The 43,924-nt window shown below is 75.1% G+C and carries 36 protein-coding genes (1 of these 36 running past the window's edge); 23 read left to right on the plus strand and 13 right to left on the minus strand.

Features of this window, described 5'->3' with window-relative positions; all coding sequences use genetic code 11:
* The 5 genes from ACF1BN_RS14090 to ACF1BN_RS14110 form a co-directional block, all read left to right on the plus strand.
* Positions 1-520, plus strand: partial view of a CocE/NonD family hydrolase gene (locus ACF1BN_RS14090; RefSeq protein WP_392331851.1) — the final stretch only. The gene continues 1,397 nt to the left of window position 1, outside the view; 520 of the gene's 1,917 nt are visible here — the last part of the coding sequence; the start codon falls outside the window, past its left edge; its stop codon occupies positions 518-520.
* On the plus strand, positions 517-1,896 hold the full coding sequence (locus ACF1BN_RS14095; RefSeq protein WP_392331852.1) for a YcaO-like family protein: 1,380 nt from the start codon (positions 517-519) through the stop codon (positions 1,894-1,896). Before ACF1BN_RS14090 ends, ACF1BN_RS14095 begins: the two co-directional genes overlap by 4 nt.
* A 191-nt stretch (positions 1,897-2,087) precedes the next feature.
* Positions 2,088-3,416: a SagB/ThcOx family dehydrogenase gene (locus tag ACF1BN_RS14100; protein ID WP_392331853.1), complete on the plus strand. Its 1,329-nt coding sequence runs from the start codon at positions 2,088-2,090 to the stop codon at positions 3,414-3,416.
* Entirely contained in the window at positions 3,413-5,185 is a 1,773-nt protein-coding gene (locus tag ACF1BN_RS14105) for an ABC transporter ATP-binding protein/permease (protein ID WP_392331854.1), read from the plus strand. The genes ACF1BN_RS14100 and ACF1BN_RS14105 overlap by 4 nt, the downstream gene beginning before the upstream one ends.
* Complete coding sequence (locus tag ACF1BN_RS14110; protein WP_392331855.1) at positions 5,182-6,996, plus strand: ATP-binding cassette domain-containing protein; 1,815 nt, start codon at positions 5,182-5,184, stop codon at positions 6,994-6,996. The genes ACF1BN_RS14105 and ACF1BN_RS14110 overlap by 4 nt, the downstream gene beginning before the upstream one ends.
* A 28-nt stretch (positions 6,997-7,024) precedes the next feature.
* On the opposite strand, the gene ACF1BN_RS14115 is transcribed toward ACF1BN_RS14110, so the two are convergent.
* A complete protein-coding gene (locus tag ACF1BN_RS14115; RefSeq protein WP_392331856.1) occupies positions 7,025-7,372 on the minus strand; it encodes a VOC family protein in 348 nt (115 codons plus the stop codon).
* Positions 7,373-7,670: 298 nt separating this feature from the next.
* Between ACF1BN_RS14115 and ACF1BN_RS14120 the strand changes: the two genes are divergently transcribed.
* The 3 genes from ACF1BN_RS14120 to ACF1BN_RS14130 all read left to right on the plus strand — a co-directional run bounded on the left by ACF1BN_RS14120 (position 7,671) and on the right by ACF1BN_RS14130 (position 11,146).
* Positions 7,671-8,810 carry an FHA domain-containing protein gene (locus ACF1BN_RS14120; protein ID WP_392331857.1) on the plus strand — a complete coding sequence of 380 codons (1,140 nt, stop codon included), beginning with the start codon at positions 7,671-7,673 and terminating at the stop codon, positions 8,808-8,810.
* A 129-nt stretch (positions 8,811-8,939) separates the two neighbouring features.
* Positions 8,940-10,541: a helix-turn-helix domain-containing protein gene (locus tag ACF1BN_RS14125; RefSeq protein ID WP_392331858.1), complete on the plus strand. Its 1,602-nt coding sequence runs from the start codon at positions 8,940-8,942 to the stop codon at positions 10,539-10,541.
* A complete protein-coding gene (locus ACF1BN_RS14130; protein ID WP_392331859.1) occupies positions 10,541-11,146 on the plus strand; it encodes a hypothetical protein in 606 nt (201 codons plus the stop codon). Before ACF1BN_RS14125 ends, ACF1BN_RS14130 begins: the two co-directional genes overlap by 1 nt.
* 84 nt (positions 11,147-11,230) lie before the next feature.
* On the opposite strand, the gene ACF1BN_RS14135 is transcribed toward ACF1BN_RS14130, so the two are convergent.
* On the minus strand, positions 11,231-11,683 hold the full coding sequence (locus ACF1BN_RS14135) for an Lrp/AsnC family transcriptional regulator (RefSeq protein WP_392331860.1): 453 nt from the start codon (positions 11,681-11,683) through the stop codon (positions 11,231-11,233).
* A gap of 106 nt (positions 11,684-11,789) precedes the next feature.
* Between ACF1BN_RS14135 and ACF1BN_RS14140 the strand changes: the two genes are divergently transcribed.
* A complete protein-coding gene (locus tag ACF1BN_RS14140; RefSeq protein ID WP_392331861.1) occupies positions 11,790-12,749 on the plus strand; it encodes an SMP-30/gluconolactonase/LRE family protein in 960 nt (319 codons plus the stop codon).
* A 48-nt stretch (positions 12,750-12,797) separates the two neighbouring features.
* Here ACF1BN_RS14140 and ACF1BN_RS14145 read toward each other — a convergent pair whose 3' ends face one another.
* Complete coding sequence (locus ACF1BN_RS14145) at positions 12,798-13,457, minus strand: TetR/AcrR family transcriptional regulator (protein WP_392331862.1); 660 nt, start codon at positions 13,455-13,457, stop codon at positions 12,798-12,800.
* 144 nt (positions 13,458-13,601) lie between these two features.
* On the opposite strand from ACF1BN_RS14145, the gene ACF1BN_RS14150 reads away from it, so the two are divergent.
* Together ACF1BN_RS14150 and ACF1BN_RS14155 are read left to right on the plus strand one after the other, a co-directional pair.
* Complete coding sequence (locus ACF1BN_RS14150; protein ID WP_392331863.1) at positions 13,602-14,720, plus strand: serine hydrolase domain-containing protein; 1,119 nt, start codon at positions 13,602-13,604, stop codon at positions 14,718-14,720.
* Between the two features lie 136 nt (positions 14,721-14,856).
* Positions 14,857-15,264 carry a cupin domain-containing protein gene (locus ACF1BN_RS14155; protein WP_392331864.1) on the plus strand — a complete coding sequence of 136 codons (408 nt, stop codon included), beginning with the start codon at positions 14,857-14,859 and terminating at the stop codon, positions 15,262-15,264.
* 36 nt (positions 15,265-15,300) lie between these two features.
* Here ACF1BN_RS14155 and ACF1BN_RS14160 read toward each other — a convergent pair whose 3' ends face one another.
* From ACF1BN_RS14160 to ACF1BN_RS14170, 3 genes are all read right to left on the minus strand, one after another.
* Positions 15,301-15,525 (minus strand): hypothetical protein, encoded by a 225-nt coding sequence (locus ACF1BN_RS14160; RefSeq protein WP_392331865.1) that lies wholly within the window; start codon positions 15,523-15,525, stop codon positions 15,301-15,303.
* A 172-nt stretch (positions 15,526-15,697) separates the two neighbouring features.
* Positions 15,698-16,396 (minus strand): sigma-70 family RNA polymerase sigma factor, encoded by a 699-nt coding sequence (locus ACF1BN_RS14165; RefSeq protein ID WP_392331866.1) that lies wholly within the window; start codon positions 16,394-16,396, stop codon positions 15,698-15,700.
* A gap of 155 nt (positions 16,397-16,551) precedes the next feature.
* Positions 16,552-17,295: a hypothetical protein gene (locus ACF1BN_RS14170; protein ID WP_392331867.1), complete on the minus strand. Its 744-nt coding sequence runs from the start codon at positions 17,293-17,295 to the stop codon at positions 16,552-16,554.
* A 201-nt stretch (positions 17,296-17,496) separates the two neighbouring features.
* Between ACF1BN_RS14170 and ACF1BN_RS14175 the strand changes: the two genes are divergently transcribed.
* Together ACF1BN_RS14175 and ACF1BN_RS14180 are read left to right on the plus strand one after the other, a co-directional pair.
* Entirely contained in the window at positions 17,497-18,720 is a 1,224-nt protein-coding gene (locus ACF1BN_RS14175; protein ID WP_392331868.1) for a nitrate/nitrite transporter, read from the plus strand.
* On the plus strand, positions 18,717-19,805 hold the full coding sequence (locus tag ACF1BN_RS14180) for a sugar ABC transporter permease (protein ID WP_392331869.1): 1,089 nt from the start codon (positions 18,717-18,719) through the stop codon (positions 19,803-19,805). Before ACF1BN_RS14175 ends, ACF1BN_RS14180 begins: the two co-directional genes overlap by 4 nt.
* Here ACF1BN_RS14180 and ACF1BN_RS14185 read toward each other — a convergent pair.
* Positions 19,792-20,988: an acyl-CoA dehydrogenase family protein gene (locus ACF1BN_RS14185; RefSeq protein ID WP_392331870.1), complete on the minus strand. Its 1,197-nt coding sequence runs from the start codon at positions 20,986-20,988 to the stop codon at positions 19,792-19,794. The two genes, ACF1BN_RS14180 and ACF1BN_RS14185, sit on opposite strands and share 14 nt — an antisense overlap.
* 145 nt (positions 20,989-21,133) lie before the next feature.
* On the opposite strand from ACF1BN_RS14185, the gene ACF1BN_RS14190 reads away from it, so the two are divergent.
* Together ACF1BN_RS14190 and ACF1BN_RS14195 are read left to right on the plus strand one after the other, a co-directional pair.
* On the plus strand, positions 21,134-22,921 hold the full coding sequence (locus ACF1BN_RS14190; RefSeq protein ID WP_392331871.1) for a CoA transferase: 1,788 nt from the start codon (positions 21,134-21,136) through the stop codon (positions 22,919-22,921).
* Entirely contained in the window at positions 22,918-24,573 is a 1,656-nt protein-coding gene (locus tag ACF1BN_RS14195) for a class I adenylate-forming enzyme family protein (RefSeq protein ID WP_392331872.1), read from the plus strand. Before ACF1BN_RS14190 ends, ACF1BN_RS14195 begins: the two co-directional genes overlap by 4 nt.
* A gap of 60 nt (positions 24,574-24,633) precedes the next feature.
* Here ACF1BN_RS14195 and ACF1BN_RS14200 read toward each other — a convergent pair whose 3' ends face one another.
* From ACF1BN_RS14200 to ACF1BN_RS14220, 5 genes are all read right to left on the minus strand, one after another.
* Complete coding sequence (locus ACF1BN_RS14200) at positions 24,634-25,437, minus strand: ABC transporter substrate-binding protein (RefSeq protein WP_392331873.1); 804 nt, start codon at positions 25,435-25,437, stop codon at positions 24,634-24,636.
* Entirely contained in the window at positions 25,386-26,288 is a 903-nt protein-coding gene (locus ACF1BN_RS14205; RefSeq protein WP_392331874.1) for a metal ABC transporter permease, read from the minus strand. The genes ACF1BN_RS14200 and ACF1BN_RS14205 overlap by 52 nt, the downstream gene beginning before the upstream one ends.
* A complete protein-coding gene (locus tag ACF1BN_RS14210) occupies positions 26,285-26,920 on the minus strand; it encodes a metal ABC transporter ATP-binding protein (RefSeq protein WP_392331875.1) in 636 nt (211 codons plus the stop codon). The genes ACF1BN_RS14205 and ACF1BN_RS14210 overlap by 4 nt, the downstream gene beginning before the upstream one ends.
* 550 nt (positions 26,921-27,470) lie before the next feature.
* Positions 27,471-29,480: an ATP-binding protein gene (locus tag ACF1BN_RS14215; protein WP_392331876.1), complete on the minus strand. Its 2,010-nt coding sequence runs from the start codon at positions 29,478-29,480 to the stop codon at positions 27,471-27,473.
* A 186-nt stretch (positions 29,481-29,666) separates the two neighbouring features.
* Positions 29,667-31,436: an ABC transporter ATP-binding protein gene (locus ACF1BN_RS14220; RefSeq protein ID WP_392331877.1), complete on the minus strand. Its 1,770-nt coding sequence runs from the start codon at positions 31,434-31,436 to the stop codon at positions 29,667-29,669.
* A 556-nt stretch (positions 31,437-31,992) separates the two neighbouring features.
* Here ACF1BN_RS14220 and cseB point away from each other — a divergent pair.
* The 8 genes from cseB (at position 31,993) to ACF1BN_RS14260 (ending at position 42,760) form a co-directional block, all read left to right on the plus strand.
* Complete coding sequence (gene cseB, locus ACF1BN_RS14225) at positions 31,993-32,700, plus strand: two-component system response regulator CseB (protein WP_392331878.1); 708 nt, start codon at positions 31,993-31,995, stop codon at positions 32,698-32,700.
* A gap of 14 nt (positions 32,701-32,714) precedes the next feature.
* Positions 32,715-34,043 carry a sensor histidine kinase gene (locus tag ACF1BN_RS14230; RefSeq protein WP_392331879.1) on the plus strand — a complete coding sequence of 443 codons (1,329 nt, stop codon included), beginning with the start codon at positions 32,715-32,717 and terminating at the stop codon, positions 34,041-34,043.
* Positions 34,044-34,321: 278 nt separating this feature from the next.
* Entirely contained in the window at positions 34,322-35,272 is a 951-nt protein-coding gene (locus tag ACF1BN_RS14235; RefSeq protein WP_392331880.1) for a D-alanyl-D-alanine carboxypeptidase family protein, read from the plus strand.
* Positions 35,273-35,647: 375 nt separating this feature from the next.
* Positions 35,648-36,547: an endonuclease/exonuclease/phosphatase family protein gene (locus tag ACF1BN_RS14240; protein ID WP_392331923.1), complete on the plus strand. Its 900-nt coding sequence runs from the start codon at positions 35,648-35,650 to the stop codon at positions 36,545-36,547.
* 242 nt (positions 36,548-36,789) lie between these two features.
* Positions 36,790-37,596, plus strand: a complete 807-nt coding sequence (locus tag ACF1BN_RS14245) for a hypothetical protein (RefSeq protein WP_392331881.1) — start codon at positions 36,790-36,792, stop codon at positions 37,594-37,596.
* 537 nt (positions 37,597-38,133) lie between these two features.
* Entirely contained in the window at positions 38,134-38,685 is a 552-nt protein-coding gene (locus tag ACF1BN_RS14250) for an FcoT family thioesterase (RefSeq protein ID WP_392331882.1), read from the plus strand.
* Between the two features lie 87 nt (positions 38,686-38,772).
* Complete coding sequence (locus tag ACF1BN_RS14255) at positions 38,773-39,903, plus strand: substrate-binding domain-containing protein (protein ID WP_392331883.1); 1,131 nt, start codon at positions 38,773-38,775, stop codon at positions 39,901-39,903.
* Between the two features lie 370 nt (positions 39,904-40,273).
* Positions 40,274-42,760: a polysaccharide lyase 8 family protein gene (locus ACF1BN_RS14260; RefSeq protein WP_392331884.1), complete on the plus strand. Its 2,487-nt coding sequence runs from the start codon at positions 40,274-40,276 to the stop codon at positions 42,758-42,760.
* 204 nt (positions 42,761-42,964) lie between these two features.
* On the opposite strand, the gene ACF1BN_RS14265 is transcribed toward ACF1BN_RS14260, so the two are convergent.
* A complete protein-coding gene (locus ACF1BN_RS14265; protein WP_392331885.1) occupies positions 42,965-43,792 on the minus strand; it encodes a winged helix-turn-helix transcriptional regulator in 828 nt (275 codons plus the stop codon).
* Between the last annotated feature and the right edge of the window lie 132 nt (positions 43,793-43,924).

Below are 43,924 nucleotides of genomic sequence, written 5' to 3' on the forward strand. Positions count from 1 at the left end.
CGGGGGAGCACCCGACCGCTGCCTACTGGCGGGCACCCCTCTGGCGCGCCCGCTCGACGCCGTCGGGCCCGTACGCGTACGCCTGCGGGGCACAGCCGACACACCGGCCGCGGACTGGGCCGTCCGCCTCGTCGCCCTCACCCCCGAAGGGAAGGGCGAGCGGCTGGCGGTCGGCGTCCTGCGCCGCTCCCGCCCGGCGGACGGCGAGTTCACCGTCGAGCTCGGCCGGCTCGCGCGCCGGCTGCCGGCCGGCACACGGCTGCGACTGGAGATCGCCGGACACCACTTCCCGGCCCACGCCCGCAACCCCCACACCGGGGAGGACCCGGTCACCGCGGTCCGCCTGCTCCCCTCCCGGCGGGAGGTCGACCCGGCGAGCGTGACGCTCACCCTGACCGTCCTCCCGACCACCTCTGGAACCGCCTCCACCACCCCCGGAGCCGCTTCCACCACCCCCGGACCCGCCACCACCACCCCCACCGACCCACCCGTCGACCCCCTCAAGGAGATCCTGCGATGACGCCGCTGCCGCTGGAAGCACTCGTCGACCCCGTCTGCGGCATCGTCCGCGAAGTCGAGCCCGTCGACCACCCCGTGGGCGCCCCGCCCCGCTACACCGCCTTCACCGCCGAGGTGTCCGACGCCCGCAGACTGGGCCTGTGGCCCGCCGACCGGGTCTCCCTCGGCACCACCTTCGGCGACCCCGAGCAGGCCCGGATCGCCGCGATAGCCGAGGGGGTGGAACGGTACTGCGGCAACCGCGTGCCCCCGCCCGGCCACCCCGACGCCCCCCTCCGCGCCACCGCCGCCGAACTCGCAGAGAAGGGCCTGCGGCTCTACGGCCCCGACGACCTGCCCGCCTACGCGCCCTGGCAGTACGGCCGGGACACGTTCCCGTACCGCCCTTTCACCGCCGACACGCCGTCCCTGTGGACGCGCGGCACCGAGCGGCTGCCCGGCGGACGTACGACCGAGGTCTGGGCGCCCGTCGCCCTCACCCACCTCAACTGGCGCCAGGGCGAGCTGCGCGAGCTGCCCCGCACCCACCACCTCAACTACGCGGGCATCGCCACCGGGCAGGGCTTCGACGACGCCGTCGAGCGCGGCCTCCTGGAGACGGTCGAACGCGACGCCCTCGAACTCTGGTGGCACCTCGACGGACCCGCCCGCGGCATCGACCCGGCCAGCGTCCCCGGCCTGGCGGCCGACCTCGCCGGATCCGGACTCGGCGTCCATCTCGTCGAGATGCCCTCCGAGTTCGCCCCGTGCATGGCCGCGCTCGTCCACGACCCGACCCTCGGCCTGTACGCGGCCGGGTTCGCCTGCAAGTACGACCCCGCCGAGGCGGCCCGCAAGGCCGTCCTCGAAGCGGTCCACACCTGGGTCTTCACCCAGGGGCTCACCGGCCCGGACGGCTGGGTCTTCCAGGCCGTCGACGCGGGCCTGCTCGCCCGCGGGCTCTACCTCGAACACCGTGCCGACGGGCGCTACCTGGACGCGTGCGGCGAGCAATTCGAGCACGTACGGGACCTGGGAGCGCACGTCCAGGTCTGGCTCGACGAACGGATGGCCGCCGAGGCGCGGCGCTTCACCGCCCCCGCCCACGGGACCGTGCCGATCGACGCGGTCGAGCCCGGCAGCCGGGAGCGACTGGAGCACGCGCTCCGGGCGGGCGGCCACCGCCTCATGACCTTCGACCTGACCACCGAGGACGTGGCCGAGACCCCCTTGCGCGTCGCCCGCGTCCTCGTCTCCGGCCTCCTCCCCAACGCCCCGGCCGCCTTCGGCTACTTCGGCTGCCCGCGGCTCGCCCGGGCCGCCGTGGACAGGGGCTGGCGCACGACGGCCCCGGGCGCCCCCGAGGACTTCACGCTGGCGCCCCCGCCCCACATGTGAGGACCGCGATGGAGAACGAGAACGCCGACGGCACCCGCCCCGGGGGCGCGGGGACCGGCCCAGGGGACGTACGGCACGGCCGAGGGGGCGCGGGGACCGGCTCATGGGATGCACGGCAGGGCTCAGGTGATACGGGGCACGGCCCAGGGGACCGGCAGGACGGTACCGCGCAGCTACGCGGCGACCGTCCGGTGGAAGCCCCGTGCCTCCGCCGCGACCTCCCGGAAACCCTGCGCCTCCGCCACGACCTCCCGGACGCCACCGACCACGACGGGGAAGCCCCTTGGGCCGACCTCGCCGCCGCGCTCGCCCGTGCCCGGTCCGCACGGCGCCCCGGCCCCGACACGCCCACGGGCGCGCAAGTCCCGGCCTGGCCGGGACGGCCGTCGCGGATTCCGGGCGCCGAACCGGGCCGGCTCGACCTGGCGGCCCTGCTGCGCCTCTCCCTGGCCGCGTCGGACGCCACGGGACGGCTGCGCCCGGTTCCCTCCGCCGGCGCCCTGCACCCGGTGGACGCCGAACTGGCCGTCGGCCCCGACTGCTCCCTGCCGCCCGGCCGCTACGGCTACGACCCGCTGCGCCACCGGGTCCACCGCCTCGGCCCGCAGCCCGACGGCACGCCGCCGGGCGTCACCGTCACGCTGTCCGTCACCGCGCGCCGTACGACCTCCCACTACGGCCACCGCGCCTGGCCGCTCCTGCTCCTCGACACGGGGCACGCCGCCGGGGCGCTGTTCCTCGCGGCCCTCGCGATGGGCGCGGGCGAGCCCGAGCCCCGCCTGGACGGACCGGCCGCCGGCCCGCTCGCCGCCGTCCACGTCCCCCCGCCCACCCCGGCTCCCGAGCCCACCACCCACCCCTTCGGGGGCCCGCCGAACCCGGCTCCCGACCCCACCACCCACCCCCTCGGAATCCCGCCCACCCCGACACCCGACCCCACCACCCACCCCCTCGGGGTCTCGCCCACCCCCCGGGAACTGCTGGCCCGCCGCAGCACCCCACCACCCCTCCCGGGCATCACCCCGACCCCGGCGGCCCTGCGCGCGGTGCTCGGCACCGCCGCCCGCGCGGGCGGCGCCGACCTGCGGTGGTGCGCCGCCGTCGGCCCCCCGCGACCCGCCCTGCTGGAACCGTCCCCCGACGGCACGAGCCTGCGCCGGTACGCCGTGGGCGAGGCCCGCCCGACCCTCGCGGCCTGGGCGGCGGGCCAGGCGTGGATCGCGGACGCGGGCGCCGTCCTGCTCGCCCACGGCTGCCCCGCGGACGCCGATGCGGCGCACATCGCCCGCACCCACCTGCGCGCCGGATTCGCCGTCCACCTCGCCCACGTCACGGCCCTCCGCCACGGCCTCGCCGCCCGCCCCGTGGGCTCCTGGCAGCAGGCCGACCTCGGCGCCGCGCTCGGCGCCCCGCCCGGCAGGGACTGGATCGTCCACGGCCTGGCCCTCGGCGCCCTCCGTACGCACTCCGAAACCGCCCCCGCCGCTCTCCCCGCCGCAGAGGAGAAGAACCCCGCATGATCGTCCACCCCGAACTGCGCCGCGCCGCCGGCCGGGCCCGCCGCCCGCTGCTCCACGCCACCCTCCTGCAAGGTGCCGTCACCGCCACCCACCTGGGACAGGCCGCCCTGCTCGCCCTCGCCCTCGCCGACCTCGCCCACGGCCGCACGGCGGGGCTCCCGTGGCTGCTCGCCGCGGTGCTCGGCGTCGTCGCCGCCCGGGCCGGACTCGGCACCTGGCAACGGCGCACCGCCACCCGCGCCGGCGCGGAGGTCAGGGTGGCCCTGCGGGACGAACTCCTCGCCCACCTCGGCCGCCTGGGCCCGGCCCACCTGACCTCGGCGGGCCTCCGGCCGGGAGGTCCCGCCGCGCGCGCCGGCGCCGTACGCACCACCCTGGTGGACGGTGTGGAAGGCGTCGACGCCTACGTCTCCCGCTATCTGCCCCAGCTCCTGGTCACCCTGACCGTGCCACCCCTGGTGCTCGCCGCGCTGGCCGCGGTGCAACCGACGGCGCTGCTCGGCCTCGTGCCCGCCCTCCTCCTCGCGCTCTTCGGCCCGCGCGCCTGGGACCGCCTCCTCGCCGCGCGCGGCAAGGAGCACTGGGACACGTACGAAGGACTGGGCGCCGACTACCTGGAAGCCCTTCAGGGCATGCCCGCCCTGCGGGCCGCGGGCGCGGTCGGCCGCACCCGCGCCCGCCTGGAGGAGCGTTCGGCCGCGCTGCACCGGGCGACCGTCGCCAAGCTCCGCGTCTCCCTGGTCGACACCGCCCTCACCGACCTCGCCGTCCAGGGCGGGACCGTCGCCGCCGCGCTCCTCGCCTGCTGGTCGGCCGTCGGCGGATCGACCACCGCCACCGGCACCTACCTCGTCCTGCTGCTGGCCTCCGAGTGCTTCCGGCCGGTCCGCGATCTCGCCCGCGAATGGCACGCCGGATACCTGGGCGTGTCGGCAGCGGACGGGATCGCGGCGCTCCGCACCGCCACCCCGGCCGTGCGCGACACCGGGACGGTCCCCGCGCGGTGGCCCGCGCCCCCGGAAATCCGCTTCGAGGACGTACGGTTCACCTACGCCGACGCGCCCGCGCCCGCCCTCCACGGCGTCTCCTTCACGGCTCCGGCAGGACGTACCACCGCCGTCGTCGGCCCCTCGGGCGCCGGCAAGTCCACCCTGCTCGCCCTGCTCCTGCGCCACCACGACCCGGGCGAGGGCCGCGTCACCCTCGACGGGCGCCGCACCACCGACTACTCCCTCGACTCGCTCCGGCAGGGGGTCGCCGTGGTGTCCCAGGACACGTATCTCTTCCACGCCACCGTCGCCGACAACCTGCGCGTGGCCCGCCCGGACGCCACGGACGAGGACCTGACGGCGGCGGCCCGCGTCGCCGGCGTCCACGACGAGATCGCGGCCCTGCCGGACGGCTACGCCACCGTGCTCGGGGAACGCGGCGCCACCCTGTCCGGCGGGCAGCGCCAGCGGCTCGCGCTCGCCCGGGCCCTGGTGGCGGACGCCCCGGTCCTGGTCCTCGACGAGGCGACCAGCTCGGTCGACGAGCGCCGCGAGGCCTCCATCGTCCGCGACCTGCTGAGCACCGCCGCCGGCGACCGCACGGTCCTGGTGATCGCCCATCGGCTCGCCGCCGTCCGGGACGCCGACCGCATCGTCGTCCTCGACGCGGGGCGGGTGGACGCCGTCGGCGACCACACCGCGCTGGCCGAGGCCGGCGGCGTCTACACCCGGCTCGTCGAGGCGGGCCGCACCACCCACGGAGGAGAACGCGCCGCATGAGCCGGACCACCGACACCGACACCCCCGCACCTGAGCCCACCCCCGACCTCGACCCCGTGCCCACCTCCGACCCCACCCTCGCGCCCGACCCCGTCCCCGCGCGCGGCTCGCTGCGCGCACTCCTCCCCGCCCTCGCCGGACACCGCGTCATGACCGCCCGCACCTGCGTCGCCGCGCTCCTGGAGCAGGGCTCGCTCGTCGCGCTGGTGACCCTCGCCGCCCACACCGTGGGCACCGCGGTCATCGAGGCGAAGGCCCCCACGCCCGCCACCGTCGGCCTGCTCCTCGCCCTCGTCCTCGTACGGGCCCTGGCGACCTGGCGCGAGATGGACCTCTCGCACGACCTGGCCTACCGGGTGCTCGCGGCCCTGCGGGTCCGCGTCTTCGACGGGCTCGCCCGCAGCGCGCCAGCCCGCGTGGCCGGCCGGCGCAGCGGTGACCTCGCCGCCACCGCCATGGCCGACGTCGAGGCACTGGAGTTCTTCTACGCCCACACCACCGCCCAACTCCTGGCAGCGGGAACGGTCTTCACCGGCGGAGCGGCGTTCCTCGCCGTACTGGAGCCGTGGCTCCTGGCCGCCGTGCTGCCGGCCGCGGCCCTGCTCGCGGCGGCCCCCTTCGCCGACGCGCGCGGACGAGCGGAACGCGGCGCCCGTACCCGTACCGCCGCCGCCGTCCTCTCCGCCGACACGGTCGAGACCGTCGACGGACTGCGCGAACTGCTCGCCCACGGCGCCCTGCCCGGCCACCGGCGCCGGCTGGCCGCCCGAGGCCGGCAGCTCGGGGACGCCCAGCGTGCCGAGGCCACCTGGGAGGCGCTCACCGCCGCGATCCGCGACCTCCTCATCGTGGCCGCCCTGCTCGGCGTCGTGACGGCGGCCGCGCTCTCGACGGCCTCGGGCCGGCTGCACGGCGCGTGGGCGCCGGCGGCGATGGCGCTCGCCCTCGCCGTCCTGGGCCCCGTCGCGGAATCGGCCCGCTCCCTCAGCCAGGCCGTCTCCCTGCGCGCCGCCGCCGCCCGCGTCGGCGCCGCTGTCCGCGCCCCCGCGCTCGCCCCACCGCCCGCCGAGCCCCGCCCGCTGCCGCCGGGCCCGCTCGGCGTCCGGCTGCGTCGCGTCGGATTCGACTACGGCGCCGGCCCCGTCCTCGACGGCGTCGACGTGACCGTCTGCGCGGGAGAGACGCTGGCCCTGGTCGGGGCCTCGGGGGCCGGCAAGTCGACCTGCGCCCACCTCCTCGGACGCTTCTGGGACCCGACCGAGGGCGCGATCCAGCTGCTGCCCGCCGACGGCCTCCCCATCGACCTGCGCGCGCTGGACGAGGCCGAACTCCGGCACACCGTCGCCCTGGTGGGACAGGAGACGCCTCTCTTCCACGGCACCCTCGCCGATAACCTGCGGCTCGCCGCCCCGGACGCCGACGACGAACTCCTCGCCGAGACAGCCCGCCTGTGCGGTGTCGACCGCATCGCCCCCCTGGCCACCCCGGTCGGCGAACGAGGCGCCACCCTCTCCGGAGGCCAGCGAGCCCGCGTCGCCCTGGCCCGCGCCCTCCTGGCCCGGCCGCGGGTCCTGATCCTGGACGAATCCACCGCCCACCTGGACAACGCGAGCGACGCCCAGCTCGCCTCCGCCCTCCGCCACCGCGACCGTACGACCGTCGTCATCGCCCACCGCCGCGCCACCATCCGCCGCGCCGACCGCATAGCCGTCCTGGAGGGCGGCCGCATCGTCGAGGAGGGCACCTGGCAGGAACTCACCGCGAACCCCGGCAGCGCCCTCAACCGCACCCTCGCCGACACGAGCCCCTGACCGCGGTCACACGACCCCCTGACTGAGGTCAGCGGTGGCCCAGGACGTTCACCACCCGGCCGTCGGGGTCGCGGACGAAGAACCGGCGCACCCCCCACTCCTCGTCCTGCAAAGGGTGGACGATCTCCGCGCCGCTCGCCCGTACGGCCTCGTACGCCACGTCCACGTCCTCCACCTCGACGGTCATGTCGGGCGTGACCGGGGCGGTCTTGTCGCGCGCCATGAAACTGATCTGCGCCGTCGGGTTCGACGGAGATCCCAGCGTCATGATCCAGCCATGGTTCATGACCTCCTCGAACCCGAGCAGGCCGTAGAACTCACGGCTCTCCGCCACGTCGGAGGACTGGACATGGGGTACGACACGGCGAACGGTCATCGACAACTCCATCTGGGCACGAAGACACGAAGAAATCCCGGGACTCCCCAGAAATACCACCGGGACCTCAACCGTACGCCCGGCCACCGGCCCTACGCCCGACCACCGGCCCTACGGCCAGCCACCGATCGTGCGGTCGGCCACCGTCGGCGTGACACGAGCGCGGAGCCTCCCCGCGCCGGTGGAGTCGAACCCAGGTACGGCACCGGCCCCGGCATCGACACCGTGGTGTAGCACGGGACGCCCTCGTCCTGGCAGGCTTCGTCCGGCGGGAAGAACCCGGAAGGGGCGTACGTCGATGGACCAGCACCTCACGGCCGACTTCGAGAGGGCCGCCTTCCTCGTGGACCTCTCCAACGTGGTCCGCACCCGGACCCTCGGGGGCTGGGCGCGCCGCTCCCTGCACCGGCTCCGTCTCGTCGCCGACGCGGCCGCGGTCCTCGCCCGGGACCCCGGCGTCCAGCTCTACCTCGTCGCCGACCGCAGCCTCCGTCTGGGCGGACGCCACGAGTGGGCGGACCCGGAGGAGGCCGAGCAGCTCGGACGGTGGGTGGCGCGCGGACTCGTCGAGGAGCTCGGGGACGCCGACGAACGGATCCTCGAACTGTGCGAGATGACCGGCATCCCGGTGATCTCCGGGGACTTCTTCCGCGACGCCCGCCTCGCCTTCCGCTGGATCCAGGGCAACACCGACGACTTCCTGCGCCCGGCCCCCGGCCCCGACGGCACGGTCGTCCTGGAACCCCGCGACATGGGCGTGGCCTCCGCCCTCGACATCTCCCGCAAGATGGAGGAGTCGGCGCTCAAGGAGAGGGGCCTGCTCGACCGCCGCCGCAGACCGCTCTCGGAGGTCGTACGGCGCAACTGGCGCTGCCCCGAGCCCCGTTGCACCCTGTACGACACCGAGCGCGGCAGCTTCGCGCTGCTTCCCCGGATGCGCGGCGGAGTACCCCGCTGCGAACAGCACGCGCACCCCCTGCTCGACGCGGGTCCCCGGACCGCGACGGCCCAGCTGAAGCTGCTGATCGACGGGGAGCTGCGGGAGCGCTTCACCCTGGAGGACGGCACGACGGTCCGGGTGGGCCGCGCTCCGGGCCCCGGCGGGATATCGCTGCACGGGCTCGTCCCGGCCCAGCTCACCGCCGGTCTCAGCCGTGCCCACGTCGAGCTGCGGATCGTCGGCGGCACGATCCACGTACGGGACCTCAGCAGCTACGGCACCCGGCGCCGGACCACCGCGCGCCGGACCGGCCCCGACCCGTGGACGCCGCTGGTGCCGGGCCGCGACCACGGCTTCCACGGCGGCGACGAACTGGAACTGGTCCGGGGCGTGGTGCTGGCCCGCAGCGGACGCCGCTTCCCCACGGAGCTCGCGCAGCGCTGGCGGAGCCACCGCCCGCCCGGGGAGCCGGACACGTCGACGACCACCCACGTGTGACACCGACTCGCCCCGGTGCGACGACCGGATCGTCCACCGTCGGCGGCGGGTACGCGCCGACCGGGGGAGCGGCGCGCCCGCCCCCACCGCTGTATGCGGGTTCCGCATACGGGGTGCTACGTTGGCGGCGTGTTGGGTACGGAGGAATGCCTGAGGCTCACGGTCGCCGCGCTGATGACGCGGACCGGTGAGCGGCAGAACGATCTGGCCGCCGCGATCGGGCTCTCCCAGGCGCAGGTGTCGCGCAAGCAGTCCGGCGCCGCCCACTGGTCGCTGGACGATGTCGACCTGCTCGCCGCCCACTACGGCCTGTCGGTGCTCGACCTCCTCGCCGGACCGACCCACGCCGCCGGCGTGCTGCACGGTGCCACCCTTCCGCTCCGACCCGAGGGCGCCGCCCCCGCATCCACTCCCGCCCCCGCCCCCGCCCCCGCCCCCGCCCCCGTGCCCGCTCCCGCCGGGGCGCCGGAGGCCGGGCCGACGCGGGCGTGGCTGGGGCCGTGCGTGCTGTGCGGGGAACCGGCCACCGACGAGGTCGACGGCTTTCCGCAGCACCTGAGCGCCGAGGAGTGCGCCTCCGCCCGCCCCGTCCCCACCGAGGACAACGAGGGCAGCGAGGACAAAGGCAAGGCCGCAGACGACCCCGGAGACCCCAGAGACACCGAGCACGCCGCATCAGCCGCCCCCGCCCCCGCGCCGAGCACCCCCACAGCCTCTTCCCCCGCCCCCGCCCTCGCCCCGACCGCCGTCGCGCCCAAGTCGCCGCGCACCACCGCCGGGTACGCCTCCGGCACCCTGGTCGAGCAGATCACCGGGCGCGTCCAGGACGTCCTCGCCGAGCACTCGGGCGACATCGGGACCGCTCAGGCCGCTCTGATCAAGTCGGCGATCCCGGACGTCATGGCCTTGTTCAAGGCGTCCCGGGCCAGCGGCCGTTACGAGCACTCCGACTTCCCGCCGACCTCCGACATCCTGCGGAAGAAGTCCCAGAAGGGCGCGGACGAGATCTGGGAGGGCCGCCCCAAGTGGCGCAACACCGCCGTCTTCAAGGCGGCGAAGCAGGGCACCCGCTTCGAGGTCACCGCCCTCGACATGAACGCCGCCTACCTCTCCGCCCTGAAGTGCTGGCTGCCCATCGGACAGCTCCGCGAGGAGACCGGCGGCGTCCACGACCCGAAGAAGTCCGGCGTCCACCTGATCACGCCCGCCGAGTGGGACCACACCGACCTGCCGAACCCCCTCGGCCATCGCCTGGAGCCGGGGGAGCTGTGGGTCACGGAGTCCACGCTCCGCCAGCTGCTCGACTGCGCCCGCACCGGGCTCGCCGACGCCCCGGTCATCCACCGCTCGCTCGTCTCCGGGGCCACCGAGGTGCTTCTGGAGAAGCTTCGGCGTGCTCTGGCCGACGTCCGCAGGACCGCGCTCGACGAGGGCGACACGCTCACCGTCGAGTACGTGAAGGCCATGTACGCGAAGTTCGTCTCCACCATCGGGGAGTCGAGCGCGAACCGGGAGATCCGTCGTCCCGACTGGATGCACATCATCCGGGCCAAGGCCTTCGCGAACCTGTGGATGAAGGCGGAGAAGGCGCGGGCCGCCGGACTGACGGTCGTGGAGATGTCCGGCACCGACGAACTGCACGTCGCCGGCGACTGGCACGCGGTCTTCGCCGAGGGCCGCAACCTGCATGAGGTCAAGGCGAAGAAGACCTACACCCTCGGAGGCGAGTGATGGCCGGATCCCCCGACCTGTGGGCCCGCTGGGGCGGCTTCGGCGCCTACGACGCCCGTGGCATGAAGGGCGGCGAAGCCCTCGTCCTGGAGCTCAACCGCATCGTGTACTCCTCCGGCATCGCCTCGCCCGTCACCTCGCGGCGCGGTGTCGCGGCCCGGCTGCGCTACCTCGACAGCAAGGCGGGACGCGAGGCGCTCAGGGAGCAGGGCGTCGCTCCCCGCACGATCCGGGCGTGGATGCGGGAGAAGGGCGCCGTCGCGCCGACCGCGGCCAGCCGCGAGAAGATCGACGCCGCCTACTGGCACCGTCGCCGGGACAACCTGATCCGCTCAGGATGGCTCACCCGCCACCTCGACAACCGGGGTCGCGGCCGGCGCATGGAGATCTACCCCGTCGACACCTCGCTGAGCGCGCCCGAGCACGTCCGCGCGAACATCTCCCAGCGCACCATCACCGTCCGCTACATCTGGAGCGACCTCGTCGACGCCTGGGCCCGCAAGGACGCCGGCACCCTCGACGAGATCTGGGACGACGTCATCACCGACCTCGACTCCGACTACAACGCCTACGCCTACGTCTCCTCCGTCGGCATCGGCGCCTGACCTCACCGACGCCCGGCCGGACCCGTCGGCACCGTTCTTCCGAGGGCGAGGCGGGCCGCGCCGCCACCGCCGCGCGCGGCTGGGTCAGGTCCGCTCCTCCGTCAGTGGGGAGAGAGGTCGTTCGAAGAAGGTTTCGAGGACCACGGTCGCCTGGGTGCCGCTGACTCCCTCGATGGCGTAGATCCGGCGCAGCACGTCCTGCAACTGCTCGGTGGTCGCGGTCCTGACCTTCACGAGGACCGAGGCGCTTCCGGCGATGACGTGCGCCTCCATGATCTCGGGGAGCCCGGCGAAGTCCCGCGCCGAATCGCCCATCCAGGACGTCGAGTCGACCATGACGTACGCCAGGACGCCTCTGCCCGCGGCGGCGGGGTCGACGTCGACGGTGGTACGCCGGATGACGCCCCGCTCGCGCAGCTTCCGCACCCGCTCGTGCGCGGCCCCCGCGGACAGGCCGACGGCCTGCCCGAGGGCGGCGTACGGCTGGGTGGCGTCCTGCTGGAGGAGGGCCAGCAGGGTGCGATCGATGTGATCCACAACTCTCCGTTCGGAAGATCCTTGCAAAGACCATATCTCATCCTGCAATGATCCCCATGGGCCGATTATTGTTCGGCTCCAGTGGTCTTGATGAGGAGGGGATCCCATGAACGGCGAGCGTCCCGCGCTGTACGAGATGCTGGACGACCGGTTCCGTACCGGCCGGTGCATGAACGGTGACAACGCGCTGGAGGTCCTGTACACGGGCTGCCGTTGGGCCGAGGGGCCCCTCTACGTGCCGGCCTGGCGCCAGGTGGTGTGGAGCGACATCCCCAACGACCGGATGCTGCGGTGGGACGAGGAGACCGGCGCGGTCGGTGTCTTCCGGAGCTCCGCCGGGCACACGAACGGCAACACCCTCGACCGCGAGGGCCGGCTGATCACCTGTGAGCAGGGCAACCGCCGGGTGACCCGGACCGAGCACGACGGCACGGTCACCGTGCTGGCCGACCGCTGGCAGGGCAAGCGTCTGAACAGCCCGAACGACGCGACCGTGAAGTCCGACGGTTCCGTCTGGTTCTCCGACCCGGACTTCGGCATCACCAGCGACTACGAGGGGTACCGGGCCGAGAGCGAGATCGGCTCGAACAACGTCTACCGGATCGACCCGGTCACCGGCGAGGTGCGGCTCGTCGCGGACTGCTTCGGCGCGCCGAACGGCCTGGTGTTCTCGCCCGACGAGCGGCGGCTGCTGGTCTCCGACACCCGCGCGGGCCTCATCCGGGTCTTCGACGTGCGCGACGGCGGGACCCTGTCCGACGGCGCGGTCTTCGCGGAGGCCGGGGCCCGCGGGAGGGCCCGCTTCGACAACCTCCGCTTCGACGACGGCGGCCGGCTCTGGGTCGCCGCCATGGACGACGGCGTGCACTGCTACGACCCCGACGGCACCCTGATCGGCCGTCTGAACGTCCCCGAGACGGTCGCCAACATCTCCTGGGGCGGCGCCAAGCGCAACCGTCTGTTCATCACCGCCGAGACCAGCCTCTACTCGCTGGTCATGGGGGTCACCGGCACCCATCCGACCGGCCCGGGCCGCCGCCGATGGGCGGCCCCGACCTCCCGGTGACCCTGCTGGTCCGAGGACCGAACCGCCGTCGGCGGCGCTCCGCCCGATCTAGCGCGGGGGGAGCGCCGCCTCGATCCGGTCGAGGTGGGCGGCGAGGATCTCCTCGAACGCGGCGCCGCGGTCCGCCCCGAGAGGGCGGATCTCACGGGCGAAGTGGGCCACGGCGGGGAACTGCTCGGGGTCGGCGCCGAGCACCGAGACGCGGAACAGCTCCATGCCCTGGTCGTACTCCTCGGTCGTGAGGGTGCCGACCCCGGCCTCGGAGGCGATCAGCGCGGCGATGAGGACGGCGAGCCGGTGATACCGCGCCGGGATCTCCTCGTCGGGCAGCCCCGCCGCGCGCAGGGCCTGGAGCACCTCCTCCATGACCAGCCGGGAGCCGGCCCCGCCCGACGCGTACCGGCCCCAGGCGGCCGCGAGCTGCGGGTGCTGCCCGAACGCCTCCCTCACGCGCAGCGCGAGGGAGGTGATGCGCTGCTTCCAGTCGCCCTCGGGGTGGTAGCCGTCCACGGAGGCCACGAGGACGCGGTCGGCGACCGCGCGCAGCAGCTCCGTCTTGCTGCGGAAGTGCCGGTAGAGGCTGGAGGAATCGGTCCCGAGGGTCGCGGCGAGCTTGCGCACGCTGAACGACTCCGCGTCGCCCGTACGCAGCAACTCCGCTGCCGCATCAAGGATCTCCTCGGTCGACCAACGCTTGCGGCCTGCCATTTCGCCCCTCTCGTCGGGCCGATCCTATCCCATGCGCCGTCGCTGCACCTGCCGCTGCACGCGCTCATGCACTTGGTATTGCACGCACCGCGTGCATAATGAGGGCACGAGCTTGTTCCCCAGCACTGCGAAAGGACGCATGCCGTGAGCGACTCACTCGATCCGGTGGCCCTTGACGCCGCACTCGAAGCTGTCCACCACGCAGGGATGCCGGGCCTGTTCGCCGAGGTGCGTGACGGCGACGAGGTCTGGCGCGGCGCCGCGGGGGTGGCCGACACCGCCACCGGCCGCCCGGTCACCGCCGACATGCGGCACCGGGTCGGCAGCATCACCAAGACCTTCACCGCCGCCGCCGTCCTGCGACAGGTCGAGGCGGGCCGGATCGGCCTGGACACCCCGATCGGCCACTACCTCCCCGAGCTGGTCCCGGGGGAGCGGGGCCGGGCGATCACGGTGCGGATGCTGGCCGACCACACCAGCGGCCTCGCCGAGTACCTCCCGTACGCCTACCCCTCCCTCAAGGCCTTCCCCGTGATCGCGGAGACCCGGCCCGACAGCCTCGACGATCTCCGGTACGCCCGCTTCGACCACGCCGAACTCATCGAGAAGGGAGTCACCGCACCCCCCGTCGGCACCCCCGGCGGCACTCCGGGGGTGTACTCGAACACCAACTACCTGCTGCTCACCCGGCTCTTGGAAGAGGTGACCGGCACCACCGCAGACGCGCACATCACCGAACACGTCATCGATCGCGCAGGACTCCCGGACACCGGCTTCCCGTCCGGACCCCACATCGAAGGACCGCACTCGAAGCACTACGAGGCGTGGTTCGGCACGCTCGACCCGCCTCGCGACTACAGCGTCTTCGACATGTCCTGGGTCGGACCGGCCGCCTCCCTCATCTCGACCGTCGCGGACCTCAACCGCTTCTTCGGCCTGCTGCTCGCCGGCGAGATCGTCAGCCCCGCGTCCCTGGCCCAGATGCGGCACACCGTGCCGGTCATCACCCAGGAGGGGAAGAAGGGCGACTACGGCCTCGGTCTGTACCCGATGGAGGAGCCCGGCAAGGACCGCTTCTGGGGGCACGGCGGCACGGTGTGGGGCGCCGGGGCGCTGGCCATGATCCGCGCCGACGGGCGGCGACGGATGGCCGTCGCGGTCAACCTCCAGCGGTGGAACACCCTCGATCCCTCCGGTGCGCCGCGGCCCCACCCCATCGACGACGCGCTCGCGGCCCTGCACCGCGTGGCGATGTACGGATGACGGCCCGCCGCCGGCTGCCGCGGCCACCGCGCCTCCACGCGGCACGCCCCCGGCTCGACGGCCCGAGCCCCAGCCCGAGTCCGTGTCCGGGCCCGGGTCCGACGCGCGAAGCCCCTCTCAGGAAGGACGTTCCCGCATGACTGTCCCCATCCCCCGGATCGACCTGTTCGGGTCCCTGCTCCACCTCGACCCGAGCGGCCGCATGCGCGTCGAACAGCCCGTCGCGGACACTGAACTGGAGCGCGACGGCTGGCTGTTCATGGCCGCGCACGCGGAGACCGACGACGACGTCCACGGCGACCACTGGGAGATCCACACCGAGGCGGACGAGCTCGTCGCCTGCCTCACCGGCGGCATACGCGTCATCCTCCGTCCGGAGCGGCCCGGGGAGGGCGAGGAGGTGATCGCACTCGGCGCGGGCGCCGCCGTGATCGTCCCGCGCGGGCGTTGGCACCGCCTCGCGCTCGACGTCCCCAGCGACATGCTGGCCGTCACCCTGCCCCGCGGCACCCGCGAGGAGAGGTGGACCGAGGCCGAGGGGTGACCGGCCCCGGGGTGCCGCGGTGCCCGTGGGCCCCGCTCACCCGGTGTGGCCCTCGTGGTGCGAGTGCTCCGTCGCGGGCGCCGGGCCGGTCGTGGCCGGCGCGTCCGGGAGGGGGCCGACAGGGCCCACGGCCGCCCCGAGCGCGTACGACCCCAGGAAGACCAGGGCCAGCAGCAGGAGGAAGCCGCCGAGGACGAACGGCGGCGACCTGAACCGCCCCGTCGCCTTCGCGGCGGGCGCGGACACTCGCGGCTCGTCCATCGGTGGCCTCTCCAGAGCGTGTCGTGCGGCACCGAGGGGATCGGACCGTCCTTCCGGAGGAGGAGTCGGCCGGCCGAGCGGTTCGGTTCCCGGGGCGGGACGACGGTCCGGCACCGTCGCCCCGCCCTTGTCAGGGAAGTGACGTGAGATCGGGGCGAGGGTCGACGGGCAGTCAGGCGAGTGCCGGTGCCCGGGTGAACCGCCTCCGGGCGGGCGCGCGGACGTCCGGAGGCGACACCACCGGCTCCTCGTCGTCCCGCACCAGCGCGACCAGCGAGATCCGTGCCCGTGCGACGCGCGAGCGGACCGTGCCGACCGGACAGCCGATGGCCTCGGCCGCCTCGGCGTACGGCAGGCCCAGGAGTTGGGTCAGGACGAACGCGTCCTTCCGCTCGGCCGGGATCGCGGCCAGGAGCTCGGAGAGCGCGACGCCGTCCTCGAAACCGGGAAGCCCCCGGGGCTGGGTGTGCTCGGCCTGCGCCTGCCAGTCGTCGCGGTCGGACAGGCGCGGCCGGGCCGCGGCGTGCCGCAGGCTGTCGACCACCGTCCGGCGGGCTATCGACAACAGCCATGTGCGGGCGGAGGAGCGTCCCTGGAAGCGGGGCAGCGCGGCGAGCGCGCGGAGGAAGACCTCCTGGGTGAGGTCGTCGGCCGCCTGGCGGTCCGCGCTGAGGTGGGTCACATAGCGCCGGACGTCACGGTGCAGGGCGCGGACGAAGAGGTCGGCCTTGGCCGGATCGCCGTCCCGGGCCGCCAGCGCGAGCAGCGTGGTCGCCGCGTCGGTGTCGGCGTCCGGCGCGTACGCCGGACGGGAGGGCCGCGCCGGGCTCTCGGCGGGGAGGGGCGCGAGGGTGTCGTGGGCAGGAGTCATCGCCACAAGTCCTTACGAGGCAAAGGGAATCCGGTCGGGCGCGGACAAGGGCGGCGCCCGCCGGTGACGGGGTACGGCAGGCCGCGACCGGGTGGAGGCGGCATGACCGATGCCCGAGGGGCGGCACGGAGCCGTCGACCTCGGGGAGCCGGCTGTCAGAGGACAGCGAGTGCCTGCGGTGGACCTCGGGAGATGAGCGAATGGGCCAGGAGGAGCCGCCTCGGGGCGCGCTCGTCCCCGGCCCGCACCGGCCGGAACCGCGGCCGGTCGGGTACGACGGGGGCGAGCGACGCGAGCAGCGGGCGCAGCGGCCGGAAGAGCCGGAGGGACGCGGCGCGCAGGAGGCGGAACGCCGCCCGCTCGCCGTACGCCATCCACAACCCGCTCAGGAGCGCGGCCAGAAGGTGCGCCGCGACCATGCCGGAAGACGACGACATGTCTGTCATGTCGTGCCCGGCGGACGCCTCGGAGAACAGGCCGACGGACGAGACCGGGCCCTCATGCCCCAGAGCCGCGTGGCTCAAGTCCACGTGCCCCAGGGCCGGGTGGCCCGGGTCCCCGTGGCCCATGGCCGCGTGGGACAGGTGCGCGTGTTCCGCGTGCGTGTCACCCGCCGGGGCCGGCGTCGGCGCGGGCAGCGGGCCCACCCGCTGGGACCAGGAGAAGGCGGTGTGGAGCGCGCTCTGCACCACCACGCTCGCCGTGGTCACGGCCAGGAGGCCGCGCTCGCGGTCCGCGAGGACCCAGGTCACCGCCACCATGGCGGCGAAGGAGAGGGAGAGCGTCCACGCGGGCACGCCCTGCCCGGACATCAGGATGTGGCCGGTGGCAGCGAGCAGCACGCAGACGGCCGCGAACAGCGCGGCCCGGGCCCCTCGCGAACATCGGCCTGGCGTCATGGCGCGCTCATCCTTGCACCACTCCCGGGAGGTGTGAGGGCGGGCTCGGCCGTCGCGCGGCCGCTCCCCCGACCTGTCGGGACATGAGTACGCGACTGTGACGCGTCCCACAAGAGCGCCTCGGGAACTTCCGGCACCGCCGCCACGACTCCTCCAGGGCGACGCGTCCGGCCCACCGGCCGGACGGGGAAGGGGAGCGCGGTGAGCGGCGTGGGTACGGCGGCGCGGACGCCGGCCGGGAGCGGAGGAGCGCGGACCTCCGGACCGACCGCGCTCCTGACGACGGCCATGGCCTTCTCGATGCTCCAGCTCTTCCTGATCGGAGCCCTGGGCCCGCGCCTCGTCGACCGGCTCGGCGTCTCGGAGACCGTCCTCGGCCTCACCACCACGGTGGGCTTCGGCACGGCGGCCGTCCTCTCGCCCGTCGGCGGCCGGATCGTCGACCGCGTCGGCCCCCGCCGTTCCCTCGTGGCCCTGCTCGCGCTCTCGGCCGTGGCCCTGGGGCTGATCGGCGCCGCGCCCGGACCCGGCCTGCTGCTCGTGGCGGTCGCGGTCGGCGGCCTGCCCCAGGCGCTCGCCAACCCGGCGACGAACAAGGCGATCCTGGCGTCCGTGCCCGCCCCGAAGCGGGGCGCGGTCACCGGCACCAAGCAGTCCGGTGTCCAGCTGGGGGCCTTCGTCGCGGGACTGCCCCTCGCCGCGGCCGCGAGCGCGATCGGCTGGAGGGGCGCCGTCTGGGTCGCCGCCGGCGCGGCCCTCCTCGCCGCCCTGTGGGCCTGGCGCGCGCTGCCGGTCGACGCGCCGCAGCTTCCGCGGGGCGCCGCGAAGGGGTCGGTGTCCTCCCGGCCTCGCGGCCCCGTGCCCTGGCTGGCAGCCTTCTCGCTCTTCCTCGGCGCGGGCATCGCCTCCGTCAACACCTACCTCGCGCTCTTCGGCGCCCGAAGCCTCGGCATGGGACCGACGGTGGCGGGCGCGCTGGTCGCCGTCCTCGGCGTCGCGGGCATCGCCGGCCGCATCGGCTGGTCCCGGGCCGCCACGCCCGGCCGGGCCCCGTGGCTGCCCGGCCTGCTCGCCGGAGGGGCGGTGGGCGCGGCGCTGCTCCTGGCCGCGGCGGACCGCGTCGGCCCGCTGGTGTGGGTGGCCGCCGTGGCGGTCGGCGTGTTCGCCGTGTCCGGCAACGCCGTCTCGATGGTCCTGGTGATGCAGCGCTCCGCCCCGGGCCGCGCCGGGCAGGACTCCGCGCTGGTGGCCGCGGGCTTCTTCGCCGGGTTCGCCGTCGGGCCACCGCTGTTCGGGACACTGGCGGAGCGGGGGCAGTACGGGGACGGCTGGCTGCTCGTCGCGGGGGAGTTCGCCGTCGCGGGGGCCGTCGCGCTCGCCTGGGCGGTACGGGACCGCCGCGCCCGCCCGGACGGTCGGCTGTGAGCGCCGCGGGCTGGGCGGAGGAGGCCCTGGACCTCGTGCTCCACCGGGCGGGGGAGACCTTCGCGCAGGTGGGCGACCGCTTTCCCCTGTACGCCGAGCCGGCCGACGGCCGGTGGACGACCACGGCACGCGGATCGTGGACGGGCGGCTTCTGGGCGGGACTCCTGTGGCTGAGAGCAGGACGCACCGGGAGCGACGAGGACCGTGCGGCGGCCGTGACCGTCACCACGCGGCTCGCGCCCTGGGCCACGGCGGACACCGCGACCCGCGGCCTGATCCTCTGGTACGGCACGGCCCTGGCCACCGGGGACCCGACGGCCCGCACCCTGCGGGAACGCGCGGCGCGGGCCGCCCTCGCCGCCTTCGACCCCGCGCTCGGCCTCGTCCCGTGGGGCGCCGCCCTCGGCGGGACGCGCCTGCGCGCCCGCGCGGACGGCGCCCCCGGTCTCGTACCGCTCCTGGCCTCGGCCGGACCCGAGGGGCGGGCCGCGGCCGCCGCCCACCTGCACACCCACCTGGACCTGTGTCTGCCGGGCGGGGGCTCGGGACGGCCCCGCCCGGGGTGGTGCTGGGACGGGGCGCGCGGCTGGACGCCCGAAGCCGGTCCGGCACCCGGCTGGGCGCGGGGCGAGGCATGGCTCCTCCTGGCCGTGGCGGACGCCCTGCTGCTCGCGGACGCCGGGGCCCCGCGCCCGGAGCGGCCGGCCCGGGCGGCCGAACTCCTCCTCGCCGAGGGCGCGATGCTCACGGGACCCCTCGTCCCTCCGGCGGACGCCCACCGCGTCGGCGGGCCGTCCGACACCTCCGCCGCCGCGATCACCGCGGTCGCCCTCCTGAAGCTGGCCCTCGCCCCCGGAGCGGTGCGACCGGAAGCGTGCGCGTCCCGCGCCGAAGCCGTCCTGCACCGGCTCGCGCACGCCCACCTCACCCCGCCGGGCGGGGCACGCCCGGCGGGCATGCTCCTCGACGGCTGCTACGACGCCGGCGGCGGCACCGCCGTCCGGCACGAACTCGTCTGGGGGGACTTCTTCCTGGCGCTCGGCCTGGCCGCGCTCCTCGGCCACGTCGACCTCAGACGGGTGTGACGGCGGAATCCCGACGGCTCCGCAGGACGCGCCGGGCCACGGCGGACACGTGCTGCTCGTCCGGCCCGTCGAGGATCCGGGCAGTCCGTCCCGTGCGGAAGAGGGCCGGCAGGGGCGTGTCCGGGCCGAGCCCGGCCGCGCCGAAGACCTGGACGGCCCGGTCCGCGACCTCCTGGAGGGTCCGGGCCGCCGCCGTCTTCGCCAGACCGACCTCCACATGGGCGTCGCGTCCCTCCGCGACCAGGGCCATCGCCTCGTGGACGAGCGGCCGGGTCGTCCGCAGCGCCAACAGGCTCTCGAAGACGTGCTGCTGGACGAGCTGCCGGTCCGCCAGCGGTCCCCGTGCTCCCTGCCGGGCCGTGGCGCGGTCGCACAGGAGGTCGAAGGCCCGCTGGGCCTGGCCGAGCCACCGCAACGCCCGCAGGGTGCGGCCCAGCAGCAGGCGTTCGCCCGCGACGGACAGGGCCTGGCCGGTGTCGCCGACGACAAGGTCGGCGTCGACCTCGACACCGTCGAACTCGATCTCGTACTGCCCGGACGCGCCAAGGACGGGCAGCTCGCGCACCACCCGGAAGCCGGGGGAGCCGGTGGGCACGAGGAGCAGGGAGAGGCCGCCGCGGTCCCCGGCCCGGCCGCTGGTGCGGGCGAGCACGGTCACGAGGTCCGCGTCGCCCGCGTGCGACACGAACCACTTCCGGCCGGTGACGCGCCAGCCGCCGCCGGGCCGGCGCTCGGCCCGGGTCGCCGTGAGCGCGGGCTCGGTCCCGGGCGTGTCCGGCTCCGTCATCGCGTAGCAGGCGCGGAGCTCGCCGGAGACCAGCCCGGGCAGGTACTCCGCGGCCACTCGGCCGGATCCGTGCCGGGACAGCATGGTCACGTCGAGGAGGGATGCCGAGCCGAGGGCCGCGGGGCCGTGATCGCTGGCGCCCTCGGCCTCGGCGATCGCCGCGTACGCGCTCAAGGACAGCCCGCCGCCACCCAGTCCGGCCGGCAGGGGGAGGGCCCACAGGCCCGCGGCACGAGCCTCCGACCGCAATCGCCCGCGCAGGTCCCGGGCGGCCGGCCCGCCTGCGTCGAGAACCGGCTCGGCAGGGAAGACACGTTCACGGACGAACGCGCGGACCTCCGCCCGCAGCGGCCCGACCTCCGCCGTGCCGTGCTCCGTCACGTCATGATCCGTCACCGTTCTCCTCCATCCCGGGAACTCGGCAGAACGCGCGTCCGACTTCCTGCCCGTGGAAGTGGTCGGGCGCACCGGCTCGCCGGTTCCCCGCGACCGTGAAGTCCCCGCGCGACGGCGATCGCCCTCGCGCCAGGAGAGGAGAGCCATGGCGTCACCAGTGACCGCGCGCACCGCGGCCCGCCGCCCGCTCGACACAGCCCGCCCGCTCCACGCGCTGCGGTGCGAGACCGGCGGCCCCGAGGCGCTGACCCGCGTCGTCTCCGACCACCTGAGACGGCTCGGCGCGACGGTGCGGGACGACGGCCCGGGGGACATCGTGCTCGGCGGCGCCGGATTCGCGCCCGCGACGGCCCGCACCGGCTGGGGTGCGGCGGGCTCCGGGATCGAGGACGAGGTCACCGCCCAGGCCGTCACCGGCGTGATGGCCGTCCACGGCCGCCGCCACGGCACCCCGCGAGGGCTCGGCGTCGACTACCTCGCCACCGCCACCGGGGTGCTCACCGTCCAGGGCCTGCTCGCCGGGCTCGTCGGACAGGCCCGGGGCGGTCCGCCGGCCGGCGTCCGCACGACCATGGCCGACCGGGCCGGGCTCCTCGCCGTCTCCCAGTACCTCGCCGCCGCCGGCGCCGACGAGCCCGAGGCCGTCGAACCCGCCCCGGGCGGACCGCCGTTCACCTCCGCGGACGGTGTCCTCTTCGAACTGGAGACGCTCGATCCGGGGGCCTGGGCCGACTTCTGGCGCCCCCTGGAAGCCCCCGCCGACGCGGTACGTGCGGGCTGGCGGCCCTTCCAGTTCCGGTACGCCACGGCCTGCGCGCCCTTCCCCGCCGCCCTGCACGAGGTGACCCGGCGCCACGCCTGGGCGCGGATCCGGGAGGCCGCCGCGCTCTCCGGAGCCGAGGTCTGCCGACTGCGCACGCTCGCGGAGCGCGCCGGGGAGGACGACGGCGCCGACCCCTGGGCCCTGCGCTCGCTCGGCCCCGGACGCCTGAGGAGCGCGGCGGCGGCCACGGCGGACCGGCCGCTGGCCGGACTGACCGTCCTGGAGGCGGGCCGCCGCATCCAAGCGCCCCTCGCCGCCCACCTGCTGGGCCTCCTCGGCGCCCGGGTAATCCGGATCGAGCCGCCGGGCGGCGACCCGCTCCGGGGCATGCCCCCCGCCTGCGACGGGATCTCCGCCCGCTGGCTGGCGCTCAACCGGGGCAAGGAGGCGGTGGAGTTCGACATCAAGTCCCCCGCCGACCGTGTCCGCCTGCGCGACCTCGTGGCCGAGGCCGACGTGTTCGTCCACAACTGGGCCCCGGGAAAGGCCGCCGCGCTGGAACTCGACACCGGGCACCTCGCCGCCGTGAACCCGTCCCTCGTCTACGCCTACACCGGCGGCTGGGCCGACCGGATCACCGACGCCCCCATGGGCACCGACTTCATGGCGCAGGCCCGCACCGGCGTCGGAGAGGCCGTCCACCCGGCCGGCGAGGCGCCCGTACCGTCCCTCATGACCCTCCTCGACGTCCTCGGCGGCCTGCACGGCACCGAGGCGATCCTCGCCGGCCTGCTCCTGCGCGAGCGCTCGGGCCACGGCGTACGCGTCGACTCCTCGCTGCTCGGCGCGGCCGACACCCTCCTCGCCCCCGCCCTGCGACAGTCCGCCTCCGGCGCGGACCCCCGGCGCCCCGCCGGATTCCGGCACCCGCTCCGGACCTCCGACGGCTGGATCGCCCCCGGCGACGACAGCGCGCCCGCCGCCGCGGCGTACGACGTCTCGGGCATGTGCACCGAGGACGCCCTGGACCGGCTGCGCGGCCACGGCCTCACGGCCACCGCCGTCACCACCGACCTGTCCGCCCTCCGGCACGACCCTCGCCTCTCCGGCCCGATCGGCCGGGACCCGCACGGCGCCCCCGCCGTTCCCGACCCCTGGAGCCTCGCGTGACCGTCCCTCTCACCGATCTGCTGCCCGCCGCGCTCCGCCGGTCCTGGGCGGTGGACGGCACCTGCCCGGACCTGGACCTCTACAGCCTCCACCGGGCCCGCCAGATCGCCGACCCGCACCGCGCCGCCGTCATCGACGCCAAGGGCACGCTCTGCTACACGGCCCTCGACCGCAAGGTCCGATGTCTCGCCGAGGGCCTGCGCGGGCTCGGGGTCGGCGCCGGGGACGTCGTCGCCGTCCAGCTCCCCGACGACCGCAACGCCGTCGTGGCGGATCTCGCCCTCGCCGCGCTGGGCGCCGTCGGCCTCCCCTTCCCGGTCGGGCGCGGCGCCGCGGAGGCCGAGAGCCTGCTGCGCCGCGCCGAGGCCGTGGCGGTCGTCGCCGCGATCGAACACCGCGGGCAGCACCACGCGGCCGACCTCCGGGCCCTCGCCCCGGCGCTGCCCGCACTGCGCCACGTGATCGCCGCGGGCCGGGGCACCGCACCTGAAGGAACGATTCAGCTGTCGCGGTTGCTACGGACCGACCCCACCGGATTCGTCCCGGCCCGCCCCCACCCCGACAGCGCCGCCCGGATCCTCGTCTCCTCCGGTTCGGAGGCGGAGCCCAAGATGGTGGCCTACTCCCACAACGCCCTGGCCGGCGGGCGCGGCAACTTCCTCGCCTCCCTCATGCCCGACGGAACCCCGCCCCGCTGCCTCTTCCTCGTCCCGCTCGCCTCCGCCTTCGGGTCGAACGGCACGGCCGTCACGCTCGCCCGGCACGGCGGCACCCTCGTCCTCCTCGACCACTTCACGCCCGAGGCCGCGCTCGCCGCCGTGCGGGAGCACGAGCCCACCCACGTCCTCGGCGTGCCCACCATGATCCGGATGATGCTGAAGGCCCTGGAGGGGACGGACGGTCCGCTGCCCGCCCCCACCGCGCTCGTCCTGGGCGGCGCGCCCCTCGACGAAGCCACCGCCGGCGCGGCGGCCGAGGCGTTCGGCTGCCCGGTCGTCAACCTCTACGGGTCGGCCGACGGGGTCAACTGCCATACGGGACTGGGGCACAGCGTGCCGCCCACCGACCGCGCGGGAGTCGTCGCCGGCCGCCCCGACCCGCGCGTCGCCGAGATCCGCATCGCCGACCCCGACACGCACGAGCGGCTGCCCGACGGACGGATCGGGGAGATCGTCTCCCGCGGCCCCATGACCCCGCTCCGCTATGTGGCCGCCCCGGAGCTCGACGCCCGCTACCGCACCCCGGACGGCTGGGTGCGCACCGGCGATCTCGGCTTCCTCGACGACGACGGAGTCCTCCACGTCGTCGGGCGGCTGAAGGACGTCGTCATCCGCGGCGGCGCCAACATCAGCCCCGCCGAGGTCGAACGCGCCCTCGTCTCCCACCCCCGGGTGCGGGACGTCGTCTGCGTCGGGGTGCCGGACCCGCTGATGGGGGAGCGGCTCGCCGCCTGCCTGGTCGGCAAGGGCGCCGACGCCCCGACGCTCACGGAGCTCGGCACGTACCTCGCCGAGCGCGGACTCGCCCGCCACAGCCACCCCGAGCACCTGCTCGTCCTGCCCGAACTGCCGCTCACCGCCGCGGGGAAGCCCGACCGCGCCGCGCTCCGGCGCATGGTCGCCGAGCGGGGAGGAGCCCTCGTCCAGGCATGACGACACGCGGGAGGGGGAGGGCCGACGCCGTCGGCCCTCCCCCTCCCGCGCGGTCCGGGCTCAGCCCATGGCCTTCTTCCACACGTCCGCCGCGTCGCGGTACACCGCGAGGAGATCGAGGTCCTCGCCCGGGTAGTTGACGATGGTGACCTGCTCGGCGCCCGCGTCGGGCAGCACCGTGCCCGTCGACATGTGGGCGTTGTCGAGGACGAACGCGGGCTTCTTCGCCGCGAGCGAGGCGAGCTGGGCGGGCGTCACCGGCTCGGGACCGTACGTGCCGACCGTCGTGGCGCCCGCGAGGCCGGCCGCCCAGGCGGTGAAGACCTGCGTGACGACCGCCGGGCTCCTCCCGCCCGGCCAGGCGGCCCTGAGCTCGCCGTTGAGCCTCGTGACCTCGCCGTCCAGACGGGTCTTCCACCGGTTCGCGGCGGCCTCCGTCCCGAACAGGCCGCCCAACCGCACCACCTCGGCGCCGGCCTTGGCCGGGTCGTTGTCGAGGTCGACCTCCACCAGCTTCGCCTTCGAGCCGGCCGCCTCCTTGATCTTCGCCGCGTACGGCTCGAACGGCGCGTACAGCACGAAGTCGGCCTTCGCGACGGCGGCCAGGTCCGAGGGCTTCGGGTCGTAGTCGGGCGCGTGGTGCACCGACCGCGGCACGATCACCGTGATGTCCTCGGCCCCGGCGGCCTTCGCGAGCGCGCCCTCCCAGGTGGTCGTCACGACCACCACCGGCCGGTCGCCGGCCGACTCGGTGGTCCCGGAGGAGGCGGCGTCCTCGCCGCCGCACCCCGTGAGCAGGGGCAGGGCCGCACTCAGTGCGACGAGGGGAGCGATGCGGGCGTGGGGGACGCGGATGCGCGCCATGAGCTGGTTCTCCGTTCGGGGATGAGATGCGCGGCGAGGACCACGGTCCCCGCCGTCAGGACGAGGACCGGGCCCGGAGGCCAGTCCAGCCACAGGGCCAGGAGGAATCCCGCCGAGTTGACGACGACACCGATGCCGACCGCCCACACCGTGATGGACCACAGCGAACGGCCGAGGCGGCGGGCCGCCAGGGCCGGCAGCAGCGTCAGGGCGTCGACGAGGAGCGCCCCGGTCAGCTTGATGGCCCCCGCGACCGAGACCGCCACCAGGACGAGCAGCGCGGTGGTGAGGAGGCGTACGGGCACGCCCGAGCACTGGGCGAGCTCCCGGTCGTACAGCAGCAGCGCCACCTCGCGGCGCCGCCACCACAGCAGCGCCGGTACGGCGACGGCGAGCGCCCCGAGCACCACGAGATCGGCGGTGCCGACCGACAGGATCGACCCCCAGAGGAGGGCGAAGGCACCCGAGGCGTTCACACCGGAGACGGCGAGGAGGAGGAGCGCGGCGGCGATGGCCAGGCTCATCAGCAGGCCCATCGCCCCCGAGAGCCCGGCCGGTGTCCGCGCCAGCGGGGCGACGCCCGCCCCCGACAGGGCACAGGCCACCAGGGCGCACACCATCGGATCCAGTCCGGTCAGCAGGCCGACGGCGATGCCGAACAGCGCCACGTGCATCATCGCGAACCGCACCGGCATGATGTCCAGCCCGACGATCACCACCCCGATCACCGGAAGCCCGACGGCCGCGAGGAGCAGCGCCAGCCCGGCCCGCTGGACGGGCACGAGCTGGAGCAGGGCGCCGAGATCGGCGCCCGCGAGCGAGTTGACCGCTGTGTTCACCGCCGTGTTCACCGCACCTCCCGCAACCGGCCGGCCGCCATCTCCAGGACCCGGTCGCACCGGACCGCCAGCGAGCGGTCGTGCGTGACGACCACGAGCGTGACCGGCAGCGCGGTCAGCACATCGGCCGCCTCCTCCTGCCCCTCGAAGTCGAGGGCGGCCGTCGGCTCGTCGGCGAGGAGCACCTGGGCGCCCGCCGCGACACAACCGATCGCCCGCGCCAGATACATCCGCTGCAACTGCCCGCCGGACAAGGTGTCCACGGACCGCGCCACTAGACCGCCCACCCCCAGCCGCTCCGCGGCCGCCGCGGCGTCCACGGACGCCCCGCTGCTCGCGAGCAGTTCGTCGCCGCGCAGCGGGAACCGTCCGGCGGCGGGCTTCTGCGGGATCCAGGCGCACGACCGGCGCCGCCACGCCCACTCGGCGGCGGAGCGGGCGCCCCGCCCGCCGACCTCGATGGTGCCGCTGGTGGGCCGGTGCAGCCCGAGGACCGCGCGCAGCAGCGTCGTCTTCCCCGACCCGTTCGTCCCGGTCAGCGCGACCCGCTCGCCCGCGGCGATCTCCAGATCCACCCCCGCCACGGCTTCGGTCCGGCCGTGCCGGCAGGCGACCCCACGCATGCGTACGTCCAGTCCGCCCATCCCCTGCCTCTCCCCGCCGCCGTGCCGGTGCGGTGGAGAAGTCGTACGGGACGCACGTCGAGTTCCCGCACCGCCCCGACAACCCCCATCTCCGCCGCGCCGCCACCGCTCAGCGCCGCCACCGCTCAGCGCCGCCACCGCTCAGCGGCGGCGCAGCCGGGCGGCGGCGCCCAGGATCGAGCCGCGACCGAGGTGGCGGCGGCCAGGATCGGTTCGATGAGGTCGCTCAGGTGCCGCACCAGCGCGGCCGCGTCACGGATGGCCGCCCCGGCCCGCCCCCCGGCCGTGGGCGGCGTCGCGTGGACGGCGGGGCCGAGTGCGGTGATGCGGCCCGCGGGCAGGGCGCCGGCTCGGTGGCGCGGGTGGAGACGGCGTGGAACCGGTGCGCGACCACGCCGCGCGGGTCGGAACGGGCGACGACCTCAGGATCCCGGAACCGTCCGACCAGCGCCGCCCGCAACGCGCCACCGCGCGACCCGCGCAGCGCGTCGGTCGCCGGGGACGGCCCCGGCGGCAGACCACGAGCACGCGCGGCGCCCGGCAGGCCCTCTCACTCGGCCCCGAGCATCGCTTCCAGCGTCGTGTACGGGTCCGTGAGCGTGGCCAGGGTGAAGACGGTGTCGTACGCGTCGTCGCCGAGCTGCCGGCGCGCCGCGCGCTCGGACCGCTCCCGCACGGGGCCCAGCTCCGGCGTGCCGCGCTGAGGATGCCCCACCATGTCCCAGAACGCCTGCCCCGCCCCGTACGCGGTGGCCGACTCGTCCCCGCGTCCCTGCGCCGCCAGAGCGGCGGCCAGCAGGTCGAGCCCCAGACCGAGCCCGAAGGCGTCGCCGATCGTCCGCTTGTCCCGCAGCATCGCGCGGGCGTGCGCGGCGGCGTCGGCGGACCGCCGCTCGTACAGCGCCATCACCGCCAGCTGGTACTCGGTGTAGGACCGGGTCCAGTGCTCACCCGCGGCGACGGCGTCCCACCGAAGGGCCTCCGCCTCGGCACGGGCCGTCTCCAGAAGACCGGAAGCCGTCAGGGCGAACACCCGCACCAGCCGGCACCGGGCCCGCGCCGCCGCGGAGTCGTGGGGAAGCGCCAGCGCACGGTCCGCCGTGGCCAGCGCGTCCCGGGGACGCCCGCGGAGCAGCAGCACCAGCCCCTGCACATAGGCGGCGTCCACGAGCAGCCGCGCGTCCCCCGCGAGCGCCGCCTCCTCCCTCGCCCGGTCGCCCAGCCGCGCCGCCGACGCGTACTCGCCGCGCAGGCAGCGCACCACACCGAGCGCCCAGCACACCTTCGCCAGGACCTCCGGAGGCCCCGTGACCAGCTGGACGCACTCCTCCAGATAGTGCCCGGCCTCGTGCAGCCGCCCGCAGCACGCCCAGAAGAAGCCGAGCCCTCCGGCCATCGCCGCCGCGCGCGCCGGATCCACCGCCAGCAGGTGTTCGAGGGCGGCGCGGAGATCGCCGAACCCGGCGGCCAGCCGCTCGTACTCCTCGGCCTGCCCTGGCCCCCACCAGGCGGCCTCGGCGGCGACGACGAGATCGTGGAAGTGCCGCGCGTGCCGGTCGGCCGTCGCCCGCGACTCGCCGAGCTCCGCCAGCCACATCCGCCCGTACTCACGGACCGTGTCGAGCATCCGCAGCCGACCGCCGTGGAGGGTGACGACGCTCTTGCGCCGCAGCCCGTCGAGCGCCCGCACCAGCGCGCCCTCGGTCAGCGGCCCGCCGGCACACACCCGCGTGACGTCGTCCACGGTGGCGTCCGAGCGGAACACGGACAGGCGCGCCCAGAGCAACCGCTCCCAGGGGTCGCAGAGTTCGTGGCTCCAGCCGATCGTGGTACGGAGCGCCCGATGACGGGCCGGCCGGACCGCGGCGTCACCGGGTCGCTCCAGCGCGAGCCGGTCGCGCAGCAGCCGGGCCATGACCACCACCGGCCGCTCCGGGAGCTGGGCGGCGGCCAGCTCCAGCGCCAGCGGAATCCCCTCGAGCCGGCGGCACACCTCGGCCGCCGCCACATGCTCGTGCGGACTCTGCCAGCGCACGCCCGCGTCGGCCGCGCGCCGCGCGAAGAGCTCCACCGCGTCGGAGTCCGGCGGGAGCGGATCGAGGGCGAACACCGATTCCCCGGCCGTCCCCAGCGGCTCCCGGCTCGTCGCGAGCACCACGAGCCCCGGGCAGCGCGCGAGGAGCGTCTCCACCAGCGCGGCGCACTCGGGGACCAGATGCTCACAGGAGTCCAGGACCAGCAGCATGCGACGCCCGCCGATCCACGCGGCGAGCGCGTCGGCCGGCTCGCGCGCCGAATGGTCCGACAGACCGCAGGCGTCGGCCACCAGCGCCGTCAGCAGCGCCCCACCGTCCAGCGACCACAGCGGCGCCCAGTGCGCGCTCTCCACGGCCTCCGATGCCGGACCGTCCGCCACCCGGGCCGCGAGCCGGGACTTCCCCACCCCGCCCGCACCCACCACCGTCACCAGCCGGTGCCGCCCCAACCGCCCCACCAGCTCGGCGACTTCCCTCGTACGTCCCACGAACGCCCCGCGCTCCGGCGGCACCCAACTCTGCACACGCCCATTCTGCGCGCACGACCGCAGACGCGTGGCCAGAGCGCCCCAGGACGCCCCCACGGGGTTCGCCTCAGTACCGGTCGGCGGCGAGGAGAGGCCCGTGGTGGCGGCGGGGAACAGGGCGCCGAGCGTCGCCGAAGAAGCCGCGGTGCGGCTGCTTCTCGCCGGCCGGAGGACGGGCGCGGATCACGCCGTCGTCAGGAACTGGGTCGCCGCCAGCTCCCCGTACAGCTCGTCGCCGTCCACCAGCTCCGCGTGCGTGCCCACCGCGCGCACCCGGCCCGCGTCCATGACGACGATCCGGTCCGCCAGCGTCACCGTGGACAGCCGGTGGGCCACGACGAGGACCGTCGTCTCCCGGGCCACCTCCGCCACGACGTCCCGCAGCGCCAGTTCGTTGACCGCGTCCAGCTGCGAGGTCGCCTCGTCGAGCAGCAGCAGCCTCGGTCCGCGCAGCAGCGCCCGCGCGATGGCGACCCGCTGACGCTCGCCGCCCGACAGCTTGGAGCCGCGGTGACCGACCACCGTCTCCAGGCCCTCCGGGAGCCGGTCCACGAGCGCGTCGAGCCGGGCCCGTACGAGCACCCGGCGGATCTCCTCCTCGTCCGCGTCCGGCGCGGCGAACGTGAGGTTCTCGCGCAGGGTGCCGGACAGGACGGGCGCGTCCTGCTCGACGTATCCGATCGACGCCCGCAGCTCGGCGAGCGGCCATTCGCGGACGTCCCGGCCGTCGATCAGGACCCGGCCCCCGGTCGCCTCGTAGAAGCGCTCGATCAGCCCGAACAACGTCGTCTTTCCCGCCCCGGACGGCCCGACGAAGGCCGTCATGCCCCGCCCCGGCACCTCGAAGGACACGCCACGGTGCACGGCCGGGAGGTCGTCCCGGTACCGGAAGGTCACCTCGTCGAAGACCACGGAAGCCGGCCCGCCGCCTCCCGCCGGTACGGCCGGTCCGGCGTCGGTCTCCTCGACCTCCAGCGCCTCGGCCTCCAGGATCCGCGACACCGCCGCCGACCCCACCTGGAACTGCGTCGCCGCCTCCACCAGCTTCGAGATCGGCTCGATCAGGTAGAAGAGGAAGAGCAGGAAGGCGATGAGGGAGGAGATCGAGGTGGCCCCGGACGCGACCCGGGCGCCACCGATGCCGAGGACGGCCAGGAAGGACACCTGTACGGCGAGTCCGATCGAGGAGCCCGCGAGCGACTGCCACTTGGCCGACTTCACGCCGTGCCGCCAGGCGTCCCGCGCCGCCTCGTCCACGACCGCCGTCTCCCGTGCCTCCGCGCCCGACGCCTTGATGGTGCGGAAGGCGCCGAAGGCCCGCTCCAGGACGGTGGAGATCCGGCCGACCGCCTCCTGCGAGCGGCGGGTCGCCGCCGCGATCCGCGGCATGAGCACGGCGACGGCCCCGCCGATGAGCACGATGACGCCGACCGTCACGCCCAGCAGCACGGGGTCCATGAACCCCATGAGCACCAGCGTCGCCACGAACGAGAGCCCGCCGGTCGCCGCCGACACGACGGACTGCGTGGTGACCGCCCGCAGCAGGGTGGTGTCGGAGGTGATGCGCGACATCAGATCACCCGGCTGCGTCTTCTCGACCTCCGGCAGCCGCAGCCGCAGCAGCCTCCCGATCAGCGAGCGCCGGGCCGCGAGGACCACCGACTCGGCGGTCCGCTCCAGGATGTACGAGCCGAGCGCCTCGACGGCCGTGCCGAAGACGACGAGCGCCGTCAGGACCAGCAGGATCGAGGCGATCGGCTCGTCGTGACCGAGCCGGTCCACCAGCGCCTTCGCGGCGAGCGGCTGGGCGAGCCCGCTCGCCGCGCCGATGAGGGCGAGCACCGCCCCGCACGCGACGGCGGCCCGGTGCGGCCGGAAATGGGTGTAGAGGGCCTGCCAGACCTGGCGGGTGGAGACGCCGGAGGCGGGAGGGGTGTCGAGAGCGGTGGTCACACAGGTCAGGACGCGAAAGCGCCGTCCGCACCTGACACCCGCACCCCGGAATCCACCCGGAAGTCCACGGTCCGGCGGCACGTACCCCGGAGGTCCGGGGCCGGGCGACACCGCCCGGCCCCCGAGGCCGACACCGCCCGCCCCTGCTGCCGACACCGCCCGGCCCCCGTGGCCGACACCGCCCGCCCCGCTGCCTGCCTCGGCGGCGGCAGACCGCGCTGGTGGTCGCTGGGGACGAAGCCGCGCGCCGCGCGGAAGCCCCGGGTAGAGCCTGAAGCCGCCCCGCCACCGCCGCCGCGCCCCGCCACCGCCGCCGCGCCCCGCCGCCGCCGCGCCCCGCCCGGCCACGGGACACCGCACCGGCCACGGCCGCCGAGACGCCCCCCGCCGACCAAGCCCACCCACCCGGTGTTTCACCCGGCCTACGGCATTACGCCCTCCGCCCGCCGCCGGGCGTGACCTCGCAGGTCCGCGTCGTGCGGCCGCCGGAGGGCGCCTCGGCGCCGTGGGGCATGATGGAGGATCCACCGCCCCCGCCCCCCTGGATGTACACGTCATGTCTGAGCCGGTTCCTGTGACGATTCTGCTCGTCGAGGACGACGAGGTGATCCGCAGGTCCGTCGCGATGGCGCTGGAGCGTTACGGATACCGGGTGACCGCCGCCGGCGACGGGCTCACCGGGCTCGAACTGTTCCGGGACGGGCGGCACGACCTGCTCCTGCTCGACGTGATGCTGCCCGCCCTGGACGGCATCGGGCTCTGCCGGCGGATCAGGGAGTCCAGTTCGGCGCCGATCCTCATGATGTCCGCGCGCGGCGACTCCCTCGACGTGGTCTCCGGCCTGGAGGCCGGCGCCGACGACTACGTCGTCAAGCCGGTGGACACCGCTGTCCTGGTGGCGCGGATCCGCTCCCTGCTCCGCCGGGCCGCTTTCGTGCCCCCGGGCGCCGGGCCGACCGACCCTCCGGAGGAGGTGACCGGACCTCTCGTCTTCGGTGACCTGAGCCTCGACCCGGCCGCCCTGGAGGTACGCAGGGCCGGCGAGGTGATCGCGCTGGCCCCGACCGAACTGCGGCTGCTGCTGGAGTTCTCCGCCCACCCCGGGATCGTGCTGGACCGCCAGACCCTGCTCCGCAACGTCTGGGACTACGGCTGGGACGGCGACACCCGCGTCGTCGACCTGTGCGTGCAGCGCCTGCGCAAGAAGATCGGAGCCGATCGCATCGAGACGGTCCGGGGCTTCGGCTACAAGCTGCGACGCTGAGAGCGGGCCTCCGGATGTCTCTCGTACGCGCGCTGCTCAACCCCCGTTCGCTGCGCTGGAAGATCGTTCTGCTGATGGCTCTCGCCTGCGCGGCCATGGCCCTGACCGTCGGCGTACTCGTCCACGAGTCGACCTTGAACCGCTCCATGCACGAAGGTGCGGGAAAGGCGGTGGCCGCCCTCGACCAGGCCCTGAGCGAGGCCCGGGAGTCCGGCGGGCAAGCACCCGCGGCCACCCCCGGCGAACTCCCCGCCGCCCTGCTCAGCCAGGTCGAGCGCGAGGGCAGCGGCACCCTGTACGTGAACCGGCCCCCGGCACCGTCCTTCTGGGCCGCCCGGCAGGAGGGCGGGCGGCTCTACGCGATCGAGGTCGACATGACCGCCGACCTGCTCACCCGGCAGGCGCTGGACCGGCACATGTGGAAGTACTCCCTGCTCACCCTGGGCATCGTCGTCCCCGTCACCGCGCTCGCCACCGAACTGCCCGCGCGCCGGCTCCGCCGTGTGGCCCGCACGGCGCGCCGCATCACGGCGGGCGACCTCGACGCCCGCACGGGGACCGCCGGGCACGCCGGCGACACGACGCGGACGCGGCGCGGGGACCGGAACGCGGACGGTGACGGGCCCACGGACCGGCGGTCGTACGGCGGCGGCGACGAGATCGGGGAGATCGCGGCCGTCGTCGACTCCATGGCGGACAGCCTGCAACACCGCATCGCGGGGGAGCAGCGCTTCACCGCCGACGTCGCGCACGAACTCCGCACACCGCTCATGGGTCTGGTCACGTCGGCCGGTCTGCTGCCCGAGGGCGAGGCCACCGACATGGTCAGGGACCGGGTCGGGGTCCTGCGCGACCTGGTCGAGGACCTGCTGGAGATCTCCCGTCTCGACGCCGGAGCCGAGGAGCCGCAGTGGCGTCCGGTGGCCCTGGCGGAGCTCGTACGGGAATCGGTGGCGAGGATCGGACTCGACGCGCGGGTGACCGCCGACGAGGCGGCGGAGGCCCGGACGGACCCGCGGCGCCTGGACCGGATCGTCGCCAACCTCGTCGTCAACGCCCACCGCCACGGCGCCGGACCCGTCGAGGTCGCGGTCGCCGCCGGGACGATCACGGTACGGGACCACGGCCCAGGCTTCCCCGAGGACCTCCTCGCCCACGGTCCCCAGCGCTTCCGGACGGGCGCGGACGAGCGGGGGCGCGGCCACGGCCTGGGCCTCACCATCGCGTCGGGGCAGGCCAAGGTGATCGGCGCGGTACTGGAACTGGCCAACCACGGCGAGGACGGGGGCGCGGTGGCGACACTGCGCCTGCCGGACGAGGGGCCCGGCACGCCCGGACTGTGACGGGTGCGGAGGCGGGAGGTGAGCCTCCCGCATCTGTCCGTCCCCCAAGGGCTCTCTCCTGAGGGCCGTCCCCTGGAGCCGCCTCCCGCGGGCCGACTTCCCATGGGCCGTCTCCCCGCCACGGGCCGTCGCTCGCGGGCTCGCGCCGCAGCGGCGTTGATACATGATCGATGGGTTGCCGAGCCTTGACGGAGCCTTCGTCTCCGCCGTCCGGACACGCCGCTCCCGCAGCCTTGCCGGCGTACCGGTCCCGCACGGCAGCATCCGGAGGTCGCCCCATGTCCCTTTCCCCCGCCCATCGCCACCGCGTCGCGGGCGGCGCGCTGGCCCTGGTCCTCGTGACGGCCCTGGGCGTGGCCGTCTCCGGTTCCGCGACGGAGGACCGCCCCGCGCCGGCCATCGCGCCCGGGGCCGTGTCCGTCGACGGCGGAGCGGTCCCGTGGCCGGAGGACGGGCAGACCGCCGTCGCACTGGAGGGCTCGGGTCCGGTCGGCACGCGGGGCGACGGCCGCCCCGTCCCCCTCGCGAGCCTCACCAAGGTGATGACCGCCCACGTCATCCTCCAGGAACACCCTTTGCGGCCAGGGGAGTCGGGCCCTCTGATCGAGGTGGACCGGCAGGCCGCGCACGAGGCGGGCGTCGGCGGCGAGTCGACGGTGCCGCTCCAGGCCGGTCGCCGCTACTCCCAACGCCAGCTCCTCGAACTGCTGTTGATCCCCTCCGGGAACAACGTCGCCCGCCTGCTGGCCCGCTGGGACTCCGGGAGCCAGGAGGCCTTCGTGGCGAAGATGCGGAGCGCCGCCGCCCGACTGGGCATGGGCCGGACCACGTACACCGGCGCGAGCGGCATCGAACCGACCACCACCAGCACCGCGACCGACCAGCTCGTCCTGGCCCGGGAGGCGATGCGGCACCCCGTCTTCCGCGACATCGTGGCGACCCGTGCCGTCACCGTCCCCGGGGTCGGCACGATCACCAACACCAACCCCCTGCTGGACGTCCCGGGCGTCGTCGGCATCAAGACGGGCTCCAGCACACCGGCCGGCGGCAACCTCCTGTGGGCCTGCGAGGTCCGTGTCGCCGGCACCTCGCGCCTGCTCGTCGGCGCCGTCCTCCACCAGCGGGCGAACACCACTCCCGCCGAGGGCATCCACGCGGCCGTCGACAGCAGCCGCCGTCTGATCACCGGGCTCCGCGACCAGCTGTCGCAGGCGCGGACGGAGGGCTGAACCGCGATGACGACGCACCGACACGGCCCCACCGCCCCGGACCCGGCGGCAACCGCAACCATGGCGGATCCCGCGACCCGACCAGCTCCGGAACCCAGCCCGGCACCCAGCCCGGAAACCGCCCCGGGACCCGCTCCGGACCCTGACCGCGAACCCGCCCCGGGGCCCGCTCAGGATCCTGACCGCGAACCCGCCTCGGACCCCGTTCTGGATCCTGACCGCGAACCCGCCCTGGAATCCGCCCAGGAGTCCGACGGGCATCCCACCGCCCTCCGCGCCCCCGTACCCGTAGCCGTACCCGTCCCTCCTCCCGCCCCACCGCGCCCGGACAGCCCGCCCCATCGCCCCCGGCCGAGGCACGCACGGCACCGAGGCCTGATCGTCGCCCTCTGCTGCGCCGTTCACGCTCTGGCCCTCGTCGGACACAGCGCACTCCCCGCTCTCCCCGGCCACCTCAGCAGTCTGGCGGAGACCCTGCTGCCCTGGTCGGTCCTGGCCGTCCCCGTGCTCGCCGCCGCGGCGCTGCTGCGTCGCTCGCGGACGGCGACGACCGCGTTGGTCCTGCCGGTGGTCGCCTGGGCGGTCCTCTTCGGCGGGACCCTCGCCGACAAGTCCTCCGCAGGCGGGGACCTCACCCTGGTCAGCCACAACGTCAACCAGGACAACCCCGATCCGCGGGCTACCGTGCGGACACTGCTCGCGTCCGGCGCGGACGTCGTCGCGCTCCAGGAGTTGAGCCCGGAGACCGCGCCCGCCTACGAGGAGGCCCTGGCCGACGCGTATCCGCACCACTTCCAGCAGGGCACGGTCGGCCTGTGGAGCACCCGCCCCCTGCGCGATGCCCGCGCCGTCCCGATCATGCCGTGGACCCGTGCCATGCGCGCCACGGTCGAGACCGACCAAGGGCCGCTCGCGATCCATGTCGTCCACCTGCCGTCCGTCCGCGTCGGCCCCTCCGGTTTCACCGCCGGCGCCCGTAACGACGTCATCGGCGTGCTGGCAGGTGTCCTCCGGGCCGAAGGCTCCCCGCGTGTCGTCGTCCTGGGCGACTTCAACGGCTCGACCGACGACCGTGCCTTCCGCCCCCTCACCACCGGTATGACCTCGGCCCAGTCCACGGCGGGCGCGGGCTTCGGGTTCACCTGGCCGGCCGGCTTCCCGGTCGTACGGATCGACCAGATCCTCCTGAAAGGGGTACGGGCCACCGCTGCCTGGACCCTCCCCGCGACCCCCAGCGACCACCTGCCCGTCGCGGCCCGCGTCAGCCTGGGCTGACGACAGCGCGGGCCGGCCCCTTCCACGAGGGCACGTGCCGGCCGGGCTCGGTCGACTGACACGATGACGGCATGGTCATCGGCGAGTCCCCCTTCCTTCCTGATCCCGCAGGCGCGGATACGGCAGCAACCGCAGGCGCGGATACGGCAGCAGGCGCGTCCGCGTCCTCGGCCCCGCCCCCCGCAGCCGTACGCGCACGGTCCCTGTACGACCGCCCCGAGGCCCACCTGGACGCGCCCGCCGTGCTCGTCGCCCCCTACGCGCCGGGGCTCGGGCGGGCCGGCCGGCGGGAGGCGCTGCGGCCGGTGTACGAGGAGTTGGTCGCGGAGCTGGGGGAACCCACGCTGTACGGCGGATCGGCCGCAGGGCCCAGCGCGCGGTGGCACACCGGGGCGCACGTGGTGCTGCTGGCAGGCGGTCCGCGGGGTGCCACGCTCTCGGTGCACACGGCGTCGGACCTGCACGGACGCGAGTACTCCACCGTCGAGTCGGGCTCGGTCGGCTGGCGTCCGGAGGATCCGCACGGATTCGACGCGCTGCCCTACCTCTGGCTCCTGCACCGGGGGCCGGAGCGCGACTGGCCGGCCTTCCGCTGGGACGGTCACCACACGGCCGCGTCCTGGGAGCACCTGGAGGCCTCGCTCGCACTGCTCCTGGACTCGTGGATGGAGCAGTTGCCGCTTCAGGCGCCTGGCGAGTGGGCGTCCTTCGTCGTGGGGTGCGCGCGGGACTGGCCGCGGCAGCTGCGGGTGGCGTACAGCCAGGACCCCGGGCGGCTCTCGCTGATGGTGGACCACCGGACGACGGCCGAGGAACCGGGCCTGGAGGAGGCCATGCGCGAGCGTGGCTGGCAGGTGTGCGACGGCGGTTGGTGGCGCGCGGAGTTCGCGGACGAGGACCCCTCGGCCGCGCGGTCGGCGGCCCGGCTGATGGTCGCCGACGTCCGCGCCCGCGGCTCGGTCTGCCCGGACGAGCTGGTCGCCTGGGAGCTGACCGTCAACGACCGCGGCCGGCTCTGGCTGCCGGGCATCGGCATGCCGGTGAACTGAACCTGGACGAGGTGCTCAGCCTCAGGACCGGCGCGGGAACGGCCACCGCGCCCGCCCCGGCGCCACGGCGCCCGGGTGGAGGGCGGAGGCGCGCGGTGAGCCGCGCACACGAAGCGGTCCGGGGGCGCGGTGGGCCGTCGCCCCGCGACTGTCCAGGCGCGTGGTGAGCGCCGCCCCCCGCGACCCTCCGGGGGCGCGGTGAGCGGTCGCCCCGCGACCGTCCGGGCGCGTGGTGAGCGCCGACCCCCGCGACCCTCCGGGGGCGCGGTGAGCGGCCGACCCGCGACAGTCCCGGTCGCGGTGAGTCGTCGACCCGCGACGGTCCGGGTCCCGGTCGGCGGGCCGGCCCCGCAGTGGGGGGGGAGCACGAGGAGCGGCGTGGCGGCGGCACGGCGTTCGGCGTGCTTGCGGGGCGCCCGAGGCGGGGGATCCGTCGAGCCGGGCCGACGGATCTTCCAGGAACTCCCGGAGCTCCGGCATGTCGCCCGGCCCCGGGTGTTCCGGGGGCACCACGATGAGCCCGTGATGATCACTGGCATGCCGGACCCTGGCACCTTCCGCCCGTCCGCACCCGGTTCCGACACGGACGACGGACTCCTCCTGGAGCGCGTACTCACACCGTACAAACCGCACTGCCGCTACCTCAGGCGCGCCTCGTTGCACCCGGGCGGAGCCGACGGCCGACCGCTCACCGGCAGCGGGGTGTTCACCATCCCCGAGCCCTGCTACATCGACGACACCGGCCACTTCAACGCGGTGGAGTTCAACATCTGCTACAACCAGCTCGCCTACTACACACTCGCCGCGATGATCCGGGACCGGGTGCACGGCCCGTTCAGCGAGTGGACGATGAACGACTACTGGGTACGGCAGTTGCCCCACATCCTCATCCTCGACATGCACAGCCGCTTTCAGCGCGCGATGCGGAGCGACGACTTCCGGGGCGAGGTCGAACTCGTCAGCGCGCGGGAGCAGTCGGGGCGGAGCGGGCCCCTCGTCCTGGTCGACACCCTGTGCCGGTTCCGGGACGAGCACGGCGGACGGTGCGAGGGGAAGGTACGGGTCGCGGTGACGAACCCGCCGGCCTGATCCGCCGGGGTCCGTGCGCGTCCGGATCGCCCCTCCGGCGTTAGGCTGCGCCCGCGGCCAACCGACCGGAGCGAGGAGGCGGGCGCGTTGCGCGAGAGCGTGGAGCAGCGGCACGGCCGGATCCTGCGGCTCGTCCGGGAGCGGGAGAGCCTGCGCGTCAGCGAACTCGCGGCCGGTCTCGGCGTCTCCGTGGAGACCGCCCGGCGCGACGTGGCCGCGCTGGCCGCCGTCGGGCGCGTGCGGCGGCTGCACGGCACCGTCACCTGGCCGACCGCCCCGCTCAACGCCCGTGACGCCCGCCTCGCCCGCCGTACCCCTTCCGGCGCGCCGAGCGGCATGGTGCTGGGCATGGTCGTGCCCGTCTCCGACTACTACTTCCGGTCGGTCATCCAGGGAGCCCGCCGTGCCGCCGCCGACGCGGGGGTCCGCCTGCTCGTCGGCGTCACCGACTACACCTCGGCACGGGACCTCCAGCATGTCGCCACGCTGCTCGACGCCGGTGTCGACGGCCTGCTGCTCGCTCCGAGCTGGGCGCTCGACGGCCCCGACGAGGCGGAGGCGGCGCCCTTCGCGGAGCCTCCGGTCCCCGCCGTGCTCGTCGAGCGGCGGATCCCCCTCGGCGTGCCCGGCTCGCACCTGGACCGGGTGGTGTCGGACCACGCGGGCGGAGCGGCGCTCGCCGTGCGGCACCTGGCGCGGCTCGGGCATCGGCGCGTCGCGCTGCTGGCCCGGCACACCCACACGCGGGCCGCGGTGCGGGAGGGCTATCGGTCGGCGGTCCGCGCGCTCGGCCTTCCCGACGACGACCTCTCACCGGCCCCGTACGGACCCGGGGGCCGCCGCGGCGACATCGGCGGGGACCGCCTGCTCGAACTCGTCGCACGCGGGGAGGTCCGCGCCGGACTCGTCCACACCGACATCGACGCGGTCGACCTCCTGCACCGGCTCCACGCCCACGGCGTGCGCGTGCCGGAGGACTTCGCGCTCGTGTGCCACAACGACGAGCTGGCCGCGCTCGCGGACGTGCCGCTGACCTCCGTGAGCCCGGCGACCTTCGCCGTCGGCGAGGCGGCGGTCCGGCTGCTGGTACGCCGGCTGGAGGACCCCGACGCCGCGCACTCCGCGGTCGAGTGGCTGCCGCGCCTGGTGATCCGGGACTCCTGCGGGGCCGGGCGACCGCCCGCAGGGCCCGCCCTGGACGCGGGGCGTCGGGGGTAGGGGCCGGTCCGGGCTCGGCGCAAGGGTCCGCTCCGGTCGCGTGCCCTTCGACTGACCGAATACTGCCCGAGTCGCCGCCGTCCCTTGACGGGGAGAAAGCGCTTGCCGAGGCTGCCGTGCAGGCACCGAACACCGCGTGCCAAGCACCAAGTGCCAAGCCCCGAGCCCCGAGCAACAGGCACGGAGCCCCGAGCAACAAGCACTGAGCCCCGAGCAACAAGCACTGAGCACCGAGCAACAAGCACTGAGCACTGAGCACTGAGCACCGAGCCCCGAGCAACAAGCTCCGAGCGACGAGCACCAGGCACCAGGCACCAAGCGCTACGCCCCGTCTCCACGTCCCCCCGCCCCCCGCAAAGGCTGGTCCGACATGTCCTCCTCATTCTTGCGCCGCCGCTCCCTTCTCCACGTGACCGGCGGTACCGCGCTGAGCCTCGGTCTCGGCGCCCACGCAGGTGTCGCCGGAGCGACACCGGTCACCGCGACAGTCACCACCACGGCCACCACCGAGCCCACCTCCACGGCCGCCGCCCCCCAGCACTTCGCCGCCCTGCGCGCCCGATGGCGCGAACTCCTCCTCGGCACCGGCTTCAGCCCCACCGCCGAGCCCTTCAGGAGCCTGCTCGCCGACCTCGGCAGGACCGCCCGGGCGCATCTGGACACCATGGCCCCGACCGACGGATCGCTGTGGCCGGACGCGGTCTGGCGGGACCCGGAGCCGGACACGGACGCGGAGTCGTACGCCTTCTCGGCCAAGATGAACGAGAGCTACAACCGGATCGGCACGCTCGCCCAGGCCTGGGCGCAGCCCGGCACCGGCCTGACCGGGGACCCCGCCGTGCTGCGCGCGGTCCTCGACGGCCTCGACCACCTCCACGCCCGGATCTACCACGAGACGACCGTCCGCCACGGCAACTGGTGGAACTGGCAGATAGGCGCCCCGCAGGCGCTGATGGACACCTGCGTACTCGTCCACGAGCACCTGACGGCGGAGCGGATCGCCGCCTACTGCCGGGCCGTCGACCACTTCGTACCCGACTCGGTCTTCGACGCGTACACCGGCACCTCCACCGGGGCCAACCGCGTCGATCTGTGCCGCAGTGTGATCCTGCGCTCGATCGTGGGCGAGGACGGCGACCGGATCGCCCGCGCGGTCGCGGCGCTCGACCCCGTGTTCCCGTACGTGACCGGTGGGGACGGGTTCTACGCCGACGGCTCGTTCATCCAGCACCGCAACGTGCCCTACATCGGCGGGTACGGCTCCGTCCTCCACGACGGCGTCGGACGGCTCATGGCCCTGCTGCGCTCCTCGCCGTGGCCGGTGGCCTCCCCGGACGCGCAGCTGTTCCTGGACACGGTCGACAACGCCATCGCGCCGTTCGTCCACAACGGGCTGATCATGGACAACGTGTCCTCCCGCGGCATCAGCCGCGCCGGCACCTCCGACCACACGAGGGCGCACGCGCTGCTCGCCACGATCGTGCTCGTCGGGCAGGGTGCGAGCGAGGCGGAGAACGCCCGCTGGCGCGCCATGGTCAAGGGCTGGATGCGGCGCGACCCTTACGCCCCGCCCCTGAGCAACCCGAAGCTGAGTCTGGCGCGCGCCGCCCTGCTGCGGTCCCTGCTGGACGACACCTCGGTCACGCCGGCTCCCGAGCCCGTCCAGCACCGGCTCTTCCACCACATGGACCGGGCCACCCATCGCCGTCGCGGATGGTGCGCCTCGGTCTCCATGGCATCGAACCGCATCGCCCACTACGAGTTCGGCAACGGCGAGCACGCGCGCGGCTACCACACCGGCGCCAGCTGGCTGTCCTGGTGGGGCGACGACTTCGGCCTGGAGCAGTATTCGGACGCGTACTGGCCGACGGTCGACCCCTACCGGCTCCCCGGCATCACCGCCTCACGCAAGCCGCTCGCCGACGGCGAGGGCGGCAACTGGGGCCAGTCCATGCCGGACGCGGCCTGGGTGGGCGGCACGACCGACGGTGAGTTCGGTGCCACCGGTCAGCACCTCGTGGGCCTGTCCTCCACGATGAACGCGAGGAAGTCGTGGTTCTGGCTGGACGACTCCGTCGTCTGCCTGGGCGCAGGCATCTCCTCCACCGACGGCCACGCCGTGGAGACCACCGTGGACAACCGGGCCCTCGGCGCGTCGGAGGTTCCGGCCCTCACCGTCGACGGCCGCACGCAGCCCGACGGGCAGGGCGTGCGGCGGACCTTCGAGAACGCCGGCTGGGCGCACATCGCGGGCCACGCCGGCTATGTCTTCCCCCGAGGCCTGAGGCTTGGCACCGTACGCGAGGAACGCACCGGATCCTGGCGGGACATCAACACCGGCGGTCCCGCCGACCCGCTGACCCGCCGCTACCTCACCCTCTTCACCGACCACGGCACCGACCCGACGGACGGGGACTACGCGTACGTGCTGATGCCCGGCGCGAGTCTCCGTACGACGGCCCGGCGCGCCGCCGACAGGGGCCGGTGGCGCATCCTCGCCAACACCGGCTCGCAGCAGGGCGTGCACGTGCCCCACCTCGGCCTCACCGCGGTCAACTTCTGGACCGCCGGCACCGTCGGCGGCACCGGCCGGGGAGCCGTCGGACGGCTCTCCGCCGACGCGCCCGCGTCCGTCCTCGTCCGCGAGCACCGTGACGGCACGGCCACGATCGTGGTCTCCGACCCGGCCCGCCGGGCGGCCTCCCTGCGGATCACCTGGAACAGGCGGGTGTCGTCCGTGGTCTCGAAGCCGCCCACGGTGACCGCCGCGACCACCGGGCCCGCGCTGGGGCTCACCTTCAGCGGCCTGGACCGGGCCGCGGGGGCACCGCAGCGGGTCCGGGTCCGGCTCGGCTGAGGGAACGGACCCGCGGAGGAGCCGTCCCCCTCGGCGCTCATCGGGAGTCCCGCGGCCGGTCCGGCGCCGGTGAGCACGTCGCCGTCGCCCGGCCGTCCCGTCGCCCGGCCCGCCCGGCCGTCCCGTCGCCCGGCCCGCCCCTCCGTCCCGTCGCCCTGCCGTCCCGCCGCCCGCCGTCCCGTCGCCCGGCCGCCCCGCCGTCTCTCAGTCCCCGTCCGCCAGGCGTCGGACCTGCGCCAGTGCCTCGGCCACCGCGGCCGGGATGTCCGCCACCGGGAAGCGCGCGTGCCGCACCACGCGGTCGCGGTCCACCACGAGCACGGCCCGCTTCAGCCGCAGCAGCTGCCCGGCCCGGAAGGTGGGCAGGCGCAGGGCGGCGGCGAGGTGCAGGTCGACGTCCGAGAGGAGGGTGAAGGGCAGACCCTCCGAGACCGCGAACACCCGCTGTTCGTCCGTGCGTTGGGTGCTCACGCCGTGCACCTCCGCGCCCGCCGCGCGGAAGTCTTCGTACGCCTCGCCGAAGAGCCGGTTCTCCAGCGTGCAGCCGATCGTGCCGGGGATATCCGACCAGTTGTCCGGCAAGGGGCTGGGCGCCCCGGTCGCCGGGTAGCAGAACAGCACGGTCGCCGCCCCGGCGGCCACCGGGTCCACGGGCGTGCCGTCCCGGTGGCCGGGCAGGGTCAGGTGGGGCAGTCGCTCGCCGGCCAGGGCCGCGACGCGCCGCGCCTCCGCGCTCCCCTCGTCGGCGGTGCCGGTGAGCGATCCGTCGCCGAAGACCCAGCGGTCGGCCCAGTCCTGCATCGACAGCAGCACCGGCAGCAGGCCCCGGCCGCGCTCCGTGAGCCGGTACTCGTGCCGCACCGGCCTGTCCTGGTACGGGACCTTCTCCAGGACGCCCGTCTCCACCAGATGGGTCAGACGTTCGGTGAGCACCTTGCGGGAGATGCCCAGCTCCTCCTGGAGCGCGTCGAAGCGGTGGCGCCCCCGGGCGGTCTCCCGGATCAGCAGCAGGCTCCACCAGTCGCCCACCACGGACGCGGGCGGGGCGCGGGCCCCCGCCCCGGCCCCCGCCCCCCCCCCCCCCACAACCACCACCCGACACCAGCCCGCCCCCCCCCCCGCGCCGGGGGGCCCACATTCGCCCAACCCCGGGGTGGGGGGATA

Origin of the sequence: Streptomyces sp. NPDC014861 (assembly GCF_043081625.1) — a bacterium.
Taxonomy (GTDB): domain Bacteria; phylum Actinomycetota; class Actinomycetes; order Streptomycetales; family Streptomycetaceae; genus Streptomyces.

Coding starts and splice junctions, on each gene's coding strand:
- ACF1BN_RS14095 (WP_392331852.1), top strand. CDS start 517: ATGACGCCGCTGCCGCTGGAAGCACTCGTCGACCCCGTCTGCGGCATC.
- ACF1BN_RS14105 (WP_392331854.1), top strand. CDS start 3,413: ATGATCGTCCACCCCGAACTGCGCCGCGCCGCCGGCCGGGCCCGCCGC.
- ACF1BN_RS14110 (WP_392331855.1), top strand. CDS start 5,182: ATGAGCCGGACCACCGACACCGACACCCCCGCACCTGAGCCCACCCCC.
- ACF1BN_RS14115 (WP_392331856.1), bottom strand. CDS start 7,372: ATGACCGTTCGCCGTGTCGTACCCCATGTCCAGTCCTCCGACGTGGCG.
- ACF1BN_RS14120 (WP_392331857.1), top strand. CDS start 7,671: ATGGACCAGCACCTCACGGCCGACTTCGAGAGGGCCGCCTTCCTCGTG.
- ACF1BN_RS14130 (WP_392331859.1), top strand. CDS start 10,541: ATGGCCGGATCCCCCGACCTGTGGGCCCGCTGGGGCGGCTTCGGCGCC.
- ACF1BN_RS14140 (WP_392331861.1), top strand. CDS start 11,790: ATGAACGGCGAGCGTCCCGCGCTGTACGAGATGCTGGACGACCGGTTC.
- ACF1BN_RS14145 (WP_392331862.1), bottom strand. CDS start 13,457: ATGGCAGGCCGCAAGCGTTGGTCGACCGAGGAGATCCTTGATGCGGCA.
- ACF1BN_RS14155 (WP_392331864.1), top strand. CDS start 14,857: ATGACTGTCCCCATCCCCCGGATCGACCTGTTCGGGTCCCTGCTCCAC.
- ACF1BN_RS14160 (WP_392331865.1), bottom strand. CDS start 15,525: ATGGACGAGCCGCGAGTGTCCGCGCCCGCCGCGAAGGCGACGGGGCGG.
- ACF1BN_RS14165 (WP_392331866.1), bottom strand. CDS start 16,396: ATGACTCCTGCCCACGACACCCTCGCGCCCCTCCCCGCCGAGAGCCCG.
- ACF1BN_RS14170 (WP_392331867.1), bottom strand. CDS start 17,295: ATGACGCCAGGCCGATGTTCGCGAGGGGCCCGGGCCGCGCTGTTCGCG.
- ACF1BN_RS14190 (WP_392331871.1), top strand. CDS start 21,134: ATGGCGTCACCAGTGACCGCGCGCACCGCGGCCCGCCGCCCGCTCGAC.
- ACF1BN_RS14200 (WP_392331873.1), bottom strand. CDS start 25,437: ATGGCGCGCATCCGCGTCCCCCACGCCCGCATCGCTCCCCTCGTCGCA.
- ACF1BN_RS14210 (WP_392331875.1), bottom strand. CDS start 26,920: ATGGGCGGACTGGACGTACGCATGCGTGGGGTCGCCTGCCGGCACGGC.
- cseB (WP_392331878.1), top strand. CDS start 31,993: ATGTCTGAGCCGGTTCCTGTGACGATTCTGCTCGTCGAGGACGACGAG.
- ACF1BN_RS14230 (WP_392331879.1), top strand. CDS start 32,715: ATGTCTCTCGTACGCGCGCTGCTCAACCCCCGTTCGCTGCGCTGGAAG.
- ACF1BN_RS14235 (WP_392331880.1), top strand. CDS start 34,322: ATGTCCCTTTCCCCCGCCCATCGCCACCGCGTCGCGGGCGGCGCGCTG.
- ACF1BN_RS14250 (WP_392331882.1), top strand. CDS start 38,134: ATGCCGGACCCTGGCACCTTCCGCCCGTCCGCACCCGGTTCCGACACG.
- ACF1BN_RS14260 (WP_392331884.1), top strand. CDS start 40,274: ATGTCCTCCTCATTCTTGCGCCGCCGCTCCCTTCTCCACGTGACCGGC.